This is a genomic window from bacterium, from assembly GCA_022616075.1.
GTDB lineage: Bacteria > Acidobacteriota > HRBIN11 > JAKEFK01 > JAKEFK01 > JAKEFK01.
Map to the genome: position 1 here is coordinate 1 of JAKEFK010000086.1, position 45,469 is coordinate 45,469.

Consider the following 45,469-nt stretch of genomic DNA (forward strand, 5'->3'; position numbering starts at 1 on the left):
CGAATATTTTTCTCCTGAAGCTGCTCAATCAAACGCGCAAGATTCCCTGCTCTCGCGATCCTTACATGTTCCAGCGCGCCGGCAGAAAGCTTGTAGGTGACGCCGGTGACCTGTGCGGAGCGCCTCTCCGGTATGAAGATTCCTTGCACGCCCGCGCCTTCAGCTGATCGAATCAACGCTGCAAAATTGGTTACATCCTGAATTTCATCAAGAATGCAGAAAAGTGATTCCTCCGTTATGTTTTCCAGTAATTGATCGGGGCGGTAGTAGCGGTAAGGACTGATCTCAACGACAACATCCTGATGGTGAGAATCGCCTGCAAGCTTCGTGAGAACGGCCGGATCAACAATATGAATTGAAATTTTCTTGCTCCGGGCGGTGGCGAGCAATCGCTTTAAGCGAAGCGAGGCATGTTGCGTTGTCCAGATGTGGTTGATTCGCTCGGGCTGGTGCTGGACAATTTCCTCAACGCCATGAAAACCATACACGATCCCCTCACGAGGCATCTGATTCCAGCAATACGATTGCCTGGGCGGCGATCCCTTCCCCTCTTCCGGTAAATCCCATATGGTCCGTTGTCTTTGCTTTCAGATTGATGATTTCTTCCGGCAGCTCTAATAATGTAGCAATGCTGGAGCGAATCTCGTTGCGGTACGGTCCGAACTTCGGTTCCTGGGCGATGAGTGTGAGATCCACGTTGCTCACCTTCCAGCCGAGCTGGTAAACCTCCTGAAGCGCCTGTTGCACAAAAACGCCGCTGGACGCGTCTTTCCATTGCGGATCCGAATCCGGAAAATGCATACCGATGTCCCCGAGCCCAGCCGCTCCCAACAGAGCGTCGGTCAACGCATGAAGCAAGACATCGGCGTCCGAATGTCCGTGAAGACCGACCGAATGGGGAATTTCGAAACCACCCAGCATGAGTTTGCGACCCACCATGAATTTGTGCGCATCAAAACCGATTCCCACACGGTAGCTCATAGATATGTCTCCGCAACTCTTATGTCTGAAGGTTCTGTAATCTTTAGATTTCTGGATTCCCCTGCAACCACGTGAACTCTATATCCCGCCATCTCAACGAGCATCGCCTCATCTGTAACGTTGCTATCCACTATTTTAGCGTAGGCTGAAGCCAGAAGTTCGACGCGAAACCCCTGCGGGGTTTGCGCTACAAACAGTTTTTCGCGCGACAACGTGCGCGCAACCTGCTCCCCTTCCACTTCTTTAACGGTTTCTGTTATCGGCAAAACGGGGAGCGCCGCCCCATGCTTTTGCGTTGCCTCCAATACTCGCAACAAAAGCTCGCGTGACAACAACGGGCGAGCCGCATCATGAATCAAAACAATTCCCTTTTCCTCTTTCAACGAGAAAAATGCATTGCGCACCGAATCATAGCGGGTATCTCCCCCTGCTACGAATCGCGCTTTCTTGAAATTCTCATCCCGGCAAACTTTTTTGTATGCCTCTTCCGAGTCATCCGGCGCAAAAGTTACGATGACTTCTGCGATCTCCGGTGCTTCTTCCAGCACACGCAAAGACCAGGATAACAGCGGTTTTTCATTCAAAAGATGCAACGTTTTTTTCTCTCCAAAACGAGATCCTTTGCCTGCAGCTGTTACGATTGCGTAATTCATGCGATCGTTGCCCGCCTTTCGTCGCATTTCATTTTCAGTGGCAACAACAAGGATTGAAGCGACAAACTGATGTTGGCGTTAATCTTTAAGATCGCTTCGCGAACCTGTAAAAGCTCATCATAAAACTCATCGAGCAAACGGAGATCCAGGTTTTCCATCAGAGGTGCGAGTCTCTTTCTCGCATCTTCATGCACCAACCTTGCGTCTGATGAGGATTTCAAAAGAATCAGATCGCGCGCCAGCTCCTCCAGTATCAAAAGGCGCTCCACCATTTCGGTGCGATCCACTGTGATGGCCCGAACGGCATCGATGAGAGTGTAGTAGGTTTTTGGCAGGATTGCGGTTTCCAGTGCAACCAGAACCTTGTCTCTCATTTCCTGGTATTGTTCGGGATTGACACTCAGTGCTTTTCCGGGAGATCCATGTGTGCTCAAAGAGAGGTAGGCTGCGTCCTGCTCGCCGATATTATTTTTCTTGATGAGCCATTGTTTGATCTCTTCCGGCTGCAGGGGTTGAAATTCGAAGATCTGGCACCTGGAACGAATCGTGGAAAGCAATCCCTCCGAGCGCTCGCAGATGAGAAAGAAGATTGTCTGCCCGGGTGGTTCTTCGAGCACTTTCAGGAAAGCATTTGCGGCTTCGTCGCGCATGTAATCCACGTCTTCGAGTAGAAATGTTTTCCAGCTGGACTCCACCGGCTTTAAAGAAGCTTGATGAATGATCTGGCGGATCAGATCGATTTTGAAATAGAGCCCTTCCGCTATGAACTGGTGAAAGTCGGGATGATTTCCGCTGTCAAACTTGTGGCAAGAAACACAGCTGCTGCATGGACCCTCCGCATCGGGGTTTTTGCACAGCAGAGTCTTGCATAGAACCGCCGCAAGCGTGCTTTTGCCTACACCAGCCGGGCCTGAAAAAAGGTAGGCATGGCCCAGTTGTTTCCGTTTAAGAGCGCGCTGAAAGTACTCAACGATCCGTTTGTTTCCCGCAATATCTGTCAGTTTCATATTTTTTTCTACAGAAGGCCGCAAAGAGCGCGAAGAAAATATTATTTTAATCTTTGCGTGCTTTGCGAGCTTCTGTTAAAGAATTCAGCTATTACTTCAACTACGTTTTTATGCACGTCATCGATTGACCTGTTTGCATCAACGACGTGGATTCTACCTGGATTCTCTCGCGCAAGAGTTAAAAAACCATCGCGCACGCGAGTGTGAAATTCCAGAGTCTCTTTTTCAAAACGTGATTCATCGATCTGTTGAGCCTCGAGTTTTTGCAAAGAACGTTCGATGCCTGACTTTGGTTCCAGATCCAATAATAAAGTTAAATGCGGCTCCAAAACCGATCCGGAATTCTTCCAGATTGCATCCAGAAAGTTCAAAGAGATTTTTCGAGCGTAACCCTGGTACGCAATCGTGCTGTCATGATAGCGATCGCACAACACAACCTGACCAGCTTCCAGAGCGGGCCGGATCACTTCATTGATGTGCTGGAAGCGATCGGCCATGTATAGGAGCGCTTCCGACAAAGGCGCGAGACCGGAGCTAGTTTCCGAAAGCAGCAGTTTGCGGATATGGATTCCGAGCTCGGTGCCTCCCGGCTCGCGCGTGCGACAGACTTTGTGACCTTGTTGCTCCAACCATTGCGCGGCAAGCTTCAGCTGGGATGTTTTTCCACAGCCTTCAATGCCTTCAAAAGTGATGAAAAAACCGGGTTTCATAAGGAGGTTCCTGATTGTATAGTAACTCCATGATTCAGTCCAACCTCAGCAAAATTCAAGCGGAAGTTGCCGCAGTAGCGGCCGGTCGTGAGGTGAAAATCATCGGCGCATCGAAAACGGTTTCATCAGAAAGAGTGCTGGAAGCCTATGACGTGGGGATGCGCATTTTCGGTGAAAACAGGATTCAAGAAGCGATTCAGAAAATCAAAGATCTACCCGATGATATTGAATGGCATTTCATCGGGCACTTGCAGAGCAACAAAGTGCGGGATGCCGTACGCCATTTTACCTGGATCCAATCCGTCGATTCCTTGCGCCTGCTTCGTTTGATCGATCAGGAAGCTTCGAAACAAAAGAAGCAAATATCCATATTGTTCGAAATCAATCTGGGTGGTGAGGAAACAAAGCATGGTCTTGATCCCGAAAAACTGAAAGAAGTGCTGGATGCGAGTGGAAACCTGGAGAATGTCAGCATTCGCGGGCTGATGGCAATCCCGCCTTTATTTGAAGATCCCGAGCAAGTGCGGCCCTACTTCCGCCGTCTAAAGGAGCTTGCTTCCGTCCATCCGGGGCTTTCAGAATTGTCGATGGGCATGTCACACGATTATATTGTTGCTATAGAGGAAGGAGCGACAATGGTCAGGATCGGCACCGCTCTCTTCGGAAGAAGAGAATAGGGCGGATGCTATAATACGACTATGCTAATATTACTGAATGTCCTGCGGGCAGTCGCATACATATTGGACTCGATCATTACCATTTTTCTGGTGGTCCTTTTTGCGAGAGTCATACTGTCCTGGATTCGTTTGCCGTACAACCCGATCGTTCACGCGATCTATAAGATTACCGAACCGGTGTTGAGTCCCATACGCCGTAAGCTGCCAATGACCTGGGGCATTGACTTTAGTCCGATGATCCTGTTTTTGCTGTTGTTCGCCATCAGGATTGTTGTTGTGGGTAGCATTTTTGATTACGTCGAGTTATACAGAGGGAGGTATTTGCGGCCATGAAAATTTCATCGATCGACATTCAACGTCAAAAGTTTCAGGTCAAGCTAAAGGGCTACGATCAGGAAGAAGTCCGAAATTTTTTGATCACGGTCGCAGAACAAATCGAAGAGCTCAGCCGTGAAAACGATATTTTCAAGCAGGAGATTGACAGACTCCGGGAAATCTTAAAGGACTACGAAGAGCGGGATCATATCCTCAAGAACACTCTCGTTACCGCTCAAAAGAACAGCGAAGCGATGCTGGCCAACACCAAAAAAGAAGGAGACCTGATCGTTAAAGAAGCCGAGTTTAAAGCCATGAAATTGATGGAACACGCCCAGGGCCAGGTCCTGAAAATTCAAAAGGACATGATGGACTTGAAGCTGCAGCGCAAAGCGCTTCAAGACAAGATCCAGACGTCCATTCAGATCATGCAAAAAATACTGGAATACCAGAAAGAAGAAGAAAAATCGGCTGAAAAAATCATGTACTATGGTAAAGCCCAGGAAGGCGGCCCCAAACAATCTTGAGTTACCCTCTACAGTGATTGTGGTTCGGGCCGTACCACGTTCTTCTAAAATCTCCATCATTCAGGAAAGCTCAAATCAATTCAAAATCAGGCTGACATCTGCCCCTGTAGAGGGAGCAGCAAATGCTCAATTGATCAAGTTGTTGTCCGAAAAGCTTTCCTTGCCGGCGCGGAGTGTTCACCTGATCTCCGGCGAAACAGGACGTTTGAAACGTTTGAAAATTGAAGGTCTTTCCCTGGATAAGATCGTTCAGCTTCTAACAGAAAAATGATTCTGATTCACGACGCGGCACAGCTGGTTACACCGCTTTCCGGCGGAGGTCTCTCCGTAATCGAGAATGGTGCAATCGTCAGCGATCAAGATAAGATTCTATTTGTTGGCTCCACGAGCGAAGCATTGTCTTCGTATCCTGGCGTTGAAAAAATCGACGCCACGGGCAAAGTCCTGATGCCTGGATTCGTTGATCCCCATACACACCTGATATTCGGAGGAGACCGTTGCCCTGAATTTCTCATGCGACTTCGCGGCGCGACGTATCAGGAAATTGCAGCGGCAGGAGGCGGAATTCAACATACCGTTCGCGCAACGCGTGATGCTTCTGAGCAGACTCTTGCCGAACATAGCCTTCGTCATCTTGAAACAATGTTGCAGTACGGAACGACAACCGTAGAGGTGAAATCCGGATACGGACTGAGCTGGGAATGCGAAGAAAAATTACTCTCCGTGGCTCACAAGATTTCCTCGCAGGCCACACAGGACATGGTGACAACTTTCCTGGGCGCTCATGATTTTCCGCGGGACAAGACGAGAGAAGAATACATTCAAGAAATTCTCACTCAGATGCTGCCTGCCGTAGCTGAAAAACGGCTCGCGACTTTTTGCGATGTTTTTTGCGATCAGGGTTACTATTCGGTTGAGGAAGCTCGAAAAATCTGTCTGAAGGCAAGATCTCTCGGGCTGAAGATCAAACTGCATGTGGATGAGTTGGCAGATGTGAACGGGGCGGCCCTGGCTGCGGAGATGAATGCGATCTCGGCGGATCATCTCATCCTGGCGAATGAGAACGGAATCGCGAGAATGGCAGAAGCAGGAGTTATCGGTGTATTGCTTCCCGGGACATCCTTCGCATTAAAAGTCAAACAGCACGCACCGGCGCGGCGCATGATCGAAGCGGGCGTGCGGATCGCTCTGGCTACGGATTTCAATCCGGGCACTTGCTTTTCTCATTCTATGCAATATGTTTTGCAGCTTGCTTCTTTGTTGTACGGACTGACTCCGGAAGAAGCGCTGACAGCAGCGACGCTGCATGCGGCCGCGGCAATTGATTGGGATCGCAAGGTCGGGTCACTGGAACCGGGCAAACAAATGGATTGCTTGATCTTTGATATTCCCGATTACGGTTATCTCTTCTATAATCTAGGAGTCAACCGGCTGGAAACGGTCATCAAAAAGGGGGAAATCTCTTGGAACAGAAACCGAAATTAGATCCAAATCAACTTGCATCCTGGACAATCTCAGATTTCCTCAAGAAGCTTGCGTCGGAAGATCCGGTTCCGGGAGGGGGTTCTGTCTCAGCGCTTGCAGGCGCGCTTGGCGCGGCATTGATCGCGATGTACGGAAAACTAGGGACGCTCCGCAAGGGAGTGAGCGGAGACGATCAGGAAGTCTTGCAAAAAATCAGTATCGAAGCCTCTTCCTACCAGAATAAGCTGACACGCCTGATTACAGAGGACAGCCTTGCCTATACAGAAGTGATGCAGGCGTATAAACTTTCCAAAACGACGGAAGAAGAATCGAAGATTCGTCAGCAGTCGATCCAGCGCGCTTTTCATGTTGCGGTTGAAATACCGCTGGAAACCATGAATGCTTGCATAGAATGTTTGCACTTGATTGCAGAAGTGGCTTTGATCGGCAATCCGAGCGCCTTTTCCGACCTCAAAGTCGCTCAATTTATGTGTCACGCGGGTGCAAAAGGCGCAATGGAGAATATTCTCATCAATTTGCCTTCGCTCAAGGATCAGGAATTCGTTCATATGGTCGAGGCAAAGCTGACGAAGCTGAAACAGGCACTGGAAAACTTTTCGAAACAAAAGATTGAAAAACCAGCTTAATCACAAAGTAGCGCGGACGTCTCGTCTGCGGGCATCCGCAGGCCAAAGGCCCGCGCTACTTTGTTTAAAGTCGGGTATTACGAACGGGCTTTTGACAAGGCAAATGACGAATGTTACATTTCATTCCAACCTTTTTGAATCATCATGAAAGTTTCCGACGAACGGCTGGATGAGCGAAGCAAGAAAATCCTGCGCGAGCTGATCTCTATCTACTCGCAGACCGGGGAGCCGGTTGGATCGCGAACCTTATCCAAGAAGACCAAAATGGGCTTGAGCCCGGCGACTATCAGGAATGTTCTATCTAATTTGGAAGAGGCGGGTTACATCATGCAGCCGCACACATCCGCCGGCCGTGTGCCAACCGATAAAGGTTATCGTTTCTTTGTCAACCACCTATTGAGAAATCCACAGCTCAATTCACTTCAAAAAGAGATGATTGAGAACCAGATGGTAAAGACTTCGGGCGATTTTGAGGAACTGCTCGTTCTGACGACGGAGCTCCTCTCGCGTCTTTCTCACAGTGTGGCTCTGGCCGTGGCTCCGAATCTGGAAAAAATGGTTCTGGAGAACATGGATTTTGTTTCGATCAGCTCGACGCGCATTCTGGCCATCCTTGTTACGAAGGGAGGAGTCGTCAGCAACAAAATGATCGAAATGGAGGAACCGGTTGCTCAGGATGAATTGATCAGAATCGCAAACTACATCCGGACAGAGTTTTGTGGTCAGACCCTGCCGAGCATCCGTCGAAAAATCCTGAATTTGATGAGACAGGAACAAACCCAGTACGACATCCTCTTGAAGAGAGCAATGATTCTCAGCCGGAAATGCCTGGAAATGCCTGCAGGAGATCAACTTTACGTGATCGGAGCGTCGCAAATTGTTAACTATCCTGAATTTTCGGACCTCACTCGCACGCGGGAGATTCTCGAGGCCCTTGAACAAAAAAGTAAAATTGTTCATATTTTAACTGAGTGCATCGAGGGTGAAGGTATCCATATTCTCATCGGATCGGAGAACCGGGATCCTGAGCTAAAAGGATTGACCCTGATCTCCTCCGCTTATAGATATGAGAATGAACCGATCGGAACACTTGCGATTCTTGGACCGACGCGAATGGAATATGGCCGGATGATCCCTCTGGTAGACCATTTAGCAAAAGTGGTGAGCGAGATTTTATCTGGCGGGAAATAAAGAGAACACTATGGCAGACGAAAAGGACGATTTCGAAGATACCGATTTCATTTCTAAAGGAAATGGCAAAGACGAGGACGACGAGGACATCCAGATCGAGCTTCTGGATCCGGATAATCCCGGCTCGCACGCACTCGAAATGGCCCCGGCTAATCCTGTTCGCGAACTCGAACAGCAAATGGAAAGCCTGCGTAGAGAAAAAGACGAAATCTATGATCGTCTGCTGCGCAAACATGCGGATTTTGAGAATTTTCGGAAACGCAGCGAAAAAGATAAAAGGGAATTTCAACAGTACGCCCTTTCTGATATTGTTGGAGACTTGATTTTCATTCTGGATAACTTCGAACGCGCCTTATCACACTCAGATGATTCTTCCAATCCGGAATATAGAAAAGGGGTGGAGCTGATTTACAGGCAGTTGCGAGATCTTCTTGAAAAACGGGGATTGCGGATCATCGAATCAAAAGGCCAAAAGTTCGATCCCAATTTTCATGAAGCTGTGGCACGCGAACCGAGAAGCGATGTGGAAGAAGGAACGATTCTGGAAGAATTGCAGAGGGGTTACTTCTTTCAGAACCGCTTGTTACGGCCGGCCATGGTGAAGGTGAGCTACGCGCCGGAGGATGAATCACCGAAAGAAAACCCAACGGAAAGCAAGAGTGATGACGAATGGCTGAACAAAGAATCATAGGCATTGATCTGGGGACGACCAACTCCTGTGCTGCTTTGTACGAGAATGGCGTTCCACAAGTAATCCCAAACCTGGAGGGCGCTCGAACCACGCCATCGATCGTTGCGTTTTCGGAGAAATCGGACCGTCTGGTGGGTCAGATCGCCAAACGGCAAGCCGTTGTGAATCCGATCAACACGATCTTTGCAGTCAAACGTTTGATCGGGCGTAAATTCGATTCTCCTGAAATTGAACAGGTCCGGAATTTCCTGCCTTACCAGCTGAACCGCGCTTCCAACGGCGATATTCGTATCAAAGTGAAGGACCACGAATACAGCCCGGAGGAAATTTCGTCTTACATTCTTCAAAACATTAAGAAATATTCGGAAGATTATCTCGGTTATGAAATCTACGATGCAATCATAACGGTTCCCGCGCACTTCAATGACAGTCAGCGGCAGGCCACAAAGGATGCAGGTCAGATTGCAGGATTGAACGTTCGGAGAATCATCAATGAGCCAACCGCCGCGGCGCTGGCCTACGGACTGAACAAAACGGACCATGAAATCATTGCCGTTTTCGATTTAGGCGGGGGCACGTTTGATATCACGATTCTGGAAATCCATGACGGCGTTTTTGAAGTTCTGGCAACCAACGGCAACACATTCTTAGGTGGAGAAGATTTTGACCGTCGTGTGATTCGCTGGATGCTGGAAGAGTTCAGAGAACAGGCCGGCATCGATCTGTCTTCGGACAGAATGGCCATGCAGCGAATCAAGGAAGCGGCGGAAAAAGCGAAATGCGAGCTTTCCACAACGCTGGAAGCGAAAATCAATTTGCCGTTCATCACTGCGGATCAACACGGACCAAAACACCTGGATCTGACTTTGCAGCGTTCGAAACTTGAGGTATTGATTGAGGACTTGCTGGATCAAATCGAAAAACCCTGCTATGACGCGCTGAAAGATGCCGGAATCCGCCCGGAACAATTGAATCAGGTCATTCTGGTTGGCGGCCAGACACGAACGCCAAAAGTGATTGAACGCGTGAATAAGATTTTTGGGAAATCACCGAACCGCGAGATCAATCCGGATGAAGTCGTGGCAATGGGCGCCGCAGTTCAAGGCGCGGTCCTGAATGCCGAAGTAAAAGATATCGTGCTACTCGACGTCACTCCGCTGCCGCTCGGCATTGAAACGCGCGGCGGAAATTTCACTGTCATTATTGAGAAGAACACCACAATTCCAACTCGAAAGAGTTTGATTTTTACGACGGTTACTGATAATCAGAGCACTGTGGAAATTAACGTTCTGCAGGGTGAAGGGGAAAAAGCGCACCAGAACAAATCCCTTGGAAAATTTGAACTTACTGGAATACTTCCCGCGCCAAGAGGAGTCCCCCAGGTGGAAGTCACGTTTGACATCGATGCAAATGGAATTGTTCAGGTGTCCGCCAGAGACTCCAATACAGGATTGAAACAGGCAATCGTTATTTCAGCGAGCAGCGGTTTGAGCCGTGATGAAGTCACCCGCCTTGCCTCAAATACGCAGGTGGAGATGAAACAGGCTTCCGTAAGAAAAGAAATAGACGAAATGAAGAATCAGCTGGATCAATTGCTCACGTCCAACAGAAAAGTGTTTGATCAGTTTTCGAAAAAGTTGGATGAACAGGAACTTGTTCAGTTGAAAAACGTATTTTGGGAAGCAGAGCAAGCGAGTCACGCACAGGATGCTCAAAAAATGAAATCCTCTCTTGAAGCGATGCAGAGAGCATCCACATTGCTTGCGCAGGCAATGTTGCGGGGAGATGCCTCGCTCTAGGCTCCGTTTGTAGTAGCGAATTCATTCGCTATTTCTTTAGCGACTAAAGTCGCTACTACAAAGCCCGACTTAAGAGGTTTCTAGGGTTGGCTAACAAAAGAGATTATTACGAAGTCCTCGGAATCACACGCGAAGCTTCCGATCAGGAGGTTAAGAGCGCCTATCGAAAGATGGCGATGAAATTTCATCCTGACAAGAATCCGGGAAACAAGGAAGCGGAAGAAAGTTTTAAACAGGCAGCCGAGGCCTACAGCGTGCTCGGTGATAAAGAGAAACGAACGATCTACGATCGTTACGGACACACCGGTCTGGGTGGCTATTCCGGCAGCGAGGGTTTTTCAGGCTTCAATCAGGATCTCTTTGCAGATTTCAGCGATGTGCTGGGCAGTTTCTTCTTTGGTGATTTCTTTGGAAGTGGAGGCCGCAGGCGCAAAAGCGGTCCGGTTCGCGGCGCCGACTTGCAATACCATCTCGAAATCACGCTGGAAGAAGCGATTAAGGGAATCGAAAAAGAAATCGTCATTCCGCGCATGGACATCTGCGAAAAATGTGAAGGGACCGGTTCCAATAGTCCGCAAGGAAAAACCACATGTTCCACCTGCAACGGGTACGGGCAGGTTCGTTACAGTCAAGGATTCGTAACCATCGCACGAACATGCCCCAACTGCAGCGGCACAGGTCAGGTTTTGCGAGACCCTTGCAAATCGTGCAGTGGTGGCGGCCGTGTCGAACGTAAGGTGACGCTGAACGTAAAAGTTCCTCCGGGTGTGGACACAGGAAATCGGCTGAAGCTGAAGGCCGAAGGGGAAGCGGGAATGCGTGGAGGTCTTTCGGGTGATCTTTACGTCCTGATTGAAGTGCAGGAACATCCGATTTTTATGCGAAAGGGTTTTGATCTCTACTGTGAAAAAGAAGTGACTGTGCTGCAGGCAAGTTTGGGAGATGAGATCCGGATCCCAACTCCGGACGGCGAAGAATCCATGAAGATTCTGGAGGGAACGCAGCCTGGAACCGTTTTAACAATGCGCGGAAAGGGAGTGCCCTACGTCAATTCGTACGGGCGTGGCGATCTTCATGTGGCCATCAAAGTAAAAATTCCCACAAATCTCTCTTCACAGGAACGAAAGATGCTGAAAGAGCTTGCCAAGCTGCGAAACGAAAAGATTAATCCGCAAGAACGAGGCGTCTTCGAAAAAGTCCGCACATTTTTGGAATAGAAAAACGTTAGCAAAGTAGCGCGGGCGTCTCGCGTGCGAAAAAATTGACGAAACTATACATATCTCAAGAGCCCACCGAGGGCGTTTTTCGTCTGGACCGCAATTACAGGAAGCGCCTCGTGAAGGTCATGCGCTTGAAATCCGGCGATACGCTTCAGGTTTTCACACTTGGAAAAAAATGGGAGTGCCTCGTTCAGCAGATCTCACCCGAACAAATTCATCTGAAGGTGCTGCAGGAATTTCCTGTGCCCGCGCGTTCCTTGCATTTAATTCTTGGTCAGGCCATTCCGAAAGGAGATCGTTTTGAATGGCTGATTGAAAAAGCGACCGAAATCGGTGTGGCTGAAATTTACCCTCTGATTACGGAACGCACCATCGTTAAACCAGAGAACGCAGCCCTCAAGGTGCAGCGTTGGAATGAAATTGCAGAACAGGCGGCAGGACAAAGCGAGAATTCCTTCCCCACCATCGTCCATTCACCGCTATTACTGCCTTCCTATCTGGAACGGACTGTAGATTCAGGGTTGAAACTCCTGCTTCATGAACGAAAGGATTCCAGATCACTCCGCGCTGTTCTTGAATCAGTGGGGGAGTCGCATTTGCAAAGTAGCGCGGGCGTCCCGCCTGCGCAGACGAGACGTCCGCGCTACTTTGATATAAATCGTATTACATTTGTAGTAGGTCCCGAAGGAGGCTGGACAGAGAGCGAGACAGAAAAACTTCTCGGCACGGGATACCAGCCCTTTCATCTCGGACCGCGAATTCTGCGCGTGGAAACTTCTGGACTTGTTCTGGCCACATTGCTACAATACGAACTCGGCGATTTTCGAAATTCAAAATAGAAACAAACCGTATTAACCTCGATCCATGAAAGTAAGAAAAGCAGCTTTTCCCGCCGCGGGACTCGGCACAAGGTTCCTGCCGGCAACGAAAGCCCAACCCAAAGAAATGCTTCCACTTGTAGATAAGCCGCTCATTCAATACGCGGTGGAAGAAGCAATCGATTCGGGCATTGACAACATCATTATCATCACCGGACGCGGGAAAAACGCGATTGAGGATCATTTTGATGTCTCTTTCGAACTGGAAAAAATCCTGGAACAACGCGGCGAAACAGAGTTGCTTGCAATCGTGAAAGATATTTCTGACATGATCAACCTCTCTTATGTCCGGCAAAAAGAAGCGCTGGGAATCGGCCATGCGCTCCTGACAGCCCGTGAGCTGATTGGCGACCAACCATTCGCCTGTTTCCTGGGAGATGACATTATCGATTCGGATATCCCCTGCACCCGGCAGCTTCTCAACGTTTTTTACGAGAAACAGCATCCTGTCGTCGCCATAGAAGAGGTCGATCCGGAAAAAGTGAGCTCCTACGGAATCATCGCAGGAAAAGAAGTGGGGGATGGCCTGTACGAAATTACCGACATGATTGAAAAGCCGTCCAGGGAAGAAGCTCCAACGAATCTTGCGATCATTGGAAGGTACATTCTTACGCCGGATTTATTTGAGATGCTGGAGCAAGTTGGAAAAGATGCAAAGGGAGAAATTCAGTTAACCAACGGTTTGAAATTGTTATTGAAACAAAGACCGATTTTTGGGTATAAATTTAGAGGAACTCGTTATGATGCGGGGAATAAGCTAGGTTTTTTAAAAGCGACTGTTGAATTTGCTTTAAAGCGAAAAGATCTTGGAGAGTCTTTCCGCAAGTATCTTCTCTCCTTAAAGCTTCAATAAATCGCAGGCCTGCCCTCCGTTCCTGGTATGACATGATTGTAATGCCACGTGTGATCTATTGCGGTCCGGAAGATTCTTTGTTCAAAAGACTCTTACGCTATGCGGATGATTTCGTGCTCGAAGCTCGAAAAACCTCCCTCCAGAGTACGCCCCAAAAATTTGCTCATTCGCGAAAAGCAAGCGTTCTGATCCTCAAGCTGAAAAATGAAATTGATATAAAAACTCAGGAATGGCTTTCGAAAAACGATGCATCGATCCCTGTGATTGTGCTTTGCCAGAATGGAACAGCTGAAACCGCGATCCAGGCCTTGCAATACGGTATTTACGACTACTTTTCCACGAGTCAAAATCTGGAAGCAATCGCGCAAAAGATTCGAGACGCAATTGTCTGGAAGAATACCAGAGCCGTGAAGCGACCGATCACCTCTGATTACCACCTTTTGTTGGGCAAAAACCCCGACATTGTGATGTTGAATCAACAGGCGCAGCGTCTGGCATCGGATTCCACTCCGGTATTGCTTCTGGGAGAAGCAGGGACCGGAAAGGAACATCTGGCTCAAGGCATTCATAGAATCTCGAGCAGAAAGAGTGAACCCTTCGTGCGGTATGATTGCCGGCTGTTGAAACAACTCACCCAGTATGGCAATTTATCCTTGCCGGAACTGCTGAGAGTGCGTCTCAAGTCAGCTTTTTCAAAAAGTGAAGCGCCTATTCTGTTCCTCACACATATGGAACAGTTAGCGTCGCATCAGCAGCAGGAAATTATGGAGCGTTTTAGTGAATCGCGTGTCCGTTTGATCGCTTCCTATCAGGAGAATCGTCCGGGACTTTTTCAAGAGAGCACGGATTCAAATCATTCGACTCTTAAAATTCCACCGCTCCGCCAGCATAAAGAAGATATACCTTTGCTTGCCGAATATTTTGTCAGACAGAATTCGCAGCAAAAAGGAATTCGCCCGAAAGGTTTCACCGACGAAGTCCTGATGTTGTTGCAAGAGTATGTCTGGCCGGGAAATATCCAGGAGCTCTCCAATCTCATTGAAAGGATGTTCCTGTTGGAACCATCTCACCTGATCACATCGAGCACCTGGAGAATCTGTCAGGGGCAGGGCACGAAGATGAATCTGGATCCCACAAATCAATTTGCAGCGCTTCTGGAAGGCGTATTGAAAAGCGAGGAACTGGAATGGAAAGAAGGAAAGGTATACAACGCCTTTATCGAGCGGATGGAGAAATTGTTAATCGAACTCGTCCTTCCCAAAGTCGATAACAATCAGGCTGTTGCAGCAAAAATTCTGGGGATCTCGAGAAATACTCTCCGCCAGCGCCGCAAATACGCATAATCAGAGTAGCACAGGTCCCGCCTGTGTGGAGCTTCACAGGCGAGACGCCTGTGCTACTTTGTTAGTTGACTTTGTCAACTATTTTTCTGTTGTAGATTTACCCGAATTCGTAGCAGGCTTGTCAGTCTTAGAAGTTTCTGTGGAAGGTTTACTTTCGGAGCTTTTAGATTCCGAACTCTCAGAAGTGGACTGGCCTTTTCTCGCATAGTCGGTGATGTACCATCCTGTCCCCTTAAATTGAATCGCAGGTGAGGAGAGAAGTTTTTGCACCGGCTCTCCGCAAACAGTGCAATGAGTGACCGGCGGATCATCAAACTTTTGAATCACTTCAAATCGATGTTTGTTGTTTAAACATTCATATTCGTAGATCGGCATTTGCTTCTAACTCACTCCAGACACTGTCCGAGTCCATTCCCAATTATAACTACTGTATTCGAAGGCAACGCGCGTCGACAACCTCCGCAATTTTTTTCAATTGCTGGACGACACTGTCCGGAAGTTCCCCATCGACGCTCACAATTCCCAGCGCATAGCTGCTTTCCGGTATTCTGCCAAGCTTCATCGAAGCAATATTGATGTGATTGTTGCCGAGTAAAGTCCCGATTTTACCTACCACTCCGGGCGTATCCTGATTCTTAAAGAAAAGCAGGTTGCCGAATGGACGGAAATCGATATAAACATCATTAATAGAAATCAGACGGATCAGGGTTTTTTCGAAAACTGTCCCTGTTACTTTTTGTTTGGCCCTGTCGGTTTCGAGCGTAATCGCTATCAAACTCGAAAACGTGTTATCCCGTTCGCTCACGGTAGAAGTCACTTCAATTCCCCTCTCTTTTGCAAGGCTCAATGAATTCACAATATTAACATTGCGGGAAAGAATGTGCTGCAGAACCCCTTTGCAGACAGCATGAATCATTGCTTCTTTGGACAGATGGGCCACTTCGCCCTTGAATTCGATACAAATTCTGTCAAATCCTCCTTCCGAGATCTGTGCAAGAAATGAGGCAAGGCGTTCACTCAAGAGAAGGAATGGTTCGTTGCGGGCGTACTCTTCTTTCGTCATGTTGAAGTAATTCACGGCATTCCTGACAGTTCCTTCCTTCAGAAAATCACGAATCTGCACCGCGATCTGATAGCCCACTTTTTCCTGCGCTTCCAGCGTGGAGGCGGCGAGGTGAGGAGTCAAGATTACTTTGGGATGCTGAATGAGCTTGATCAACGGTTCGCTGCGCGGAGGTTCTTCGCTGAATACATCCAGCGCCGCGCCCTGCACGGTTCCATTTTCGAGAGCTTCGTAAAGAGCCGCTTCATCCATCAATTCACCACGCGCGCAATTGATGATTTGAACTCCCGGCTTCATTTGCGCGAACCTTTCGCGATTCAAAAAGTGGATTGTCTCCGGGATGAGCGGCATATGCAGACTCAAAAAATCTGCGGTTCCCAACAATTGCTGCAGATTCATCAGCTCCACATCCAGATCTTTGGCGACCCGTTCCGACACATAAGGATCGTAAACGATGATGCGTGTATTAAAGGCGTGCAATCTTTTTACAACTTCTTTTCCGATGCGGCCGAATCCCAGGATTCCCACAATCTTATCTTCCAGCTCCTGACCTTCGTATTTCTTTTTCTCCCAGCGTCCCTGTTTCAGATCGTTGTGAGCAAAAGGAAGGTGCCGGCAGAGAGCCAGTAGCATGGCGACAGTATGATCGGCAACGGAAATCGTGTTGGCATCCGGCGCATTCATTACCAGAATTCCCCGCCGTGTTGCTTCCGCGAGATCAATGTTATCGACTCCTGTTCCCGCTCTTCCAATGACTCTCAACTGAGGCGCGTTCTCCAGGATGTCCGCTGTGATCTTGCTTGCGCTCCGGATAATGAGCGCTTCAACACCTGAAATTTCCTTCCGCAGTTCCTCCGAAGTCATTTTGGAACGGACATCGGCGATCCAGGATTTCTCCTGTTTCAAAACTTCGAGTCCGGGTTCCGACAAGCCGTCCGGTATTAGGATTCGATGCATCTCACGCAACCTCTGAATAAACTTGCTGGAATGCCTGCAAGGAACTTCCCAGTGTGACCGGATGACCGTTCTCTTTTAATACGAATTCCAGGGCGCTCAACACACCAAGTAAATCAAAATGGTCCATATATCCCATATGGCTGATCCGAAAAACTTTTCCTTTCATATCGCCCTGACCACCGGCAAGGTGAATTCCAAATCGTTTTTTAAGCGCGGAAGTTACTTTGTCGGCGTCCTCGAATTTTACAGCAGTAAGCGCATTCGCGGGCGCTTTTGAAAAAAGATTCAACGATAACGCACACAAACCTGCCCTGGTTGCCCGGGCTCGATTTTCAGTTAGCTGAATCAATCGTTCCAATCCCACCTGTTCGATGGCCTTCAATGATTTCTGCAAAGACAGAATCAAAGAGGTCGCCGGAGTAAATGGCGTTTGGCCTCCTTGATCCCAGGATTTACGCGCCGATCGAAGGTCAAAATAATACCGGGGAAGTTTTGAAGATTCAACTCGTTTCCAGGCATTTTCTGTGAGACCCAGGAAAGATAGACCTGGCGGAATCATTAACGCTTTTTGCGATCCACTCAGAAGCACGTCTATTCCCAATCTGGTGGAAAGCGGCATTGTCGCAAGCGCGGAAACTGCATCCACGATCAACAAAGCTTCAGAATTCCCCATCGCTTTTGCGATTTGTTCCACATCATTCTGCACACCCGTTGAACTCTCGCAAGCTTGAATGAATACGCCTTTGATGTCCGGATTCTTTCGAAGCAGGGCAGCAATTTCTTCTGAGCGCGCAGGATCACCGTAAACCGACTTTAAAATGTGAGTCGTCAATCCGAAACGCTGAGTCAGTTCAATCCAACGCTCACCGAATTTGCCGCAACTGGCTACGGCGACTTCTTCACCGGGCGAAAAGAAATTCGATACGGCTGCCTCCATGGCGCCGGAACCGGAAGCCGCAAATAAAAAGAGATGGTCCGGTTCTCCGAGTACCCTCTTCAAGGAACCCATAACATCCCAAAGTATTTCTTTGAATTCAGGAGTCCGATGATGGATGTTGGCCTCAAGAGCCGCTGCCAGGGCGGGAGGATATACGCTCACCGGTCCGGGAGTAAATAAACGATTTTTTATCATAGTGAACCTCGAATAGTAAAATGCACCGGGTACTGATTATATTCATTTCCGAACAGGTTGTTGCCTGTCCGGCCTGCTATGGTAATATTAGTATCTGCAGCACTAAAGGCGTAAGGGATTGGGAAATCAGGGGATTCCCAAATTGTTGATGTTATTGACTTTATTTTTTTCACTATGCTAGACTCACTTTTGATTCTTAGACCGCCTTTCAAGGGTGTCCTTTCATTTGAGGCTTCAGATATAGATGTCATTACAGGGCTCGCTTAAACACCTGCAACTCGCGGACGTCATTCAACTTATCAGCGTGTCAGGAAAAACAGGAATGTTCCATCTAAAGAAGGATGAGCATGTGGGTCTGATTTACCTCAAAGATGGAAACATCATACACGCCGAACTCGATGAAATTAAAGGAGAAGAGGCGGTGTATGAGCTGGCGATCTGGAATGATGGCGAATTCAATTTTGAACCGGATGTTGAGCCCAAAGTAAAAACTGTCAGCAAAAGTAACACGAATTTGCTGATGGAAGCGGCGCGACGCCTGGATGAATGGCGCGTGCTTTCACGCAAGATTCCAAATCTGGAAATGATTCCGGAATTCATCGTGGATCAGGAATCGGACCGGGGTCAAATTCAACTGAATACACATGAGTGGTTGATCCTGTCAAAAATCACAGGCAAGTCCGATATTCGTAGCATTGCAAAAGCTTCAAACTTGCCGGTGTTCGATATTTGCAAAGTGCTTTACGGGCTAGTCACTCACGGACTTGTTGCGCTCAAAGAAGCTCCAGAGCCTTCTTCTGTACCCGCCGCCCCCGTTTCAACTTCTTCATCAGGGGTCAGCAAAGAAAATCTGTTGAGTCTACTCGAAAAAATAAAAAACATTTGCAACAATACGCTTGGCAAACAAGCAGAAGCCGTGGTGGACAAACAATATCAGAAAGCGAAATCTGATATTGAACATGGCGCGGGAATGGGTGCAATTCAGGAAGCGGTCACTCAGATTGCTAAAGCATCTCAGATTCTGAAAGGTCCCATCACGACAGAGGTGCTGCTGGATCAGCTCAAGACTCTAAAACTCTAATTTATTGCATATTGAATATTGCATATCGCATAGGAAAACATAATCTTTTTGCAATATTCAATATGCAATATTTCGATACTACTCTCTAGGAGCTTCGCGCGGTTCTTTGCGGGGAGGAAGCCCGGCCCCGATCGTGGAGATCGCGTGTTTAAAAATCATGATATCTTGGCCATTACTGTCTAAAACAACGATAAAGCGGTCAAAACCTTTAATTTTGCCGGAAAGCTTGTAGCCATTCATTAAATATACGGTGATCAATTGACGGTCTTTCTTAAGACCATATAGAAATTCATCTTGAAGATTCTGTAAGCCATTGCCGGCCTTTTCCATGAATCCCTCCAGGCTTTAGTTCCGATACCATTGTAATACAGAATCAATCATTTTGCGAAATGGCGCTGTCTCGGGGATCAGTTGAAAGTGATCCTGGTTTCGAAACCACGTGAGTTGTCTTTTTGCGTACTGTTTCGTTTTCATGATGACCGCTTCCTGACACTCGATCAAACTGGTTTCTCCGTGCAGGAATCGAAGAATTTCCTGATATCCGAGCGATTTTGCCGCCGGTAATTTTTCAAAATCAGGGTAACGGTCAATCAAATGTTTTACCTCATCGATCCAACCCTGTTCAAACATCGTTTCCGTTCTCTTTACAATGTTTTGATGCAGTGCTTCCCTTCCCGGATAAACATAATACTTAAGCGCTTGATAGCGTTCGTCCTGATTCCGGGGAAGGTCAGAACGTCGAACGCCGGTTTGAAAAAAGATTTCGAGAGCTCGGATGATTCGATATATATCAGGAGGAGCGATTGCAGCAGCGGAAAGAGGATCGAATCTCATCAACATCCTGTGCAAAAATCGTTCGTGGTGCCGGTTTTGAATCCTGCGAAGTCGTGTTCGCAGTTGATCATTTCTTGCCGCCACAGGCCAGACTCCACGAAGGACAGCTTTCAGGTAAAATCCGGTACCGCCGACCAGAACCGGCAACCTTCCGTTAGAAATGATTTCGTGAATTACCATGGAGGCCATTCGCTCATAGTCGGCCGCGGTAAAGGATTCCGTGGGATCCAGAAACCCGTATAAATGATGCGGATACTGTCTTAATTCCTGAGGGTCAGGCTGGCTTGTGCCAATGGAAAGATTCTTATAAATCTGCCGTGAGTCCGCATTGATGATCTCGCAGGGAATCTCTCGCGCGAGTTCCCACGCAATCTGGCTCTTGCCGGCGGCCGTTGGACCACCGATCAGAAGTATTTTATGCGCGTTTCTGTGATCGATTGAACTTACCTGATCCTTCGAGCCGGTGTTTCTCTTGCGCCTGCCAGATCGCATCGCGCCGGTGATCGAAGCAATAGCTCTCTCCTTTGTCTATCTTTTTTCCGCATTTTTGACAACGAGCCTGATGCTGGCCGATGCCGGTTTTTCTTCCCATATAACGCAAAGTGTATCCTGCAATGATCAGGCATGCTGAAATTATAAGTATCACTTGGGTATGCCAGACATACTGCTGAATCAAAGCGGCATCGCCGTAACGATCTCTGATAAAGTAGTAGACAAGCCCAGCCGAAAAGCCAAACCAACCGAGGGACGAGAGAATTCCAGATATACCCACCTTACACCCCGTAAAGCGTACGCGTTGCGCGTCTTCGCGTCCAGCGTCGCGGTAAGCTGATTCTATCTTAGTACTTCAGAAGAAAAACTACAAGCAGAAGCAGGCCAAGCAGGAACATGCCTGCAATCTGTTGACGCTGTGCGGTTGTCATAGTTCCGGACGGATGTCCTTAAGTGTTTCAATCACGCGTGATTCGTGTTCAGGACCAAGAGTTCGTTTCACGGCAAGAATGCTGGAATATAAGAATTCATTTAACGAACTGATCAACACATCTTTTTTGTTGTCACCACGAAACCATTCAAGATTACCTTGAATTGCACCGCCATCCAGTGTGCCATCTTTTCTCATCGAAACATTCTTTAGAATAGAAGAGTTGGATTCTCTTATCTCCATCAGATATTTGTTCAACACATGCTCCGTGATCGGCCCAACCTCACGCATCATGTATCGATACAGATAGGAATACATTCGATTGTAATTTCCGATAATGCCTGAGGCTTCCTCCCTGGATAGCTCTCTTTGTTCCGGTGTTTCATTCATGCGGCTGCTCTGTACACTGATATAACCGATACTGAGCAACATGTAAAGCACCCTGATCGTTTCCAAATCCCCGATTTCGCTATCGCGGCAGATCTCTTGAAACGTGCGTTTTCCATCTACCAGTTCCAGCACATGCTTTTCAAAGGATTCAAGAGCGATTTGTTCTGACCGGGATGAATCTATTTGCACGAGAACAACTTTGCGAGAGGGAAACTTGTTTTGAAGGTCATCTACATTCTTGATTCGCCGGATGCCTTCCACGACCAGATCTGTGATATTTACATCCGCAGTTATGTTTTCGTGCGTGGGAAGATCTCCCTCTGCGAAGTAAAAAACTCCATCATGCCAGTTGAAAAGACTGTAAACAATGTGGCGAATCTGTTTCTGCACACTCTCCCACAATTGTTTAGGCGTAATTGCGCCCATTTCGACAAGGATTCTTCCCTGGCGTTTTTTTAAAGTAAGCAAAGCAGCGGATTGCTGAAAGTGTTCCTTGTCAATCATTCCCCAGGAAAGTAGCAGGTCACCCAATCTCTCTTCCGGAAGGTTGCTCGATGCGAAAATAACATTCCCCTCTTTGATATGAAGACTCTTTCTGATGCGGTCCTGACGGAACGTGAGGATCCCGGTCTTGCGGGAGCTTCGCACAAATTCCAGAATATCAGGAAGGCTGATCTCAGAAAGATCACCCTTAAAGCTTCGGCCAGTCATGAGATTGTCCCCAACGAATATAGTACAGCAATGTAGCGCGGACGTCTCGTCCGCGCCTTTGCTTAGTAGACTTTGCTGATCTGAACGCCGGTGTAATAGTGTTTCAAGATTGATTTGTAATCCTTGCCCTGTTTGGCATATCCAATCGCGCCAACCTGGCACATTCCGACACCATGTCCCCAACCGCGACCCGTAAAAATGAATTGCTGGACTTTGCCATTCCGGTCAAACGTTCGTTCAATCGTAAACAGATTGTCCCTCAGACCTAAAGCCCATCGAACACGAATGCCTTTCAAAGTTCCGGATCCTTTTGAACCAATAATCTTCATTTCATAGACGCGTTGGGAATGACCGTAACTCAACGGCTGAAGATCATAGATTTCTCCGATATCGAGATAACGCGCCACCTTTTCTCCCAGTTCCGCAGGTCCGATTTTGTCCTGCCAGAACGTCACCTTCGAAGAACGATCCACGGAAATGCCGGCACGATCGACTTCGCACACAAGAAGCTGCACCTGTTGTTCTGACAACAGATATTCCACTTTATCGCCGGGCGCGCAATTCACCTGATTGTGTGGGCTGATGCGCTCTCCCAAGCGCTGGTACAGATACAGGGAAGAATCCAGAAGATACGAATGTACTCCGAGATCATCCACAACCTGCATCTGACTGCGACTGATTTCGCGCACGATCCCTTCGTTCGTATTCACTTGATGATAATGCTTCAAGACATTGTAAAGAGTTTGCCAGAAATCTTTTCGCTTTACGGTTGAATACGGATCAAACGCTTTTTTCTGTTCCGGAAGGTTTACGATCGAATCATGCAGCAACAGCAAAAAGGATTGTATTTCAGGAGTTGTATTCACGGAGAGCTGCAAACGATTCACAAAGTACTGATAATCCTTCCGGTCTAAAAGGGAATCTCTCTTCTTCTGCCAGCAAAGATTCGAAACCAGGAAATCGGACAGCGCCGCCCAGTGATTTGAGGAAAGGGCACTGCTTGAGCACGCTGTTTTCCCGAGCGATTCCAGAAGCGCCGGCATCGCAGCTTCCATCTCCTGAATGCTGGCAATGGTTTCCGGATTTTGTTGCGTATGAATTCCGGTTTTGAGGTACAACCATGCTTCGGCCCATTGTTCTTCCCGTCCTTGCAGAGCCACCGATTTCAGCGAAATCTTTTCTTCCTCCGGATAGCATTCCACGCTTCTCAAATACGGGTAGTCCCATCCCTCGAACATGTATTCAGCATTTTCAGTTTTGCCGCCACAGGTGGAAGTATAAAGAGCATTGATGGCTTCTCCTCCGTATGCGACGATTTCCCCCGCCGTTTCTTCGACAGCACGCGAAGTCAAAGCATGCTCTGTTTTATAGCCCGAATAAACCTGGCATCGCGGAGTTGAGCAAATGTCATAACCTTCAGTGTCAAACTGGTTCATGTTCTTGATTGCATAGGTGCGCGCAGCTACGGCCTGAGCCTTGAGTGCTTCGTAAGTTCCTTCGGAGGCCGGACCGATCTCATTTGGTACAACACCTTTCAAGTAGTCTTCAAAGTTCACGATGTTGACGAGTGTCAGTCTGGCGCTGCGATTCACAAAAATGCTGAAATAACCGCGATACGGCGTACCATCAGCGCTTTGAATCTGCCGGGAAGTCCACAAAGACAACGTTCCTGTTGTGCGCAACAGAACTTCCCCTAATTCATCGCGCAGAACCAAATCAGGCATTCGGGCGGCCTCCGGCGTATCCGACACATAAAACGCTCCGGGAAAACCGCCGATTTTCATCTCTTCGACCACCTTCTGGGAGCGCTCCTGATTGTCAAAAGGTCCTAATTGAACTTGAAAACGTCCCATATCGATGTTTTCAAAAATGCGGGAGGAATATTTTGTTTTCAGTTCTCGGCGCGCTTTTTCCGCGCTTTCGCGGGAAGAGAAAGATCCGACCTGGACGAAAAATTTTGCTGCAACGTTCGTGACAAAACTCAGGCTGGCAATCAAAGGAGACTCATGAGAGCCGGAACGCGAACCATCACTGAAATGTATTTTTTCATCGGCGGAAATGGTGAGAGACCGGGAATCGGTTTTTAGTCCGACTCGAATCAAAGGCGCTTTTAAACGGGGAGCTCCGGGGGAAACAGCCGTAGGTTTCCTCGGTGCCCTGGGTTCTCCCGTTCTGTCAATCGGGCGCCGGGCGGCGCATCCTGTGATAGCAAAGGCAACTACTATGATAACGATATTACAAAAGTAGTACGGCCTTTGTAACGAAGCCACGCAGGTATTGTAATCAATACGGCGTCTTAAATGCAACTGTCTTTTCAGAGATCGCAGAGGGCGCAGAGAAAAAATCAGATCTTTTTTAACTCTGCGTTCTCAGCGTTCTCTGCGGTGAAATCTTAATCTTCGTCGTCGTCGCCGAAGACTCGGTCCCACCAGGATTCGTCGCTCTTATCGTCAGATGCCATGACGGGAAAACTGATCTTCTTCCGGATGTTATTGATATCCCAGCCGGTCAGTTGAGCCAGAATCTGAGCTTCCTGTTCCATTCTTTTCCGTAAATTGCTTTTGTATTCGCGTCCCTCTTTGCACTTGATCTCTCCGGTGAAAGGATGGCGCAAAACATAACGGCCCTGGAAATTTTCACGATTGGGCGTCGTTTGAAAAACCAGATCCTCCGGAAATTTCGGTCTACTGTAGCGAACATGAAGCCGCGTGAGATACACATTGCTTTGTTGTTGAGGTGGAGCAAAACCCTGGCCCTTTTGCCCCCCGTTGAGCCAGAAAACACCCGCCTTGCGCAACTCCTCGGGAGTTAACGGATCTGCCGCGCAAGGATCACACCAGTTCATGTCCCAGGCGTATTCCAGAAACACCGCGTTCTTCCCTTCTTTTTCGTAGGAACGCTGATACATGGATTTATAGAAGTCTCCAAATTCATTCTTTACAAAAATCGGGATATCCATATTGGAAGGAATTTTTACGGTACGGTAGTTTGTCACCTCTGCTCTTCCCACTGGTGAAAGAACAAATGCGACTAAATCCTGCTCACTTTCGGCGTTGGCCATGCCCAGCCGAATCGGTAGCATGAATTTCGGCGATTCGTAGGCCATCTGTAACGGACGCAAGTAAGCGAATCCCTTTTTCTCAAACTCTTTCAGATTCACTTTCGCAACGAAGAATTTCATGTTTTGCCTTATGTAAGGCTGGAGTAGATCCCTGGCACCAACAGGTATTTTGTATCCATTCTGGATCAGCCAGGTTTCGAGCCCTGCAGATTCATTCGCGCTAAGAATCAGAATATCGTACTCACCGACAGTAAATTGAGCTTCGATTTTGACGCCTAATGCGTCAGCAGCTTTCTTCTGTGCCATCGGAGCTGCACTGGGAAGCGGTATCCCTTCTGTTTTGTACCGCCGCATATTGCATGGATCCTCATCAAAGTATTCGACCAATCGCGGAGCTGAAAAAGCGTCCACTCGATCGATGACTTTGGGATCGCCGATGTGCACCTGCTCTTTCTGGAGCACAACAGGCACAGGCACCACGATAGCAAAATCCTTCACGTCTCCCTGATAGTCATTGGAAATCGTGAGGACTGTTCGGTTTCCCTCTCGCGCAAGAATCACTTTGGATGCCTTGTTAAATAGTTTTGTATCCGCCTTGGCAACGTAGAATCCGCAAAAAGACCAGGCAGAAGAGCTGCACAACAATAAAGAAAGAATCAGCAAAGATCGAAACATATTTACCTCCCTATGATTCGTGCGGCCGGCGCCGCAATCGATGCCGGCTGAAAAATCCATTGAAACCGTTTCGAAGCCCACAAACGGTCGAGCAACACCGTGATGGGTGATAACACAAAGAGAGCCCAGAAAACTGCTGTCGGCAAAAAGAAATAGTTTCGAAGCACAAAGGTGAGCCCGGCGACCAGTGCGGCAAATAAAATCCGTCCACGAATATGATCCGGAATCGCACGCGGATCAGTAATCATGAAAAAAGAAAACAACAACAAAGACCCGCTGGTCAATCGATGCGCATAAACGTCCCACGTCCATCCCAACCAGTAGTTTCTCGCCGCTTCCAGAAACGCATAAGCAAGAAGAAACACAGCGGTTGTATCCCAGCGTCCCACTTTTTTGACAACAAGGAAACCGGCTCCGACAAAAAACATAGCAAACCAGACCTCCTCTCCCCATTGTCCTGGAGTGACCCAGCCATCAGCAGTTAAAAGGAGAACCGCGATGATTCCAAAGTTGGAGGGATTGAAAAAATGTTTACCGCGGTATCGCAACACGAACTTGCTGAGAATTGAAATACTTCCCGCAAGAGCCATCGTCATCCAGGAGTTTGCCCTGAGCAAGAGGCAAAGACTGACGGCGGTGATAAGAGCGCTGCGAAAGGAAGGATGTTCGCTGTACCAGATACGGTCAGCAATCATTTGAACCAGGAGCGAACTCAAAATGGCTGCGGCAACGCAATCCCACCGCAATGTGAAATCCCGGGCCCAAATTCCTAATGTAAGGAAACTCAACAAAAACAAAATCTGAAAATCCCGCGGATCTGCGAATAATGTCGAAGCGAATGCTTTTTCATTCATAGTTCATGATCAACGTATCGCGGACGTCCCGTCCGCTCCTTGCGGCGCGAGACGCCCGCGTTACATCGTTTACCCATCTATTATGAACGTCTCTTGACCTCAAAGGCTTTACACAGATCATCCCACCAATTCGAGATTTGCTCCCAGGGAAAAAGTGGCCCTGGATCCACTTTACGCCGGATTTGAACGAGAGGATCATCGTCAGCAGGAATCCAGTTTGTATCGAGATCCGAATGTCTGGTGAGCCGGTGTATTTGAGGATAACGATGTTTCAGCACATGCAAAAGATTCTGAACTGAATCCACTTGCTCCTGTGGATAAGGTTCCGTGCAGGTTTGGTGTGTCGAGTAGAACCAGTTGGGAAACCGTCCCAAATTTACCACTTCAATGCCCAATGAATTTTGATTATGTCCGATCACATGGCGCGCAACCCGGTCATCCTGCACATACTGATAGATTTTTCCATCGCGATCTACGTAATAGTGCCCTGAAAATCCTGTTTGAGTTTCCGGCAAAACAATTCTTTTGCCGAACTCTCGCGCCATCTGCAGAGTCGGCAGCTCCGTGCAATGCAAAACGATTAGATCCAGTTTGTCCGTGCCCCTTCGTTCCAACCGATCGTTATAAGGAAGCAGATCTTCGCTGATTTGTAGATCGGGATGGATTTCACTCATCGCTTCGTTCCAGCATAGGGGGGAGTTTGGGTTGAGTTGCGGGGGGAGCCAATCCGAATCGTTGATACAAGTCCGGCGGAAATAGTCTTTGCACGGGGCGTCCAAATTTCAAATCTTCTTCGACGTTTACCAGACTGTTATAAACCAGTTCCACCAGAGCCTCTTTCTGCCGGATCTCCTCCAGCGCCGCTTCGATTCGCTCCCGCTTTTCCTCCACCATTTTGAGATTCTCTTCGATGACTTCACGCGAAGCCACTTCCCTGGACTGCCTTAATTGCTCCCGGTATTCCCGCAGTTGAATGCTTACATTTTTCTGATTTTGCGGCGATGCAAAATCCTTAAGACGAATCAGATCACTTCGGACCGAGGCGAGATTTTCACGCATCAAAATTTCCGATTGCAACAACTCTTCTACAGTGATTTGGTTTAATTCCACTTCGCGGTGCAGCCGTTCTATCAAGGCCTTGTAGAGATCTTCCGCCTTGATAACTTTAGCGTAGCGTTGCTCTTCTGCTTTGACTTTGTTCCGGGTTAAATTCTTGTAAGTGAAGTAACCAAGAATGGCCAGCAGAGCAATGAACACAAAAACACCCAGGTACAGCGCTCCCGCGAATAAACCGGCGATAATTTTCCAAACCGATGGCAGAGCGTAACGAATCAGAACCAGTGTTCCGACAAGTAGGAACGCCGTTCCCAAACAAGACGTTTTCGATTCGGATTTCATGGTTTCAGGATAAACCTATTCGTCACTGGTCAAAAACGCAAGAGGTAGGGAACCTGTAAAGCCTATTGAGTTTCCATCGGGAGACCATACGGGTGATCCCAGTGCGCCTGTCCGGAAAGTAAACCGGGACGAAATCCCTTTTGATAACTCGATCAACCAGAGGTTCTGGTTCGCTGATTGAGGGTCCTCCATAGCCACAACGACGCGCTTTTCATCTGGAGAAAAGTATGGTTCATAATATTTTCCCGGCTGTCCGACCGATTCGAGTGGCTTTCCACCTCGGTCAAACCAGGTCAATCGAGTGTTCACTTCAAGGTTCCATGTGCCAGAACACCGTTTCCAGAGATAGAGAATGGAGCATATCCGGTTGGACCGGGATCAGTATAGGCCTGTATGTTACGGATCAAAGGAAAGGGTTCAGATAGCTTCATTTTCCCAGGATCAAAAGCCTGGGCCAGTAGTGCCGCGTCACGAATGTAAAGCAAATAACCATTCGGAATTGGGGAACGCTGGTTTTTCTTGCTCCACTATATATATACGTAAGGGCCGCTGCAGCGACCATTAGAAATAAAAGCGCGAACGACCATGGGAGCCAGTTCTTTTTGCTTTGAGGGCGGACTGCGACCGCAGGTGCCTGCGTAGTCACTGTGCCGTCTGAAATCCATCTCAGCTGCAGCATCACATCGTGCGCCGTCTGCCATCGATCTTCGGGATCTTTTGCGAGACAAGTCTTCACTGCGCGGTCCAGTGCCGGAGGCGTCATTGGCACGATTTCCTGAATTGGTTGCGGATCTTTTTCCAGAATCGCTGCAATCAAACTGGCCTGACTCTTTCCGGTAAAAGCTCTTTTTCCCGTAACCATTTCATACAGCACGGTACCGAACGCAAAAATATCCGTTCGCGAATCGATTTCCCGTCCTTCCAACTGTTCGGGCGCCATGTACTGGAACGTGCCAACAATGCTCCCTTCAGCCGTGAGATTTTTTGCTCCTGCTTCGGTCGCAAGCGCAGAAACACCGGAAACGATCGCTTGCGCAGTTGAGGTTTGCTGGAGTTTTGCCAGACCAAAGTCGAGAAGTTTTGCTCCAAATTTTGTCAGAATGATATTTCCCGGTTTCAAATCACGGTAGACAATTCCCTGTCTATGGGCTTTATCCAGGGCGTCAGCGAAGATTTTCTACGAGATACAGTGTGCTCAGTTGGCGCTGGTAACTGTAGGCAAAGCTCGTTTCATCCCGGAAGAAAAGAATGGACCGAATGCTGGTGACACCGGTCAGGTCGGGTGGACGAACCTCGCGAAAGAGCTGTCTTTCTCCGGTAGAAATATTTACTTTGAATACTTTTGAAGGCAATACGAATCGATTCAAAACCAGAACGTTTGAACCATCCCCGGTCCATTGAAAAGGAATCTCATCCGGTTCCAATTCCGGGATGGGTGTCACTGCTTGCGTAGCTAAGGCAAACGAAAAACTTTTCCCTTCGGAATTCTGCATCAACAAAAATTCCCCGTCCCGCGAAATTGCACTGAATGGAGTGGCGCGCAGCCCTTTCGTTGCAATGAATCCTGGCTTCCCACCGTCAATATTTTGCATCAACAGGACAGTTTCTGCCTTGTTTTTTAAACCCATGGCGAGGACATTTTTTCCATCCGGCATGGCTGCTATCGTAAACACGTCAGAATACTCAGGGTACTCAAAAGATCGGGCGTTGCCGGCGCCTGTCGGCACCAGAATAATCTTCTGTGCGCCAACACCAGCCAATACCCACTTTCCATCCGGAGAAAAAGATTCCGGAGCGCCGCCTGCGAGTCTGACAGCCGGAGAACCATCGACTCCGCGTAGAAAAATCGTACCGCTGGGAGATTCGCTTCCTTCGCCGCGCTCCCACATCAAGATCTTTTTTCCATCCGGAGAGAAGTCGACCACTTCCGTATTATCCAGCCAGGAAAGTTCGCGTTCTTCTTGATCTTGGGCATGAAACATAAGGATCGTACGCACATCCGTAAATCCGATCAACGCTCTTCCATCCGATGCAACATCCAGGAGCTTGGTCCCGCCGGGAAATCTTTGAATCAGACGTGCGGCGCCTGACAGATCGAGCCCATAAAGCTCATGTCCGCCACCCGGTTCGTTTGCTATCGTTGTGAACCAGACTTCTTTGTCCTGTGGACCCCAGGAGATTCCAACCGGGTACAATTCTTTCGATTGTGTGATCTTCTTGCCGTTGTTATCGATGACCACCACGACTCCATTGGATGCCCCAGCACCGTGCTCAACAAAAGCGACAGCATTGCCTGCGGCAGATACACGAATCGGATCGATCCGTTTTGCGCTTTCATACAGGATTTTTCCGGGCGGGAATTCAAGATAGCTCAGATCGTTGGCCCATCGCGAAATAGCCATGGTACTTGCATCAGGAGACCAATCGGCGCCATAAATCTGCTCGGCTAGCTCACGCGGTAAGCCTCCCGTTAGCGGCACCTGACTGAGTATCCGCTTGTCACCGGGCATCAGGATCAACATTTCCCCGGTTCGTGAAATGGAGGCAATCTCTGCGTTTTCAATACCAAGCGATCGGGACTCGGCGCGATCCGGTCTGGTTTGATAAAGCTCGCGCCCACCTCCGGAAAAGGAAGCGCTGTAAACAATGGTCTGCCCATCCGGTGTAAAACGCGCAGATCCAATCGGACCTCTCCGATAGGTCATACGATAATATCCCAGCGCAGTGCCTACTACAGTTTTAGATGGACGCAATACGTAGTAAATCAATGCCGACGCAAGCGCCAAAATCAATGCAATTGCTGTGACATCGAAGAGCCTGCGCAATTTGCGGCGTTTCCCGATCGATGGAGCAGGAACGGCTGCAGCAGTATCGGATGAGCTAACGATTTCTGAAAAATGATCACGGATGCTTTGCAAGTCTCTCGCAAGATCCTTTGTGGAGGCATAGCGGTCTGCAGCGTTCTTTTCCAGACAACGTTCGATGATCCATTTCACCGGGGGCGGAACGTGAAGGCCGGCTGCAGCCAATGTCTCAGGGTCCTCCCGAATGATCGCTGCCATGGTTTCCACGGCTGTTGTCTTTTGAAAGGCACGTTTTCCTGTCGTCATTTCGTACAAGATGGCGCCAAAAGAAAAGTGATCGGACCGAAAATCGATGTCGGTTCCCGATGCTTGTTCCGGTGACATGTATCCCACCGTACCCAGCACAAGTCCTGCATCGGTCTGCGCCGATGTCGGCAATGCAGAAACCTGATCGCCGGCCGGCTGAAATAATTTTGCCAGTCCGAAATCCAGAATCTTCACATAGCCATCTTTTGTGACCATGATGTTTTCCGGTTTTAAATCGCGGTGCACAATTCCTTCATGCGCCTTTGCCAGTCCTTCTGCGAGCTGAGCTGCGATCTGTACTGCTTTACGAGCCACGATCCCACCAGTGTGGAGTATTTCGCGAAATGTTTTACCATCCACAAATTCCATGGCAATGTAAGACCGCGAATCGACGGAGCCGATATCATAAATTGTGATGATGTTCGGATGATTCAACGCGGAGGCCGAATGAGCTTCCTGCTCGAACCTGCGAAGCCGATCGGGATTCGAGGAAACTCCCTCCGGTAAGATCTTGATTGCAACTTCCCGTCCCAAACGGCTATCGCGACCACGAAACACCTCGCCCATCCCGCCGACTCCCAGCGGCGCAACGATCTCATACGGACCAAGACGCGAGCCGGATTGCAAAGTCATTTGCGACATTATAGTGATTTTGGCGCAACGAGGATACTACACGAAATCGGCCCGGATATTCACGCAAAACTCTCGCAAACCGATGAGCTATTTCTCCAGTCTCGTCCTGGCAACCGGGCTGGGAATGCCTTCTCCGGTGATAGCTTCCAGGAAATACGCAGCACCGCTCTCGGAATCAACAAATACGTAATGCACCCCCGTCTGCGAATCAATACTCGCCGGTATGGGAAATGAGTTCAATCGCTCCTTTGCGTCATTACTAATACGGTAGAGGTTCCAAAAGGCTACACCGTTTTCGCTGGCAGTTTTCCATTCGAGCTGAACGCCTCCGTCCTCTCCCGCGTTGGCGCGGAAGTATTCGAGGTCCGCAGGAAAGTCGAAATCAAATTTCGTCGCAATCGTCCCACGAAGCGTCTCAGCAGACCCGTTCATGATAATCAGCTTGAACCGCGCCATCTCAGTATAGGGCACACCCACCGACCACGACTCTCGCAGCACTGGTTTTATAGCGATGGTGCCCTCTTTTTCTCCCACGGCAAAGTGAATCAGAGCGGCGGAATAAGATGCTCTTCCTGTTGGCGTAAAAGTGAGATGCATCCCCCCACCCGCACTGCCGTTCCGAATATCCTGGATTACAGCCGCTGAATACGGCTGAACTACTATTTCTGTAATACTATTCTTGGGCATAGTACCGGATGGAGTCCCCAGAAAGTAATTCAGGAGATAAGAATCGAGCGAAGGGAGATGATTTAACTGAAGCACCCGTCTTAAAGTCTCGAGGGCGCGTTCTTCGCTCGCAAAAGACCATTGTTCCCAGGTTTGGCGGATCACGTCACGATAGGTGCGTGAAACCAGATCCAGCATTAAGGAGGCTCCCCGGGCGAGATCCGGAGAATCGTCATCCAGGGGAACTTGCGGCGCAAACCGCCGAGTGTGTTGCGCAAGCCGAGTGCGAAAACTCGGTTTGCTGAACTGTCCCTCCATCCAGCCCGCTGTAGCCTCATAGAACCAGTAGTCAGTCACAGAAAAGGCCTTTTGTGCAGAGCGATACATCAGTTCCGACGCATGCGCTAGAAAATGTATCCAGAGAGCGGCAAAATCCCGGGCAGCCAGAACATTTTCATTCAAAACCACAATCGGACCCGGCAACACAGTGCCTGTGAATTCCGGAAAGCCGGAAACAAAATACACATCCAGCACCGGACGATTCATCTCTTGCCGTGTCGATGGAATCTTCCAACCAAGTTCCGTTTGCAAAAAGTACGCTGAGCGAGCAATTATCTTCTCGTTCTTTGCCACCGCTTGAGGATCATTTGAATAGATCAGAAAATCCTGAATCCGGACCGGTTTCAGATTCGAAGGGATTTCAACCTTTGCTTCCCGCAAAAATGAGCAATCCGGATCCACGGAATCGGCGTACCCGAGAGTGACGATGAACAAGAGAAGGAAAAGAGCAAGAACTTTCATGAATCAATGCTGGTTTTTCATCAGAGGAAGGTCCTGCAACATGCGCGTATAATCCTGAATTACGTGTTCCAGATCACTCTGGCGATTCACGAGTTTCTGCAGCAAACTGATCACATCCGCTATTTTGTTAGACGCCGGATCCAGTTGATGGATCTGATTGTTCATTTGAACGGCCATGATTTTCAGATGATTGACCTGTTCCAGCAGATCCTTCAGGATATCGATCGATTTACCGACAATGAAATCTATCTCCTCAGACACATCCCCGCGATTTTCGACTTCCATTTTTTCGAGAAGCTCCGCCAGGCTCATTTTGTTTGCGACGACGCCATCGAGAGCAACCTGCCCAAACAACTCCAGCATTTCTTGCTGTCCGTAAAAGAAACTGGTATTTCTGCCAAGCTGTTTCGCTTTGTACAGAGCCACATCGGCCTTTTTCAACAACGATTCTACGTTGTTGACATGATGCAGTGGATAGCACGCAATCCCAATGCTGATTGTGGTACTGGATTGCACACCCGGAAAAACAAGCTGTGAGCAAGCGGCCCGGATTTTTTCTGAAACACGATAAGCATCCTGAAAAGTGACTTCCGGCAAAATGATTGCAAATTCGTCTCCACCCAGACGGGCAAGTAAATCGTAGGTTCGCAGGTTCCGCTTGATCATGGTGGTTATCTCTTTCAAGACGGTGTCCCCCAGCGGATGTCCGTATCGATCATTGATCTCTTTGAACTGGTCCACATCAATCAACAACAGCGCGAGAGGGCTTCCTTGCCGTTCAGCGCGCGAAAATTCCTCGCGCACGCGCTGCTCGAAATAGCGCCGCACGTAACATTTTGTGAGCTCATCCATGATGGCGAGCTCATAGAGATGCGCATTTTCAATTGCCATTCCGGCAAGCGTGGCAAATGATTCCAGCAAAGTAAGATCTTCTTTAGAAAAAATGTTGCCGACCGAGCGATTGTCTACGTAAACGGTCCCGATGATATCGCCATTCTGTTTTGCTATCAGGGGCACACACATCAAACTGCGAATCTTCAAGTTCATCACGCTATCCGTTTTCGAATACGTGCCGTCTTTGATCACATCGCGGCTGAAGATGGATTTTCCCTTATTGACCACATCGCTGACAATGGTTTTGCTGAATAAGATAGCGTCTTCCAAAGTGGAAGTATCCACGTTTGCTGTGGAATTGGCGATGCGCATCTCTCCGGTGATCGGATGCCGCAGAATAATCAGCGCGCGCTCTGCCTGAATCTCCTTTGCCAGCACATCAATGATCTTGCGCAGCAATTGATCCAGGTCTGTAATGGTAACAAGGGATTGTCCGATTTCGAGGAGACTCTTGTATCGATCTGCTTCACGTTGCCTCGCGATCTGGTCCTTCATGATGGTAGTTTTGCGAGTAACTCCTTTAACCGATATGCGTAATCCTTATGACAAATAAGGATGTGGTCTCCCCGCCGTATTACGACTAAATCCTTAATCCCCGCAGTCACCATTGTAAGAGATTCGGCATACAGGATGCAATTGGTTGTTTCAAGTCCCACATGGCTCCCCCAGACAAGGTTTCCCGCTTCATCGGTCTTGAGAATACGGGGAAGCGAGTTCCAGGAGCCAACATCATCCCAGCGAAAGGAGGCCTTAACCATGGCAACGGAGTCCGCTTTCTGCATCACTCCGAAGTCGATGCTGATGCGGGGAAGCGTTGCATAGCTTTGATTCGACTTCAGGCCTTTCCATAAATCAGGCAAATGCTGCTCAAGAAGCTCTTGAATGCGAGACACGCGCCACAGAAAAATGCCACTATTCCAGTAGTACGATCCCTGTCGCAAATACTCTTCAGCCCGAGCACGATCCGGCTTTTCAACAAAGCATTCCACGTTATAGAGATTCGGTGAGAGCGGCGATCCGGCTGCCTTCAGATACCCATAACCCGTTTCCGGTCGATCCGGCTGAATCCCAAACGTCACAGGTCCGCCGTGACTCTCGGCGAAATCGTTCGCCAGCCGGATATCATTCGCAAACAAGTCTTGATCCGGAATCAGATGGTCGGCAGGAAGCACGAGCATCAGAGCTTCAGACGGGAGATGCAAGGAAGCAAACCCGATGGCCGCCGCGGTGTCTCGCCCGGCCGGTTCCAGCAGAATTCGTTCGGGCTTCATTTCCGGAAGCTGCTCTTTCGAAATCTTTTCATGCTGCTTCCCGGCAACCAGAAGAATACGGTCAACGGCAACAAATGAACGGGCGCGGTCAAAAGTTTGCTGCAGAAGAGACCGGTCGGAAAAGAATTTCAGGAATGGCTTTGGATTTTCTGGAGTGCTTAGCGGCCAGAATCGTTCCCCTTTTCCACCTGCAAGGATGACGGCAAATAAATTTTCAGTGGACATCAATCCTGGCGGACATTCTCTTTAACAAAATTGACAATTTCATCCAGCGAGCTGCCCGGCAAAAAGATTCCCTTTACCCCAATCTTTTTTAACTCCGCGATGTCCTGATCCGGAACGATTCCCCCCATAAAAACCATTACATCATCCATCTGATTCTTCTGAACAAGCTCCATGATTCGCGGCATCACGTAGTTATGCGCGCCGGAAAGTATAGACACTCCGATTGCGTCGACGTCTTCCTGGAGCGCAGCCTGCACGATTTGTTCGGGAGTCTGGCGCAAGCCCGTATAGATCGCCTCCATCCCGGCATCGCGGAGGGCTCTCACAATCACCTTCGCGCCGCGATCATGGCCGTCCAACCCAGGCTTAGCAACCAACACTCTGATCTTTTTTTTCATAACTTTTTTTACAGAAGTTCGCAAAGATCGCGAAGATTTTTAAATTCTTTGCGTGCTTTGCGTCCTTCTGTTCAAAATTCCTTAAACAATTTCTGGTTCAGTATACTCGCCGAACACATCCCGCATGGCATCGCAGATCTCACCGAGCGTTGCATACGCTCTCACGGCATCGTAAATCGGATACATCATATTCGCAGTTCCGCGCGCAGCTTCCCGCACACGATCCAGTGTACGCGATACCTCATCCTGATCCCGTGATTTTTTTAAGGCCTGTACACGCTCGATCTGCTCTTTTTCAATATTCTCATCGATGTAAAGAGTTTCCAGCAGCTTCGGATCGTCGTCCGTATAGAACTGATTTACACCTACGATGATCTTCTCGTTTCTTTCACAGGCCCGCGCATACTCGTAGGACGCGTCCGCGATTTCCTTTTGCGGGTAACCGCGCTCGATGGCCGCTACCATGCCTCCCATAGAATCGAGCTTATCGAAGTAAGCGTAAGTTGCGTCTTCCATGTCTTTGGTCAAACGTTCCACAAAATAAGATCCCGCCAAAGGATCTACCGTATTAGTAACACCGCTCTCATGCGCAATAATTTGCTGCGTGCGGAGCGCGATGGTAACCGCTTCTTCTGTGGGAAGCGCAAGAGTCTCATCCAGTGAATTGGTGTGCAGCGATTGGGTCCCCCCCAGCACTGCCGCCAGCGCCTGGATCGCAACACGGACAACGTTGTTGTACGGTTGCTGTGCAGTCAGAGAACAGCCGGCTGTTTGCGTATGGAACCGGAGCAACCAGGAGCGAGCGTTCTTCGCTTTGAAACGCTCTTTCATCACGCGCGCCCAGATCTTCCTTGCGGCGCGGTACTTTGCGACTTCTTCAAATAGATCATTGTGCGCGTTAAAGAAAAATGAAAGTCGAGGCGCGAATTCATCAATTTCCAGGCCCGCTTCGAGTGCCCATCGCACATATTCAATACCGTCATAGAGAGTGAACGCAAGTTCTTGAACGGCCGTGGAACCGGCTTCACGGATGTGGTATCCGCTGATGCTGATGCTGTTCCAGCGGTGCAACTCCTTTGCGCAATAGCTAAACGTGTCGACAATCAGCCGCATGGAAGGACGCGGAGGATAGATGTAAGTTTTTTGCGCAAGGTATTCTTTGAGAATGTCATTTTGAATTGTTCCCGATAAAGATTGGGCATTGCATCCCTGTTTTTCGGCAGCAGCTCGATACATCGAAAGCAGGATGGTGGCGGGCGCGTTGGTGGTCATGCTTGTGGTTACGTGATCCAAAGGTATTCCACTGAACAACGTTTCCATATCCTGCAAAGAATCAATGGCAACTCCGCACTTGCCCACTTCTCCGCGCGAATTCGGATGATCGGAATCATGACCCATCAGAGTGGGAAGATGAAACGCAATGCTCAAACCGGTTCCGCCACTGGAAACGAGGTAACGCAAACGCTCGTTGGTTTGCGCAGCAGTTCCAAATCCGGTGAATTGCCGCATTGTCCAGAGTTTGGAACGGTACATTGTCGGATGAATGCCGCGCGTGTAAGGATACTCACCCGGCCATCCGATCTCTTTGTTGAAATCGATGCCCTGAACGTCCGCAGGCGCATAAAGATTCTTGATCGACATTCCTGATACGGTCGTAAACGGAATCTTTCTTTCCGGCATCTTTTTCAAGGAAGGATCGTGCGTCTCTTTTTCCCACCGCTTCTGTTCAACCGTGGTCTCATCACTCTCATTGATCACGGCCGTGTTCTTTTCGTTTTTCATAAAATTCCTCCCTACTTCAGGAGATGCCTGGCGATTACAATTCTCTGGATCTCAGACGTTCCTTCATATAACGTCGTTACTCTTGCATCGCGATAAAATCTTTCCACCGGGTACTCTTGCGAATAACCATAGCCTCCATGAATCTGAATCGCGCTGTAAGTCACCTTGTTCACCATTTCCGAAGCAAATACTTTTGCCATTGCCGCTGCTTTCGTAAACGGTTTTTTCTTCTGGCGTAAATCGGCTGCATAATGCGTAAGCAAACGCGCAGCTTCTAGTTGAGTAGCCATATCGGCAAGCATAAACTGAATCGCCTGAAAATCCGCCAGGTGTTGATCGAAGGCGGTTCGTTCCTTCGAATACTGTAGAGACGCTTCGTAAGCTGCCTGAGCGATGCCGCACGATTGCGAAGCAACGCCGATTCGCCCACCATCCAGCGAAGTCATCGCGATTTTAAAACCGATCCCTTCGTCACCCAATCTGTTTTCAACCGGCACCCTGCAATCCTCAAAAATGATCTGGTTTGTAACGGAGCCTTTCAATCCCATTTTAGGCTCATTTCGCCCCATCTTCACGCCGGGCCACTTGGTCTCGACGATGAAAGAGCTGATGCCATGCGAACCCGTGCCAGGATCGGTGTTTGCCTGGACGATCAGAATCCCGGCTTCCTGGCCGTTCGTGACCCAGTTCTTGGTGCCATTCAAAACGTAAAAATCCCCTTTTCGGATTGCCGTGGTTTTTTGAGCGGTTGCATCGGAACCCGCGTTCGGTTCCGTCAAAGCAAACCCTCCCAAAATTTCACCTTTCGCGCAGGGAATCAAATATTTTTGTTTTTGCGCCTCATTGCCGAATGCATAAATTGGAAAACAGCATACCGAGTTGTTCACGCTCATCGTAATGGCAACGCTTGCCGAAACTCTGGACAGTTCTTCGATAGCGAAACTGTAGGAAATTTGATCGGCTCCCGCGCCTCCATACTCCTCAGGAATCGCGAGCCCCATCAATCCCAGCTCTCCCATTTTCTTGACAAGATCACGCGGGAAAACGCCTTCATAATCAATGGATTGAAGACGCGGTCGTATTTCCGCTTCGGCAAAATCGCGTACCATGTCGCGAATCATGAGCTGCTCTTCGGTGTATTCGAACTTCATGGGTAAGGTAGTAACTATAAACCGAATGCGTCTATCCCGGCAATGGTTGTAAGCAAGGTAGTGCGGGCGTCCCGCCTGCAATTCGCGCAGACGGGACGTCCGCGCCACTTCGCGGTTTTTTGACTTGATCCTCATTTATCAAATAACATCTTTGTAACTGACAGGGCGAAGCTGTAGGAGGCCGCCAATGCAAACATCTACTGAAAGAGAGAATCGTCCATACACATTTTTCAAAATGACCATGAGCACGTGTCCGGAGTGTTTGAAAGTCATCCAGGCGCAGGTTGTATTTCAGGAGGGGAAAGTGTACTTCCTGAAATTTTGCACGGAGCATGGTCATAGCAAAGCGCTTGTAAGCGAAGATGCTGAATATTATCAGCGCGCATTTTCCTTCATTCGTCCCGGGAGCGTGCCGAAACATTTTTCCACCGAAGTCAAAGCTGGATGTCCGACCGATTGCGGGCTCTGTCCATCACACCAGCAACACACCTGTCTTCCCATCGTGGAAATCACCGATCATTGCAATCTCGAATGTCCGATCTGCATTGTGGACAACCAGTATTCAAACCACATGACGCTGCAGGATTTTCAAGGAATCATTGATCTGCTTTTGAAAGCGGAGGGAACCTTGGAAACGATCACGCTGAGTGGCGGCGAACCCACATCCCATCCGCAGTTTCTCGAACTGGTTGATATGGCCACTCGACCGGAAATCGGAAGAGTGTCGGTGGTCACGAATGGAATCCGTCTTGCAAAATCGCGCCAGTTTTGCGAAGAGCTCAAGAAAAGAAACGTTTACGTAATCCTGCAATTTGATGGATTCGATGACGACGTGCAGAAACAGATTCGCGGAGTGCCGCTGATGGACATCAAATGGAAAGCGCTGGAACATCTCGCGGAATTGCAAATTTCCACGCAGATTGCTTTCGTGCCCGCCAGAAACATCAATGAGAAGCAACTCGGAGAAGCGGTGCGGTTGATGCTTTCAAGGGACCATGTGCTCTCTCTACTGATCCAGCCATTTGCTCGAACGGGGCATGGCGGCGGTGTCTTTCCCACTGATCCGATGAATCGCCTGACAATTCCCGGTGTCATTAGCGCAATCGATGAACAAACGAATGGAATGGTGGCGCGCGAAGATTTCATCCCGCTCCCCTGCTCTCATCCGTTGTGCGTTTCGCTGACTTACCTGTTGAAAATGGACGATGGCTCCTATCTTCCTTTTCCAAGATTTGTGGATCTGAAGAAGCATCTCGACCTCTTTCAGCAGACCGCAACGCTGGAACCAAATCAGCAAACAGAAAACGCCTTGCAGGAGGCGATCAATGATCTCTGGAGCGCCTCCGGTGAAATTCCTGACAGCGAAAAAATCATCAAGGCTTTACGCAGGGCTTTGCTGGAAATGTTCCCGAATCGAAAAGTGTCGCGCCAGGAATTGATCCGGCTGGCTGAACGGCAGGCAAAAACCATTTTCATTCATCACTACATGGACCGTCATGATTTCGACTTGGAACGTTTGATGAAGTGCTGTCATCATTATCCCCAGATTGATGGACGGATCATTCCCGCGTGCGGCTTCAACATGTTTTATCGCGGCGCAGCTAAAGGGGACAATGTAGCGCGGGCGTCTCGCCTGCAGAGCTGAATGATCAAAGCAATCTTATGGGACAACGATGGCGTTCTGGTTGATACCGAACACCTGTATTTTCGGGCAACCCGCGAAGTCCTTTCTTCGATCGGGTTCGAGTTGACCCAAAAACAATTCATCGAACTCTTTCTCATCGAAGCGCGAGGCGCCTGGCATCTCGTGCAACAGATGGGCTTTTCGCCGGAAGAAGTGGAACAGCTTCGCCAAACAAGAAACAACCTCTATTGTGACTTTCTGCTGCAAGAAAAACTTTTGATCGAAGGCGTTGAAGAAGTGCTTGCCAAACTGCACGGCAAATACAAAATGGGGATCGTGACAAGCTCTTTAAAGGAACATTTCGACATCATTCATCGTTCAACCGGACTCCTGAAGTACTTTGACTTTGTCGTGGCCTCCGGAGATTACATCAAATACAAACCGGATCCTGAGCCTTATCGTATTGCGGTTCAGAAAACAGGATTCTCCGCTGAGGAGTGCATCGCCATCGAAGACTCTTTACGCGGCTTGCTTTCCGCGGCTGGCGCAGGAATCCGATGCTACGTGATTCCGAACCGGCTCACGCAAAAAAGCGATTTTGCTTCCGCATTCAAAGTGCTAAATCATGTTCGCGAAATACTGGAAGAGTTGAACCAACCTTGCGACCAAACGGCTTCATCATCGTAATTGATCTTGCGTTGCAAAAGATCAATTCTCCGGTACTTAACAAATACAGAAAGGGGTTGATCCTTGGAGCATTTCGGGAAAACGTTTACTATCTTCCCGGCATTCGAATGGTCTCTTTGAATCCTTCCATCAGTCACTTTTATCATCCCAATTTGCCGGGAGGAATCATTCCATTTTTGTGGCCGGGACCGCGGTGGATGGGAAACTATCATTTCCAGCGCGCCATTCAAGAGCTCCGATCGAATCGCGTGTCTGCTGCATTTGTTCAGCTCGGACGCGTATCGCACCTTCTGACCGATATGGCCTGTCCCGTTCATGCGCAAAGCGTTTTTCATTCCACCGATCCGTTCGAATGGGCCGTGGAAGCAATGAAAAATGAATTGCGGTCTCTCGAAATCGCCGAATCGGCGCGCGAAAAAACGGCAAGTCAACTGATCCAGCAAATGGCGCAATTTACACAAGCGTATCCCGCAGAAAAAGTGAATAACCCGTGGGGCTACGCTCTCAGAAAAGTTGGTGCGAGAAAAACTCTCAACACCGATATCGTGAGGAAACAGGTTAGAGAATTAATTCCCGTTGTTGCAAGTCACACCGTTTCGCTCTTCAAACTTTTTCTGGAACAGATCCAGGCAATGGTCGCGCAAGACTGTCTAAAAACGCTTGTAGCGCGGACGTCCCGTCCGCAAACGCCACGCAGAACCCATGATGTTTTTGCGGGCGAGACGCCCGCACCACCACAAGTCGGTTTCCCTCTTGCGTTTTTAGACAGTCTCTATATAGAACAAGATCCTCTTCCTGAAATTCTGCGTTCGCTGGAGATGACTCCGGTTGGTTTGCGGAAGTGGTTCGCACAAATGCGGCGCTTTTGCATGAAGCATGGCGGTAAAAAATATTATTCTGAAATATTGGAACTAATCGATGAATGTGAAAGCATGGTCCGGCTTTAGCGATTATTCGCGTCACGTAAATCCGGTGCTGGGTGAGTTTCTGAAACTATCAGGTCGTGATCAACGTTTTGTTCAAGCAACAGGTTGCACATTGATCACTGAAGAAGGTGAGGAGTTCGCTGACTGGATCGCCGGTTTCGGAAGCGTGAATCTCGGACACAACCCTCCGGAGCTTCTTCAAAAAATTGATCGCCACTTAAAAGAGAATCCGCCCAATCTTTATCCTGAAAGTCTGAATCCCTATTCGGGGCAGCTTGCAAAAGAACTGGTCCGGCTTGCGGGATCGCATTTTGAAACCTGCTTCTTTTCCAACAGCGGCAGCGAAGCTGTTGAATCGGCCATAAAAACAGCCATCGCGGCAACGGGAAGAAAAACGGTTCTTTTCTGCGAAGGAGCTTACCACGGCACAACGCTGGGCGCCCTTTCATTGATGGGAGATGGGCATTATCGAAAACAATTCGAACCGCTCCTTCCTTACGAATCCATTCCTTTTAATAATATAGATGCGCTTGCCCAGTCTCTTGAAACGATAAAACCGTGCGCCTTCATTCTGGAACCGGTTCAGGTTGAATCGGGCTTTCGAAGCTGTCTTCCGAATTTTCTGCAACAGGCTTCCGCGATTTGCCACGATTCCGGAGCCCTCTTGATTCTGGATGAAGTGCAAACAGGAATGGGCCGAACGGGAAAGCTGTTCGCCTTTGAGCACGCAAACGTCAGACCCGACATTCTCGTTCTTGGCAAAGCTCTTGGGGGCGGTCTACTCCCGATTGGCGCAACTCTGTTTCGAGAAGGACTCTTTCGCAAAGCCTACGGGAACTTCCTTTCCTGCGAAGCTCACAATTCCACGTTTGGAGGAAATGCGCTCACCTGTACGGTTGCTATGGAAGTATTGCGTATCCTTGGCGATTCTGATTTCCTGCAAAATGTGCAGAGTCGCTCCTTCCATCTTCAATCGTTGCTCGAACAGCATTTGCGAAATCATCCACTGGTTGAAAGGATTTATCTGCAGGGTCTTTTGGGTGGGATCACACTTCGTGAAGTAGATCATCCCTGGTTTTCCTGGAAGAGCTTTGGATTGGAAGGCCTGGATCATTTACCGGTCACCGGACCGCTGCTCGTTCATCGAATGCACAGGCGAAAGTTTTTGACGCAGATCTGCGCTCATCATTGGAACACTTTGCGCATCGAGCCACCACTGATTGTGAGTCCAGGTGAATGTGAGCGTTTTGTTTCGGCTCTTTCAGAAGAATTAAACTGGATCGTCTCGAATTCATGAAGCTGCTGGAAGGTAAACGCGCTCTAATCACAGGCGGATCCCGTGGGTTGGGACGAGCGCTTTGCGCACAGCTATCGTTGGACGGTGCGGATGTAGCTTTCAACTATTCTTCCGACAAAGAGGGCGCGGCAGAAACAGCCGGAGCGGTTGAAAAAAACGGACGCAAATCGCTTAATTTTCAAATATCCATTCTTGATGCGCCCGGCTTGAATGGCATGGTCAAAGAAATTGAACAACAGTGGGGTGGCATCGACATTCTCATCAACAACGCTGGAATCAGTCAACCTCTGCCAATTGCTCTGATGGAAGAGTCGGATTGGGATTCCGTGATCGATGTGAACGCAAAAGGACAATTCCTTGCGGCCCGCGCTGTGTTGAAAGGAATGATCCGCAGAAGAAACGGCGCAATCTTGAATATCGGTTCGCTCGCAGGTGTTCGTTTGCTCGAAGCACCGGTTCACTATTCCGCGAGTAAAGCCGCTGTGAAAGGTTTTACCGAGGCGCTTTCGAAGGAAGTTGCGCGCTACAAGATTCGCGTGAATTGCCTCGCTCCCGGTTTGCTGGAAGAAGGAGTCGCACAGAATCTGCCCGAACACCGTTTGCGTGAGTATTTAAAACATGTTGCTCTTCATAGAAAAGGAACACTGGAAGAGGTTGCCAAATTCGTAGCGTTCCTTGTTTCTGATCGAAACAGCTACATGAATGGCGCCACCATTATTATGGATGGCGGCTTGTAAACAAAGTAGCGCGGGCCTCTCGCCGGCGCATGCTTCGCAGGCGGGATGCCCGCGGTACTTTGATTATGTGGATTGTTAGGAAACCTTATGATCTCGCTTTCATTTTTGGTGGAGCGTTAGCCAGTCTGACAGTTCCTCTACTTGTGATGTGGAATGCGGCGCTTCTCCCGATCCTGTTCTGGACCTGGTTGCTGGTTTTCGATGGAACTCATCTCTGGGCCGCCTACAGCAGGACTTATCTTGACCGGCAATTCTGGAAAACAGATCGCAGGCTTTTAATGTGGAGTCCCGTTGTCATCCTGTTTCCCATCCTTGCGATCATTCCATTTTTCCTATCCGGCTCCATGAAACCGATTGAGATTTTTCTGGTGCTGGCGCAGGGATGGGCTTACTACCATTTGGTGCGGCAACATTACGGTTTCCTTTCTTTGTACGATCGCAAAGCCGGCATTGATCCGGTAACTCACAAAATCAACAAGTGGGCTCTTTATGTTGCACTCTGGTCAGCGTATCTGTACTTCCTGATCAGCCATCCCGTCAACAGAAAAGTTTCCGGATTGCCGGAAATACTGTTGATAAACTGGATTGCCGTGATCGTTTGCTCTGGATCTGCGGTCCTACTTCTCATTTATCATTTGTGGAAACGCAACCGTTCCACAGGTTTCTTATTTACTGCTGTTTGTATCTGTCTTTATGGAGCGATCTTTTTCTGGATTGCTCCAGGGGAACCTTTTCTCACGGGCGCGCACAATATCGTGCAAAGTTTCATGTTGATTGCAATCATGATGACGCTCTTTCATAACATCCAGTATCACGCGATTGTATGGCACTACAATCGTAAGAAATACCGTGATGCCTCCTTCGGCGCGGCAACCTATTTCAATCGAAGCTTCCTGGTATATGCAGCCGTTGGAATTTTCTTTGCCGCCTTCTATGTTGCCGCCGCCTGGTTTTCCACGGAATATCCTTCACTTTCAGGAGAATTTTCAGAACCGGCATTCGTTCCGATGGCCTTTCTTCTGTGGTGGGGCCTTTTGTTTCACCACTATTATCTGGATCAAAAAATCTGGAGACTCAGCAAGACAAAAGATCTGCAGCGACAATTGGGGATCGCTGCATGACCATGCGCGTGCTTGTGCTGGGAGGTTCGGGAACCGTTGGATCCTCGATTTGCAAAACTTTGCAGCGGGAAGGATGCAAAATCGCTTTCACATACCATCGGAACGATGAGGC

Annotated in this window: 45 protein-coding genes; 20 read left to right on the forward strand and 25 right to left on the reverse strand. The window is 48.8% G+C overall.

Features of this window, described 5'->3' with window-relative positions; translation table 11 throughout:
• From L0156_07445 to tmk, 5 genes are all read right to left on the reverse strand, one after another.
• Positions 1-506, reverse strand: a 506-nt coding sequence (locus tag L0156_07445) for an RNA methyltransferase (protein ID MCI0602833.1), incomplete at its 3' end; no start/stop codon positions are given.
• Positions 496-981, reverse strand: a complete 486-nt coding sequence (gene ispF, locus L0156_07450) for a 2-C-methyl-D-erythritol 2,4-cyclodiphosphate synthase (protein ID MCI0602834.1) — start codon at positions 979-981, stop codon at positions 496-498. The genes ispF and L0156_07445, both read right to left, overlap by 11 nt.
• On the reverse strand, positions 978-1,661 hold the full coding sequence (gene ispD, locus L0156_07455; GenBank protein ID MCI0602835.1) for a 2-C-methyl-D-erythritol 4-phosphate cytidylyltransferase: 684 nt from the start codon (positions 1,659-1,661) through the stop codon (positions 978-980). The genes ispF and ispD overlap by 4 nt, the downstream gene beginning before the upstream one ends.
• The gene (gene holB, locus L0156_07460) at positions 1,631-2,641 is read right to left on the reverse strand and encodes a DNA polymerase III subunit delta' (protein ID MCI0602836.1); all 1,011 of its coding nucleotides are present in this window, start codon (positions 2,639-2,641) and stop codon (positions 1,631-1,633) included. Before holB ends, ispD begins: the two co-directional genes overlap by 31 nt.
• Before the next feature lie 41 nt (positions 2,642-2,682).
• A complete protein-coding gene (gene tmk / locus L0156_07465) occupies positions 2,683-3,351 on the reverse strand; it encodes a dTMP kinase (GenBank protein ID MCI0602837.1) in 669 nt (222 codons plus the stop codon).
• A gap of 29 nt (positions 3,352-3,380) precedes the next feature.
• Between tmk and L0156_07470 the strand changes: the two genes are divergently transcribed.
• The 13 genes from L0156_07470 to L0156_07530 all read left to right on the forward strand — a co-directional run bounded on the left by L0156_07470 (position 3,381) and on the right by L0156_07530 (position 14,956).
• Positions 3,381-4,028 (forward strand): YggS family pyridoxal phosphate-dependent enzyme, encoded by a 648-nt coding sequence (locus tag L0156_07470; protein ID MCI0602838.1) that lies wholly within the window; start codon positions 3,381-3,383, stop codon positions 4,026-4,028.
• Between the two features lie 21 nt (positions 4,029-4,049).
• Positions 4,050-4,361, forward strand: a complete 312-nt coding sequence (locus tag L0156_07475; GenBank protein MCI0602839.1) for a YggT family protein — start codon at positions 4,050-4,052, stop codon at positions 4,359-4,361.
• Positions 4,358-4,870 carry a DivIVA domain-containing protein gene (locus L0156_07480; protein MCI0602840.1) on the forward strand — a complete coding sequence of 171 codons (513 nt, stop codon included), beginning with the start codon at positions 4,358-4,360 and terminating at the stop codon, positions 4,868-4,870. The genes L0156_07475 and L0156_07480 overlap by 4 nt, the downstream gene beginning before the upstream one ends.
• A gap of 19 nt (positions 4,871-4,889) precedes the next feature.
• Positions 4,890-5,141 carry a DUF167 domain-containing protein gene (locus tag L0156_07485; GenBank protein MCI0602841.1) on the forward strand — a complete coding sequence of 84 codons (252 nt, stop codon included), beginning with the start codon at positions 4,890-4,892 and terminating at the stop codon, positions 5,139-5,141.
• Positions 5,138-6,355 (forward strand): imidazolonepropionase, encoded by a 1,218-nt coding sequence (gene hutI / locus L0156_07490; GenBank protein ID MCI0602842.1) that lies wholly within the window; start codon positions 5,138-5,140, stop codon positions 6,353-6,355. The genes L0156_07485 and hutI overlap by 4 nt, the downstream gene beginning before the upstream one ends.
• Entirely contained in the window at positions 6,334-6,981 is a 648-nt protein-coding gene (locus L0156_07495; protein MCI0602843.1) for a cyclodeaminase/cyclohydrolase family protein, read from the forward strand. Before hutI ends, L0156_07495 begins: the two co-directional genes overlap by 22 nt.
• A 144-nt stretch (positions 6,982-7,125) precedes the next feature.
• A complete protein-coding gene (gene hrcA, locus L0156_07500) occupies positions 7,126-8,172 on the forward strand; it encodes a heat-inducible transcriptional repressor HrcA (GenBank protein MCI0602844.1) in 1,047 nt (348 codons plus the stop codon).
• Positions 8,173-8,182: 10 nt separating this feature from the next.
• Positions 8,183-8,863 carry a nucleotide exchange factor GrpE gene (gene grpE / locus L0156_07505; GenBank protein ID MCI0602845.1) on the forward strand — a complete coding sequence of 227 codons (681 nt, stop codon included), beginning with the start codon at positions 8,183-8,185 and terminating at the stop codon, positions 8,861-8,863.
• A complete protein-coding gene (gene dnaK / locus L0156_07510) occupies positions 8,842-10,662 on the forward strand; it encodes a molecular chaperone DnaK (protein MCI0602846.1) in 1,821 nt (606 codons plus the stop codon). The genes grpE and dnaK overlap by 22 nt, the downstream gene beginning before the upstream one ends.
• A gap of 86 nt (positions 10,663-10,748) precedes the next feature.
• A complete protein-coding gene (gene dnaJ, locus L0156_07515; GenBank protein MCI0602847.1) occupies positions 10,749-11,879 on the forward strand; it encodes a molecular chaperone DnaJ in 1,131 nt (376 codons plus the stop codon).
• Positions 11,880-11,998: 119 nt separating this feature from the next.
• Positions 11,999-12,721, forward strand: a complete 723-nt coding sequence (locus tag L0156_07520; GenBank protein MCI0602848.1) for a 16S rRNA (uracil(1498)-N(3))-methyltransferase — start codon at positions 11,999-12,001, stop codon at positions 12,719-12,721.
• Between the two features lie 25 nt (positions 12,722-12,746).
• On the forward strand, positions 12,747-13,613 hold the full coding sequence (gene galU / locus L0156_07525; GenBank protein MCI0602849.1) for a UTP--glucose-1-phosphate uridylyltransferase GalU: 867 nt from the start codon (positions 12,747-12,749) through the stop codon (positions 13,611-13,613).
• A 41-nt stretch (positions 13,614-13,654) separates the two neighbouring features.
• Entirely contained in the window at positions 13,655-14,956 is a 1,302-nt protein-coding gene (locus L0156_07530; GenBank protein ID MCI0602850.1) for a sigma 54-interacting transcriptional regulator, read from the forward strand.
• Positions 14,957-15,034: 78 nt separating this feature from the next.
• Here L0156_07530 and L0156_07535 read toward each other — a convergent pair whose 3' ends face one another.
• The 3 genes from L0156_07535 to L0156_07545 are packed head-to-tail and all read right to left on the reverse strand — an operon-like array spanning position 15,035 to position 18,108.
• Positions 15,035-15,331, reverse strand: a complete 297-nt coding sequence (locus tag L0156_07535) for a zinc ribbon domain-containing protein (protein MCI0602851.1) — start codon at positions 15,329-15,331, stop codon at positions 15,035-15,037.
• Between the two features lie 49 nt (positions 15,332-15,380).
• Entirely contained in the window at positions 15,381-16,976 is a 1,596-nt protein-coding gene (serA, locus tag L0156_07540; GenBank protein ID MCI0602852.1) for a phosphoglycerate dehydrogenase, read from the reverse strand.
• 1 nt (position 16,977) lies between these two features.
• Complete coding sequence (locus L0156_07545; GenBank protein MCI0602853.1) at positions 16,978-18,108, reverse strand: alanine--glyoxylate aminotransferase family protein; 1,131 nt, start codon at positions 18,106-18,108, stop codon at positions 16,978-16,980.
• Positions 18,109-18,352: 244 nt separating this feature from the next.
• Here L0156_07545 and L0156_07550 point away from each other — a divergent pair, with 244 nt between their 5' ends.
• Complete coding sequence (locus L0156_07550; GenBank protein ID MCI0602854.1) at positions 18,353-19,189, forward strand: DUF4388 domain-containing protein; 837 nt, start codon at positions 18,353-18,355, stop codon at positions 19,187-19,189.
• Positions 19,190-19,267: 78 nt separating this feature from the next.
• On the opposite strand, the gene hfq is transcribed toward L0156_07550, so the two are convergent.
• The 17 genes from hfq to L0156_07635 form a co-directional block, all read right to left on the reverse strand.
• Complete coding sequence (gene hfq / locus L0156_07555) at positions 19,268-19,519, reverse strand: RNA chaperone Hfq (GenBank protein ID MCI0602855.1); 252 nt, start codon at positions 19,517-19,519, stop codon at positions 19,268-19,270.
• Positions 19,520-19,534: 15 nt separating this feature from the next.
• Positions 19,535-20,515 carry a tRNA (adenosine(37)-N6)-dimethylallyltransferase MiaA gene (miaA, locus tag L0156_07560; protein MCI0602856.1) on the reverse strand — a complete coding sequence of 327 codons (981 nt, stop codon included), beginning with the start codon at positions 20,513-20,515 and terminating at the stop codon, positions 19,535-19,537.
• 427 nt (positions 20,516-20,942) lie between these two features.
• Positions 20,943-22,046, reverse strand: a complete 1,104-nt coding sequence (locus L0156_07565; protein ID MCI0602857.1) for a DUF4388 domain-containing protein — start codon at positions 22,044-22,046, stop codon at positions 20,943-20,945.
• 62 nt (positions 22,047-22,108) lie between these two features.
• Positions 22,109-24,148, reverse strand: coding sequence for a SpoIID/LytB domain-containing protein (locus L0156_07570; GenBank protein ID MCI0602858.1), 2,040 nt, complete (start codon positions 24,146-24,148; stop codon positions 22,109-22,111).
• Between the two features lie 290 nt (positions 24,149-24,438).
• A complete protein-coding gene (locus L0156_07575; protein ID MCI0602859.1) occupies positions 24,439-25,782 on the reverse strand; it encodes a DUF2330 domain-containing protein in 1,344 nt (447 codons plus the stop codon).
• Between the two features lie 2 nt (positions 25,783-25,784).
• Positions 25,785-26,636, reverse strand: coding sequence for an RnfABCDGE type electron transport complex subunit D (locus L0156_07580; protein MCI0602860.1), 852 nt, complete (start codon positions 26,634-26,636; stop codon positions 25,785-25,787).
• 80 nt (positions 26,637-26,716) lie between these two features.
• Positions 26,717-27,310, reverse strand: a complete 594-nt coding sequence (locus L0156_07585; protein MCI0602861.1) for an N-acetylmuramoyl-L-alanine amidase — start codon at positions 27,308-27,310, stop codon at positions 26,717-26,719.
• The gene (locus L0156_07590) at positions 27,303-28,034 is read right to left on the reverse strand and encodes a hypothetical protein (protein MCI0602862.1); all 732 of its coding nucleotides are present in this window, start codon (positions 28,032-28,034) and stop codon (positions 27,303-27,305) included. Before L0156_07590 ends, L0156_07585 begins: the two co-directional genes overlap by 8 nt.
• Positions 28,035-28,049: 15 nt before the next feature.
• Complete coding sequence (locus tag L0156_07595) at positions 28,050-28,343, reverse strand: hypothetical protein (GenBank protein ID MCI0602863.1); 294 nt, start codon at positions 28,341-28,343, stop codon at positions 28,050-28,052.
• A gap of 118 nt (positions 28,344-28,461) precedes the next feature.
• Positions 28,462-29,154, reverse strand: a complete 693-nt coding sequence (locus tag L0156_07600) for a serine/threonine protein kinase (GenBank protein MCI0602864.1) — start codon at positions 29,152-29,154, stop codon at positions 28,462-28,464.
• A 43-nt stretch (positions 29,155-29,197) separates the two neighbouring features.
• Positions 29,198-31,777, reverse strand: a complete 2,580-nt coding sequence (locus L0156_07605; protein MCI0602865.1) for a WD40 repeat domain-containing serine/threonine protein kinase — start codon at positions 31,775-31,777, stop codon at positions 29,198-29,200.
• A gap of 87 nt (positions 31,778-31,864) precedes the next feature.
• Positions 31,865-33,244, reverse strand: a complete 1,380-nt coding sequence (locus L0156_07610) for a hypothetical protein (protein ID MCI0602866.1) — start codon at positions 33,242-33,244, stop codon at positions 31,865-31,867.
• A 3-nt stretch (positions 33,245-33,247) separates the two neighbouring features.
• The gene (locus L0156_07615; protein MCI0602867.1) at positions 33,248-34,633 is read right to left on the reverse strand and encodes a sensor domain-containing diguanylate cyclase; all 1,386 of its coding nucleotides are present in this window, start codon (positions 34,631-34,633) and stop codon (positions 33,248-33,250) included.
• Positions 34,630-35,634 (reverse strand): mannose-1-phosphate guanylyltransferase, encoded by a 1,005-nt coding sequence (locus L0156_07620; protein MCI0602868.1) that lies wholly within the window; start codon positions 35,632-35,634, stop codon positions 34,630-34,632. Before L0156_07620 ends, L0156_07615 begins: the two co-directional genes overlap by 4 nt.
• A complete protein-coding gene (locus tag L0156_07625) occupies positions 35,634-36,032 on the reverse strand; it encodes a cobalamin B12-binding domain-containing protein (GenBank protein MCI0602869.1) in 399 nt (132 codons plus the stop codon). Before L0156_07625 ends, L0156_07620 begins: the two co-directional genes overlap by 1 nt.
• 81 nt (positions 36,033-36,113) lie before the next feature.
• Positions 36,114-37,814 carry a methylmalonyl-CoA mutase family protein gene (locus L0156_07630; GenBank protein ID MCI0602870.1) on the reverse strand — a complete coding sequence of 567 codons (1,701 nt, stop codon included), beginning with the start codon at positions 37,812-37,814 and terminating at the stop codon, positions 36,114-36,116.
• An 11-nt stretch (positions 37,815-37,825) separates the two neighbouring features.
• Positions 37,826-38,965, reverse strand: a complete 1,140-nt coding sequence (locus L0156_07635) for an acyl-CoA dehydrogenase (GenBank protein MCI0602871.1) — start codon at positions 38,963-38,965, stop codon at positions 37,826-37,828.
• A gap of 187 nt (positions 38,966-39,152) precedes the next feature.
• On the opposite strand from L0156_07635, the gene L0156_07640 reads away from it, so the two are divergent.
• The 6 genes from L0156_07640 (at position 39,153) to L0156_07665 (ending at position 45,357) form a co-directional block, all read left to right on the forward strand.
• Complete coding sequence (locus L0156_07640) at positions 39,153-40,610, forward strand: radical SAM protein (protein ID MCI0602872.1); 1,458 nt, start codon at positions 39,153-39,155, stop codon at positions 40,608-40,610.
• Entirely contained in the window at positions 40,611-41,276 is a 666-nt protein-coding gene (locus tag L0156_07645; protein MCI0602873.1) for an HAD family phosphatase, read from the forward strand.
• Positions 41,249-42,223, forward strand: a complete 975-nt coding sequence (locus L0156_07650; GenBank protein MCI0602874.1) for a hypothetical protein — start codon at positions 41,249-41,251, stop codon at positions 42,221-42,223. Before L0156_07645 ends, L0156_07650 begins: the two co-directional genes overlap by 28 nt.
• Positions 42,195-43,499 carry an aminotransferase class III-fold pyridoxal phosphate-dependent enzyme gene (locus L0156_07655; protein ID MCI0602875.1) on the forward strand — a complete coding sequence of 435 codons (1,305 nt, stop codon included), beginning with the start codon at positions 42,195-42,197 and terminating at the stop codon, positions 43,497-43,499. Before L0156_07650 ends, L0156_07655 begins: the two co-directional genes overlap by 29 nt.
• The gene (locus tag L0156_07660) at positions 43,496-44,236 is read left to right on the forward strand and encodes an SDR family oxidoreductase (GenBank protein ID MCI0602876.1); all 741 of its coding nucleotides are present in this window, start codon (positions 43,496-43,498) and stop codon (positions 44,234-44,236) included. The genes L0156_07655 and L0156_07660 overlap by 4 nt, the downstream gene beginning before the upstream one ends.
• Before the next feature lie 65 nt (positions 44,237-44,301).
• Positions 44,302-45,357, forward strand: coding sequence for a hypothetical protein (locus L0156_07665; GenBank protein MCI0602877.1), 1,056 nt, complete (start codon positions 44,302-44,304; stop codon positions 45,355-45,357).
• The last annotated feature ends 112 nt before the right edge of the window (positions 45,358-45,469 follow it).

What these genes read in the sequence shown, in the direction of transcription:
- ispF (MCI0602834.1), bottom strand. Translation starts at nt 981, where the DNA reads ATGAGCTACCGTGTGGGAATCGGTTTTGATGCGCACAAATTCATGGTG.
- ispD (MCI0602835.1), bottom strand. Translation starts at nt 1,661, where the DNA reads ATGCGACGAAAGGCGGGCAACGATCGCATGAATTACGCAATCGTAACA.
- holB (MCI0602836.1), bottom strand. Translation starts at nt 2,641, where the DNA reads ATGAAACTGACAGATATTGCGGGAAACAAACGGATCGTTGAGTACTTT.
- tmk (MCI0602837.1), bottom strand. Translation starts at nt 3,351, where the DNA reads ATGAAACCCGGTTTTTTCATCACTTTTGAAGGCATTGAAGGCTGTGGA.
- L0156_07470 (MCI0602838.1), top strand. Translation starts at nt 3,381, where the DNA reads ATGATTCAGTCCAACCTCAGCAAAATTCAAGCGGAAGTTGCCGCAGTA.
- L0156_07475 (MCI0602839.1), top strand. Translation starts at nt 4,050, where the DNA reads ATGCTAATATTACTGAATGTCCTGCGGGCAGTCGCATACATATTGGAC.
- L0156_07480 (MCI0602840.1), top strand. Translation starts at nt 4,358, where the DNA reads ATGAAAATTTCATCGATCGACATTCAACGTCAAAAGTTTCAGGTCAAG.
- hutI (MCI0602842.1), top strand. Translation starts at nt 5,138, where the DNA reads ATGATTCTGATTCACGACGCGGCACAGCTGGTTACACCGCTTTCCGGC.
- hrcA (MCI0602844.1), top strand. Translation starts at nt 7,126, where the DNA reads ATGAAAGTTTCCGACGAACGGCTGGATGAGCGAAGCAAGAAAATCCTG.
- grpE (MCI0602845.1), top strand. Translation starts at nt 8,183, where the DNA reads ATGGCAGACGAAAAGGACGATTTCGAAGATACCGATTTCATTTCTAAA.
- dnaK (MCI0602846.1), top strand. Translation starts at nt 8,842, where the DNA reads ATGGCTGAACAAAGAATCATAGGCATTGATCTGGGGACGACCAACTCC.
- galU (MCI0602849.1), top strand. Translation starts at nt 12,747, where the DNA reads ATGAAAGTAAGAAAAGCAGCTTTTCCCGCCGCGGGACTCGGCACAAGG.
- L0156_07530 (MCI0602850.1), top strand. Translation starts at nt 13,655, where the DNA reads ATGCCACGTGTGATCTATTGCGGTCCGGAAGATTCTTTGTTCAAAAGA.
- L0156_07535 (MCI0602851.1), bottom strand. Translation starts at nt 15,331, where the DNA reads ATGCCGATCTACGAATATGAATGTTTAAACAACAAACATCGATTTGAA.
- serA (MCI0602852.1), bottom strand. Translation starts at nt 16,976, where the DNA reads ATGCATCGAATCCTAATACCGGACGGCTTGTCGGAACCCGGACTCGAA.
- L0156_07545 (MCI0602853.1), bottom strand. Translation starts at nt 18,108, where the DNA reads ATGATAAAAAATCGTTTATTTACTCCCGGACCGGTGAGCGTATATCCT.
- L0156_07550 (MCI0602854.1), top strand. Translation starts at nt 18,353, where the DNA reads ATGTCATTACAGGGCTCGCTTAAACACCTGCAACTCGCGGACGTCATT.
- hfq (MCI0602855.1), bottom strand. Translation starts at nt 19,519, where the DNA reads ATGGAAAAGGCCGGCAATGGCTTACAGAATCTTCAAGATGAATTTCTA.
- miaA (MCI0602856.1), bottom strand. Translation starts at nt 20,515, where the DNA reads ATGCGATCTGGCAGGCGCAAGAGAAACACCGGCTCGAAGGATCAGGTA.
- L0156_07565 (MCI0602857.1), bottom strand. Translation starts at nt 22,046, where the DNA reads ATGACTGGCCGAAGCTTTAAGGGTGATCTTTCTGAGATCAGCCTTCCT.
- L0156_07575 (MCI0602859.1), bottom strand. Translation starts at nt 25,782, where the DNA reads ATGTTTCGATCTTTGCTGATTCTTTCTTTATTGTTGTGCAGCTCTTCT.
- L0156_07580 (MCI0602860.1), bottom strand. Translation starts at nt 26,636, where the DNA reads ATGAATGAAAAAGCATTCGCTTCGACATTATTCGCAGATCCGCGGGAT.
- L0156_07585 (MCI0602861.1), bottom strand. Translation starts at nt 27,310, where the DNA reads ATGAGTGAAATCCATCCCGATCTACAAATCAGCGAAGATCTGCTTCCT.
- L0156_07590 (MCI0602862.1), bottom strand. Translation starts at nt 28,034, where the DNA reads ATGAAATCCGAATCGAAAACGTCTTGTTTGGGAACGGCGTTCCTACTT.
- L0156_07605 (MCI0602865.1), bottom strand. Translation starts at nt 31,777, where the DNA reads ATGACTTTGCAATCCGGCTCGCGTCTTGGTCCGTATGAGATCGTTGCG.
- L0156_07610 (MCI0602866.1), bottom strand. Translation starts at nt 33,244, where the DNA reads ATGAAAGTTCTTGCTCTTTTCCTTCTCTTGTTCATCGTCACTCTCGGG.
- L0156_07615 (MCI0602867.1), bottom strand. Translation starts at nt 34,633, where the DNA reads ATGAAGGACCAGATCGCGAGGCAACGTGAAGCAGATCGATACAAGAGT.
- L0156_07620 (MCI0602868.1), bottom strand. Translation starts at nt 35,634, where the DNA reads ATGTCCACTGAAAATTTATTTGCCGTCATCCTTGCAGGTGGAAAAGGG.
- L0156_07625 (MCI0602869.1), bottom strand. Translation starts at nt 36,032, where the DNA reads ATGAAAAAAAAGATCAGAGTGTTGGTTGCTAAGCCTGGGTTGGACGGC.
- L0156_07630 (MCI0602870.1), bottom strand. Translation starts at nt 37,814, where the DNA reads ATGAAAAACGAAAAGAACACGGCCGTGATCAATGAGAGTGATGAGACC.
- L0156_07635 (MCI0602871.1), bottom strand. Translation starts at nt 38,965, where the DNA reads ATGAAGTTCGAATACACCGAAGAGCAGCTCATGATTCGCGACATGGTA.
- L0156_07640 (MCI0602872.1), top strand. Translation starts at nt 39,153, where the DNA reads ATGCAAACATCTACTGAAAGAGAGAATCGTCCATACACATTTTTCAAA.
- L0156_07645 (MCI0602873.1), top strand. Translation starts at nt 40,611, where the DNA reads ATGATCAAAGCAATCTTATGGGACAACGATGGCGTTCTGGTTGATACC.
- L0156_07655 (MCI0602875.1), top strand. Translation starts at nt 42,195, where the DNA reads ATGAATGTGAAAGCATGGTCCGGCTTTAGCGATTATTCGCGTCACGTA.
- L0156_07660 (MCI0602876.1), top strand. Translation starts at nt 43,496, where the DNA reads ATGAAGCTGCTGGAAGGTAAACGCGCTCTAATCACAGGCGGATCCCGT.
- L0156_07665 (MCI0602877.1), top strand. Translation starts at nt 44,302, where the DNA reads ATGTGGATTGTTAGGAAACCTTATGATCTCGCTTTCATTTTTGGTGGA.